The sequence below is a fragment of the Streptomyces sp. NPDC002076 genome (genome assembly GCF_053593835.1).
Map to the genome: position 1 here is coordinate 1 of NZ_JBSFDI010000014.1, position 56,057 is coordinate 56,057.

Annotated in this window: 54 protein-coding genes (1 of these 54 running past the window's edge); 11 read left to right on the forward strand and 43 right to left on the reverse strand. The window is 71.7% G+C overall.

Translation table 11 applies throughout. From position 1 onward, the window contains the following. Window positions 1–96: 96 nt before the first annotated feature. From ACWCQS_RS27415 to ACWCQS_RS27435, 5 genes are all read right to left on the reverse strand, one after another. The gene (locus ACWCQS_RS27415) at window positions 97–633 is read right to left on the reverse strand and encodes an NUDIX hydrolase (protein WP_228618736.1); all 537 of its coding nucleotides are present in this window, start codon (window positions 631–633) and stop codon (window positions 97–99) included. 65 nt (window positions 634–698) lie between these two features. After that, window positions 699–2,039, reverse strand: a complete 1,341-nt coding sequence (locus tag ACWCQS_RS27420; protein ID WP_450982458.1) for a transcriptional regulator — start codon at window positions 2,037–2,039, stop codon at window positions 699–701. 124 nt (window positions 2,040–2,163) lie between these two features. Then, window positions 2,164–3,255 carry a PP2C family protein-serine/threonine phosphatase gene (locus ACWCQS_RS27425; RefSeq protein ID WP_451006924.1) on the reverse strand — a complete coding sequence of 364 codons (1,092 nt, stop codon included), beginning with the start codon at window positions 3,253–3,255 and terminating at the stop codon, window positions 2,164–2,166. A gap of 186 nt (window positions 3,256–3,441) precedes the next feature. Then, complete coding sequence (locus ACWCQS_RS27430; protein WP_451007116.1) at window positions 3,442–3,837, reverse strand: iron chaperone; 396 nt, start codon at window positions 3,835–3,837, stop codon at window positions 3,442–3,444. 135 nt (window positions 3,838–3,972) lie between these two features. Next, window positions 3,973–4,428, reverse strand: coding sequence for a carboxymuconolactone decarboxylase family protein (locus ACWCQS_RS27435; protein WP_451006925.1), 456 nt, complete (start codon window positions 4,426–4,428; stop codon window positions 3,973–3,975). Window positions 4,429–4,618: 190 nt separating this feature from the next. On the opposite strand from ACWCQS_RS27435, the gene ACWCQS_RS27440 reads away from it, so the two are divergent. Next, window positions 4,619–7,012, forward strand: coding sequence for an ATP-binding protein (locus ACWCQS_RS27440; protein ID WP_451006926.1), 2,394 nt, complete (start codon window positions 4,619–4,621; stop codon window positions 7,010–7,012). 69 nt (window positions 7,013–7,081) lie between these two features. Here ACWCQS_RS27440 and pheT read toward each other — a convergent pair whose 3' ends face one another. From pheT to infC, 7 genes are all read right to left on the reverse strand, one after another. Further along, window positions 7,082–9,604 carry a phenylalanine--tRNA ligase subunit beta gene (pheT, locus tag ACWCQS_RS27445; RefSeq protein WP_451006927.1) on the reverse strand — a complete coding sequence of 841 codons (2,523 nt, stop codon included), beginning with the start codon at window positions 9,602–9,604 and terminating at the stop codon, window positions 7,082–7,084. After that, entirely contained in the window at window positions 9,604–10,725 is a 1,122-nt protein-coding gene (gene pheS / locus ACWCQS_RS27450) for a phenylalanine--tRNA ligase subunit alpha (RefSeq protein WP_451006928.1), read from the reverse strand. The genes pheT and pheS overlap by 1 nt, the downstream gene beginning before the upstream one ends. Before the next feature lie 128 nt (window positions 10,726–10,853). Continuing rightward, a complete protein-coding gene (locus tag ACWCQS_RS27455; protein ID WP_451006929.1) occupies window positions 10,854–11,993 on the reverse strand; it encodes an ATP-binding protein in 1,140 nt (379 codons plus the stop codon). A gap of 50 nt (window positions 11,994–12,043) precedes the next feature. Continuing rightward, window positions 12,044–12,901, reverse strand: a complete 858-nt coding sequence (locus tag ACWCQS_RS27460) for a TrmH family RNA methyltransferase (protein WP_451006930.1) — start codon at window positions 12,899–12,901, stop codon at window positions 12,044–12,046. A gap of 198 nt (window positions 12,902–13,099) precedes the next feature. Then, window positions 13,100–13,483: a 50S ribosomal protein L20 gene (rplT, locus tag ACWCQS_RS27465; protein WP_004002577.1), complete on the reverse strand. Its 384-nt coding sequence runs from the start codon at window positions 13,481–13,483 to the stop codon at window positions 13,100–13,102. Window positions 13,484–13,581: 98 nt separating this feature from the next. Further along, window positions 13,582–13,776: a 50S ribosomal protein L35 gene (rpmI, locus tag ACWCQS_RS27470; RefSeq protein ID WP_003977225.1), complete on the reverse strand. Its 195-nt coding sequence runs from the start codon at window positions 13,774–13,776 to the stop codon at window positions 13,582–13,584. Window positions 13,777–13,891: 115 nt separating this feature from the next. Beyond that, the gene (gene infC / locus ACWCQS_RS27475) at window positions 13,892–14,554 is read right to left on the reverse strand and encodes a translation initiation factor IF-3 (protein ID WP_078630469.1); all 663 of its coding nucleotides are present in this window, start codon (window positions 14,552–14,554) and stop codon (window positions 13,892–13,894) included. Between the two features lie 375 nt (window positions 14,555–14,929). On the opposite strand from infC, the gene ACWCQS_RS27480 reads away from it, so the two are divergent. Further along, window positions 14,930–15,286 carry a DUF1844 domain-containing protein gene (locus tag ACWCQS_RS27480; RefSeq protein WP_361250467.1) on the forward strand — a complete coding sequence of 119 codons (357 nt, stop codon included), beginning with the start codon at window positions 14,930–14,932 and terminating at the stop codon, window positions 15,284–15,286. Window positions 15,287–15,304: 18 nt separating this feature from the next. Here the strand turns inward: ACWCQS_RS27480 and ACWCQS_RS27485 are convergent, their stop codons facing one another. Then, window positions 15,305–16,036 carry an SseB family protein gene (locus ACWCQS_RS27485; RefSeq protein ID WP_451006931.1) on the reverse strand — a complete coding sequence of 244 codons (732 nt, stop codon included), beginning with the start codon at window positions 16,034–16,036 and terminating at the stop codon, window positions 15,305–15,307. Between the two features lie 129 nt (window positions 16,037–16,165). On the opposite strand from ACWCQS_RS27485, the gene ACWCQS_RS27490 reads away from it, so the two are divergent. Beyond that, window positions 16,166–17,119 carry a serine hydrolase gene (locus tag ACWCQS_RS27490; protein ID WP_451006932.1) on the forward strand — a complete coding sequence of 318 codons (954 nt, stop codon included), beginning with the start codon at window positions 16,166–16,168 and terminating at the stop codon, window positions 17,117–17,119. A gap of 34 nt (window positions 17,120–17,153) precedes the next feature. Here the strand turns inward: ACWCQS_RS27490 and mycP are convergent, their stop codons facing one another. Beyond that, window positions 17,154–18,350: a type VII secretion-associated serine protease mycosin gene (gene mycP, locus ACWCQS_RS27495; protein ID WP_451006933.1), complete on the reverse strand. Its 1,197-nt coding sequence runs from the start codon at window positions 18,348–18,350 to the stop codon at window positions 17,154–17,156. Beyond that, window positions 18,347–19,630: a hypothetical protein gene (locus ACWCQS_RS27500; RefSeq protein ID WP_451006934.1), complete on the reverse strand. Its 1,284-nt coding sequence runs from the start codon at window positions 19,628–19,630 to the stop codon at window positions 18,347–18,349. The genes mycP and ACWCQS_RS27500 overlap by 4 nt, the downstream gene beginning before the upstream one ends. Before the next feature lie 908 nt (window positions 19,631–20,538). Between ACWCQS_RS27500 and ACWCQS_RS27505 the strand changes: the two genes are divergently transcribed. After that, window positions 20,539–21,741 (forward strand): amino acid deaminase/aldolase, encoded by a 1,203-nt coding sequence (locus ACWCQS_RS27505; protein ID WP_451006935.1) that lies wholly within the window; start codon window positions 20,539–20,541, stop codon window positions 21,739–21,741. A gap of 9 nt (window positions 21,742–21,750) precedes the next feature. Here the strand turns inward: ACWCQS_RS27505 and ACWCQS_RS27510 are convergent, their stop codons facing one another. From ACWCQS_RS27510 to ACWCQS_RS27520, 3 genes are read right to left on the reverse strand one after another with little or no spacing between them, the layout of a single operon-like run. Beyond that, a complete protein-coding gene (locus ACWCQS_RS27510) occupies window positions 21,751–22,533 on the reverse strand; it encodes a 3-oxoacyl-ACP reductase (protein WP_451006936.1) in 783 nt (260 codons plus the stop codon). Further along, window positions 22,530–23,903, reverse strand: a complete 1,374-nt coding sequence (locus tag ACWCQS_RS27515) for an aldehyde dehydrogenase family protein (RefSeq protein ID WP_451006937.1) — start codon at window positions 23,901–23,903, stop codon at window positions 22,530–22,532. The genes ACWCQS_RS27510 and ACWCQS_RS27515 overlap by 4 nt, the downstream gene beginning before the upstream one ends. A gap of 23 nt (window positions 23,904–23,926) precedes the next feature. Continuing rightward, a complete protein-coding gene (locus ACWCQS_RS27520; protein WP_451006938.1) occupies window positions 23,927–25,285 on the reverse strand; it encodes a glutamine synthetase family protein in 1,359 nt (452 codons plus the stop codon). A gap of 95 nt (window positions 25,286–25,380) precedes the next feature. Between ACWCQS_RS27520 and ACWCQS_RS27525 the strand changes: the two genes are divergently transcribed. Next, window positions 25,381–26,133: a FadR/GntR family transcriptional regulator gene (locus ACWCQS_RS27525; RefSeq protein ID WP_451006939.1), complete on the forward strand. Its 753-nt coding sequence runs from the start codon at window positions 25,381–25,383 to the stop codon at window positions 26,131–26,133. 52 nt (window positions 26,134–26,185) lie between these two features. Continuing rightward, window positions 26,186–26,872, forward strand: coding sequence for a gamma-glutamyl-gamma-aminobutyrate hydrolase family protein (locus ACWCQS_RS27530; protein WP_451006940.1), 687 nt, complete (start codon window positions 26,186–26,188; stop codon window positions 26,870–26,872). Window positions 26,873–26,938: 66 nt separating this feature from the next. Here the strand turns inward: ACWCQS_RS27530 and ACWCQS_RS27535 are convergent, their stop codons facing one another. Next, window positions 26,939–27,862: a LysR family transcriptional regulator gene (locus ACWCQS_RS27535; protein WP_451006941.1), complete on the reverse strand. Its 924-nt coding sequence runs from the start codon at window positions 27,860–27,862 to the stop codon at window positions 26,939–26,941. A gap of 159 nt (window positions 27,863–28,021) precedes the next feature. Between ACWCQS_RS27535 and ACWCQS_RS27540 the strand changes: the two genes are divergently transcribed. Next, window positions 28,022–29,095: a TDT family transporter gene (locus ACWCQS_RS27540; RefSeq protein WP_451006942.1), complete on the forward strand. Its 1,074-nt coding sequence runs from the start codon at window positions 28,022–28,024 to the stop codon at window positions 29,093–29,095. Here ACWCQS_RS27540 and ACWCQS_RS27545 read toward each other — a convergent pair. Both ACWCQS_RS27545 and ACWCQS_RS27550 read right to left on the reverse strand, forming a co-directional pair. Then, window positions 29,007–29,726 (reverse strand): helical backbone metal receptor, encoded by a 720-nt coding sequence (locus ACWCQS_RS27545; RefSeq protein ID WP_451006943.1) that lies wholly within the window; start codon window positions 29,724–29,726, stop codon window positions 29,007–29,009. The two genes, ACWCQS_RS27540 and ACWCQS_RS27545, sit on opposite strands and share 89 nt — an antisense overlap. Then, window positions 29,726–30,295 (reverse strand): helix-turn-helix domain-containing protein, encoded by a 570-nt coding sequence (locus tag ACWCQS_RS27550; RefSeq protein ID WP_451006944.1) that lies wholly within the window; start codon window positions 30,293–30,295, stop codon window positions 29,726–29,728. Before ACWCQS_RS27550 ends, ACWCQS_RS27545 begins: the two co-directional genes overlap by 1 nt. Window positions 30,296–30,691: 396 nt before the next feature. Between ACWCQS_RS27550 and ACWCQS_RS27555 the strand changes: the two genes are divergently transcribed. Continuing rightward, window positions 30,692–31,627 carry a 5'-3' exonuclease gene (locus ACWCQS_RS27555; protein ID WP_451006945.1) on the forward strand — a complete coding sequence of 312 codons (936 nt, stop codon included), beginning with the start codon at window positions 30,692–30,694 and terminating at the stop codon, window positions 31,625–31,627. Window positions 31,628–31,733: 106 nt separating this feature from the next. Next, complete coding sequence (locus ACWCQS_RS27560; RefSeq protein ID WP_451006946.1) at window positions 31,734–32,579, forward strand: siderophore-interacting protein; 846 nt, start codon at window positions 31,734–31,736, stop codon at window positions 32,577–32,579. A 15-nt stretch (window positions 32,580–32,594) separates the two neighbouring features. Here ACWCQS_RS27560 and ACWCQS_RS27565 read toward each other — a convergent pair whose 3' ends face one another. The 5 genes from ACWCQS_RS27565 to ACWCQS_RS27585 form a co-directional block, all read right to left on the reverse strand. Continuing rightward, complete coding sequence (locus ACWCQS_RS27565) at window positions 32,595–33,527, reverse strand: 5'-nucleotidase (protein WP_451006947.1); 933 nt, start codon at window positions 33,525–33,527, stop codon at window positions 32,595–32,597. Window positions 33,528–33,562: 35 nt separating this feature from the next. After that, on the reverse strand, window positions 33,563–34,339 hold the full coding sequence (locus ACWCQS_RS27570) for an ABC transporter permease (RefSeq protein WP_451006948.1): 777 nt from the start codon (window positions 34,337–34,339) through the stop codon (window positions 33,563–33,565). Further along, window positions 34,336–35,343: an ATP-binding cassette domain-containing protein gene (locus tag ACWCQS_RS27575; protein WP_451006949.1), complete on the reverse strand. Its 1,008-nt coding sequence runs from the start codon at window positions 35,341–35,343 to the stop codon at window positions 34,336–34,338. The genes ACWCQS_RS27570 and ACWCQS_RS27575 overlap by 4 nt, the downstream gene beginning before the upstream one ends. Window positions 35,344–35,512: 169 nt before the next feature. Further along, on the reverse strand, window positions 35,513–36,136 hold the full coding sequence (locus ACWCQS_RS27580; protein ID WP_451006950.1) for a helix-turn-helix transcriptional regulator: 624 nt from the start codon (window positions 36,134–36,136) through the stop codon (window positions 35,513–35,515). A gap of 112 nt (window positions 36,137–36,248) precedes the next feature. Next, window positions 36,249–36,830 carry a GNAT family N-acetyltransferase gene (locus ACWCQS_RS27585; protein ID WP_451006951.1) on the reverse strand — a complete coding sequence of 194 codons (582 nt, stop codon included), beginning with the start codon at window positions 36,828–36,830 and terminating at the stop codon, window positions 36,249–36,251. Between the two features lie 66 nt (window positions 36,831–36,896). Here ACWCQS_RS27585 and ACWCQS_RS27590 point away from each other — a divergent pair, with 66 nt between their 5' ends. Continuing rightward, window positions 36,897–37,847: an RluA family pseudouridine synthase gene (locus tag ACWCQS_RS27590; protein ID WP_451006952.1), complete on the forward strand. Its 951-nt coding sequence runs from the start codon at window positions 36,897–36,899 to the stop codon at window positions 37,845–37,847. Between the two features lie 43 nt (window positions 37,848–37,890). Here the strand turns inward: ACWCQS_RS27590 and ACWCQS_RS27595 are convergent, their stop codons facing one another. The 16 genes from ACWCQS_RS27595 to ACWCQS_RS27670 form a co-directional block, all read right to left on the reverse strand. After that, complete coding sequence (locus ACWCQS_RS27595; RefSeq protein WP_451006953.1) at window positions 37,891–39,378, reverse strand: cytochrome P450; 1,488 nt, start codon at window positions 39,376–39,378, stop codon at window positions 37,891–37,893. Between the two features lie 46 nt (window positions 39,379–39,424). Next, entirely contained in the window at window positions 39,425–40,045 is a 621-nt protein-coding gene (locus ACWCQS_RS27600) for a GTP-binding protein (protein WP_451006954.1), read from the reverse strand. Next, window positions 40,026–40,448, reverse strand: coding sequence for a DUF742 domain-containing protein (locus tag ACWCQS_RS27605; RefSeq protein ID WP_451006955.1), 423 nt, complete (start codon window positions 40,446–40,448; stop codon window positions 40,026–40,028). The genes ACWCQS_RS27600 and ACWCQS_RS27605 overlap by 20 nt, the downstream gene beginning before the upstream one ends. Beyond that, window positions 40,445–40,849, reverse strand: coding sequence for a roadblock/LC7 domain-containing protein (locus ACWCQS_RS27610; protein WP_451006956.1), 405 nt, complete (start codon window positions 40,847–40,849; stop codon window positions 40,445–40,447). The genes ACWCQS_RS27605 and ACWCQS_RS27610 overlap by 4 nt, the downstream gene beginning before the upstream one ends. Continuing rightward, on the reverse strand, window positions 40,846–42,513 hold the full coding sequence (locus ACWCQS_RS27615) for a sensor histidine kinase (protein ID WP_451006957.1): 1,668 nt from the start codon (window positions 42,511–42,513) through the stop codon (window positions 40,846–40,848). The genes ACWCQS_RS27610 and ACWCQS_RS27615 overlap by 4 nt, the downstream gene beginning before the upstream one ends. Before the next feature lie 345 nt (window positions 42,514–42,858). After that, window positions 42,859–45,711 (reverse strand): DEAD/DEAH box helicase, encoded by a 2,853-nt coding sequence (locus ACWCQS_RS27620; RefSeq protein WP_451006958.1) that lies wholly within the window; start codon window positions 45,709–45,711, stop codon window positions 42,859–42,861. Between the two features lie 84 nt (window positions 45,712–45,795). Continuing rightward, window positions 45,796–46,740 carry a twin-arginine translocase subunit TatC gene (tatC, locus tag ACWCQS_RS27625; RefSeq protein WP_451006959.1) on the reverse strand — a complete coding sequence of 315 codons (945 nt, stop codon included), beginning with the start codon at window positions 46,738–46,740 and terminating at the stop codon, window positions 45,796–45,798. 47 nt (window positions 46,741–46,787) lie between these two features. Then, window positions 46,788–47,072, reverse strand: coding sequence for a Sec-independent protein translocase subunit TatA (gene tatA / locus ACWCQS_RS27630; RefSeq protein ID WP_451006960.1), 285 nt, complete (start codon window positions 47,070–47,072; stop codon window positions 46,788–46,790). 240 nt (window positions 47,073–47,312) lie between these two features. Further along, a complete protein-coding gene (locus ACWCQS_RS27635) occupies window positions 47,313–47,507 on the reverse strand; it encodes a hypothetical protein (protein ID WP_451006961.1) in 195 nt (64 codons plus the stop codon). Window positions 47,508–47,517: 10 nt separating this feature from the next. Further along, window positions 47,518–47,778: a hypothetical protein gene (locus ACWCQS_RS27640; RefSeq protein WP_388626619.1), complete on the reverse strand. Its 261-nt coding sequence runs from the start codon at window positions 47,776–47,778 to the stop codon at window positions 47,518–47,520. 144 nt (window positions 47,779–47,922) lie between these two features. Next, window positions 47,923–48,912, reverse strand: coding sequence for a helix-turn-helix transcriptional regulator (locus tag ACWCQS_RS27645; RefSeq protein ID WP_388626368.1), 990 nt, complete (start codon window positions 48,910–48,912; stop codon window positions 47,923–47,925). A gap of 15 nt (window positions 48,913–48,927) precedes the next feature. Next, a complete protein-coding gene (locus ACWCQS_RS27650) occupies window positions 48,928–49,881 on the reverse strand; it encodes a helix-turn-helix transcriptional regulator (RefSeq protein ID WP_450982423.1) in 954 nt (317 codons plus the stop codon). A 181-nt stretch (window positions 49,882–50,062) separates the two neighbouring features. Beyond that, window positions 50,063–50,434 carry an FKBP-type peptidyl-prolyl cis-trans isomerase gene (locus ACWCQS_RS27655; RefSeq protein ID WP_450982422.1) on the reverse strand — a complete coding sequence of 124 codons (372 nt, stop codon included), beginning with the start codon at window positions 50,432–50,434 and terminating at the stop codon, window positions 50,063–50,065. An 83-nt stretch (window positions 50,435–50,517) separates the two neighbouring features. Then, window positions 50,518–51,522, reverse strand: a complete 1,005-nt coding sequence (locus tag ACWCQS_RS27660) for an FKBP-type peptidyl-prolyl cis-trans isomerase (protein ID WP_451006962.1) — start codon at window positions 51,520–51,522, stop codon at window positions 50,518–50,520. Window positions 51,523–51,666: 144 nt separating this feature from the next. Continuing rightward, window positions 51,667–53,028, reverse strand: coding sequence for a Pup--protein ligase (gene pafA / locus ACWCQS_RS27665; protein ID WP_055709514.1), 1,362 nt, complete (start codon window positions 53,026–53,028; stop codon window positions 51,667–51,669). A 9-nt stretch (window positions 53,029–53,037) separates the two neighbouring features. Next, window positions 53,038–54,297: an MFS transporter gene (locus tag ACWCQS_RS27670; protein WP_451006963.1), complete on the reverse strand. Its 1,260-nt coding sequence runs from the start codon at window positions 54,295–54,297 to the stop codon at window positions 53,038–53,040. Window positions 54,298–54,391: 94 nt separating this feature from the next. Here ACWCQS_RS27670 and ACWCQS_RS27675 point away from each other — a divergent pair, with 94 nt between their 5' ends. Continuing rightward, window positions 54,392–55,408 (forward strand): LacI family DNA-binding transcriptional regulator, encoded by a 1,017-nt coding sequence (locus tag ACWCQS_RS27675; protein ID WP_451006964.1) that lies wholly within the window; start codon window positions 54,392–54,394, stop codon window positions 55,406–55,408. Window positions 55,409–55,493: 85 nt separating this feature from the next. Here the strand turns inward: ACWCQS_RS27675 and prcA are convergent, their stop codons facing one another. Beyond that, window positions 55,494–56,057 carry the 3' portion of a proteasome subunit alpha gene (prcA, locus tag ACWCQS_RS27680; RefSeq protein WP_388626376.1) on the reverse strand. It continues 192 nt past the right edge of the window, so 564 of the gene's 756 nt are visible here — the last part of the coding sequence; its start codon lies beyond the right edge, outside the window; it ends in the stop codon at window positions 55,494–55,496.

Sequence of the window (56,057 nt, forward strand, 5' to 3'; positions counted from 1 at the left end):
GACCCCCAGAGCACGCACCTACTGCATACATCAGCCGCTCCGCGGCGGGCGCGAGGCCCGCCCTCCGGGCGGACGGCGGGAGTTCGACGACAGGATCTAGCCCTCGGCGAGCCTGAGGTGGTGCAGCAGGAGTAACGCGGCCGCCATGTTGGCGGCCGGGACCTCCCCACGGGCGATCAGGTCGGGGACGAGTTTGAGGGGGACCCATTCCCGGCGGTCCGACTCGAAGTCGTCCACGGGATGCCCGATGTACTCACCCCGGTCGGACCAGTAGATGTGGTGCCGGGCGTCGGTGAGGCCGTTGGACGGCTCCACGCTCATCAGGTGGTGCAGGGGCCCCGGCCGCCAACCGGTCTCCTCCTCCAGTTCCCTGGCGGCCGCGCTCGCTATGTCCTCGCCGTCCTCGACGACACCCGCGGCCAGCTCCCAGCCCCAGCTGTCGGTGATGAAGCGGTGCCGCCACAGCAGCAGCACCTCGTTGGCCTCGTTGACCACGGTGGCCACGGCCACCGGCCGCAGCCGGATCAGGAAGTGGTCCAGGTGCCGGCCGTCCGGCAGCTCGACATCTGCGAGATTGACGCTGAACCAGCGGTTTGCATACACGGTTTGTTCGTTCTGCTTCGTCCACTGCACGGTTCTGCCACCTTCCGCCGAGTAAGTGGCAATATCGCAGCAGGGACTGTGCACCTACAGGGGGCCTACAGCGGTACGCGCAGTGCCCCGTCGATGAGTTCGGCGGCTTCGGCGGTGCCGGCCGAGCCACAGCGCACCAGGTGTTCGCGCACCGCGCGCAGTCTGTCGCGCAGCCGCTGGGACTCCATTCCGCGGGCCTGCTCGGCCATCTGCACGGCGGCGGCCACCGCCTTGTCGGCGTTGCCCTGGCGCAGCTCGATGGTGCTGAGCATGGCAAGCCGGTGCACCCGTCCCCGGTCGTGTGCCGGGTTGTCGACGGCCGCCGCCGCGTGCTCCCGGGCGGCGGACAGCTCGCCCAGACTCAGCAGCGCCTCGGCCACCTGCACATTGACCAGGCCCGGCTGGACATAGCCGGTCTCGTCGGGCTCGTGGCCACGCCGGATCCGCTCGGCCGCCGCCTCGGCGCGCCGGATGCAGGACAGGGCCCCCGCGGAGTCGCCGAGGTGGGCGTACGCCTTGGCCTGCATCGCGTACAGGTCGGAGGCGAGCGCCGGCGTGATGTGCTTGCCGGCGGCCCGCAGCGCGGCCTCGGCGAAGGCGACGGCCTGCCGGTACTCCCGCATGAACAGCGACTGGTTGACCAGCAGCGCTATGACGTATGCGCCAAGTCCCCGGTCGCCGCTGGCCTTTGCCAGCCGCAGCGCCTGGTGGAAGTAGCGCTGGGCGAGACCGTGGGCGTCGGAGTCGTACGCGCAGATGCCCGCGATCGCCACCAACCCGCCGGTGGCGCGGTGCAGTTGGCGTCCGGTGGCGTCGGTGTAGCTGCCCCGCAGCAGCGGCGCCGCCTCGGCGTTGAGGAAGCCGACGATCCGGGTGCGGGTGGCGATGCCGCCGGCCTTGCGGTACATCTGCTCGTAGTGCGTCCGCGCGGCGCGCAGCATCTCGATGTCGGCCGCCGTGACCCGGTGCCGTCCGCCGCGGGAGACATCGACGTCCTCGGGCGGGTTCTCCCACTCCCACACCGGCATCACGGCCGGGGTCCCGGTGACGGCGGGGGCGCCCAGCACATGCGGCCGCTGCTGTTCGTCGGAGCGCCACAGGGCCGTCGCCCGCTCCACGAAGCCGTTCAGCGAGCCGGCGTGCGGAGTGCTGGGCTCGCCGGGCACGCCCAGGCCGATGTCGTCGAGGGTGACGGGGCGGCGCAGGCGGGTGGCGAGCACCTCGCAGATCAGGTCGGGGACCTGGCCGCGCGGCCGCTGGCCCTTCAACCACCGCGCCACGGCGGTGTGTTCGTACCGGAGCGCGAGGCCGCGTCTCCGGCCCGCCTGGTTGACGTGGGCGGCGAGACCGGCGTGCGAGATCCCCGCCTCGTCCAGGATCGCGTCGAGCAGAGTGTTGGGCTGCATGGGATGCCCCCCGAGTGGCCTGGTGCCGTTCAGCGTAGTGCGCTCGCCTTCACACGGGGTGTGAACGGAACACGTGCATCCGCGCTGTACACGCACTGTCGCTCAGCGTGCCGTACCGATTGACTTAGGTGCCGGCCAAGCCGCCGGCTCCCCCTCGAAAAGCGGTGGCTTGGCCGGGCCGACTACTTGGGTGCCGCAACCCTGGGCAGGAAGGCTCGCCCCGCGTTCGATCGTTCCGTAGGACCAGTAGTGCCATGTCGTCCGTGGGTCTGCCGCTCGTGTGGTGCAGGAGCGCCGTGAAAACGGTGCGCAGGACCGTCTGAGGAGAGACGGAATGACCCCGTACGAGGCCGCTCAGCGTGTCCGGCAGCGAGAAGAACCGGCCCCGGCTGTCCCGCGCGTCCTCCACTCCGTCCGTGAAGAGAACCAGGGACTCACCTGGAACCAGATGACCGCAGGACTCGGCCTCCAACTCGACCGGAAGCGGGAACGGACCCAGCGGCGGAAGCGGGTCGACGCGCGTCAGCGTCTCGACTCTCGTGCCGCTGAGCAGATAGGGCCACGGGTGACCGCAGTTGAGGGCGCGCAGCCGGCCGTCGCGCTCGATCTCCAGGAGCAGGACGGTGACGAACTCCTCGGCGACCGGGTGGTCGGGGTCCTGGCCGCCGTTCGCGGGGTGTTCGGCGCGGGCGCGTTCGCGCAGGTGCCGGGCGAGGGCCCGGTCCAGCCGGCCGAGGACGCCGCCGAGTTCGGGCTCGTCGTGGGCGGCCTCACGGAAGCTGCCGAGGACCGCGGCGACCGTGCCGAGCGCGGCCAGTCCGTGCCCGCGTACGTCGCCCATCACCACCCGCACCCCGTGCTCGGTGGCGATCGCCTCGTACAGGTCGCCGCCGACGCTCGCGCCCCGGTCCGCGGACAGCTGCGCAGCGGCGATGTGCAGCCCGTCGAGGCGTGGCGGCAGGGGCCGCAGTACGACGCTCTGCGCGGCCCGCGCCACCCGGCGGACCTGCCGCAGCTCGCGCAGCAGCGCGCGGCGGACATGGGCGATGAGCCCTGTGCCGACGGCGAAGAAGACGGCGCTGGTGACGATGCGCGCGCCGAGCCCGTTCTGCTGGGCCAGCGGGCAGCCGAACTTGTAGGCGACCGCCACAGTTCCCCAGACCGTGGGCAGTACCGCTCCCCGCGCGGTGGGCGCCCGTGCCTTGATGCGGATCATGCCTCTGGTCCCCCATGTGGGCCCTGAAAGAGCGGACGGACCGACCCCGAAAGGCCGGTCCGATTCTGTCGAGGGCATGGCCCGAGAAGCCAGATCGTCGACAGTTCCCACCCGAACGAGTGAGCCCGCGTCGGTCAACCCGCATTTATGCAGCTCGCCGCAGGGGTGAACCCCTCCCCCGGCCCCTCAGCCGACGGCCTTCCGCACGAGTTCGCCGATCCTCGCCTCGTCGGCGGCGGACAGCTCCGTCAGGGCGTAGGAGGCCGGCCACATCGTGCCCTCGTCGAGGTTCGCCCGGTCGCTGAAGCCGAAAGTGGCATAGCGCGACCTGAACTTCTCCGCGCTCTGGAAGAAGCAGACGACCTTGCCGTCCAGGGCGTACGCGGGCATCCCGTACCAGAGCTTCGGGGCGAGCTCCGGCGCTGCGGCCCGGACGACGGCGTGGAGCCGTTCGGCCATGTGCCGGTCCGAGTCCCGCATCTCCGCGATCCTGGCGAGCACGGCGGCCTCGTCCTGCGCCGTCTTGGCGGCGCGCGATCCGCCGCGCGCGGCCGCCTTGACCTCCTTGGCCCGCTCCTTCATCGCCGCTCGCTCCTCGTCCGTGAATCCCTCGGACGTGGCGGCGGTGCTCCGGGCGGTCTTCTGCGTGGCGTTCACAGCGGGTCTCCTTCGGTTGCGGGGAGGGCGGGTGCGGATGGTGGGGCGGGGCGGTGGGGGTCAGCCCCAGGCGCCGGCGATCTGGCGGGTGGTGGCGTTGAGCCGGTTGAACAGGTTGGTGACACCGATCATCAGGACGAGCGCGGCCAGCTGCTTCTCGTCGTAGTAGGTGGCGGCCGTGTCCCAGACCTCGTCGCTCACCGCATCGGGACGGTCGGCGAGCCGCGTCGCGGCCTCGGCCAGCGCGAGGGCCGCCCGCTCCTCGTCGGTGAAGTACGGGGCCTCCCGCCAGGCGGCGACCGTGGCCAGCCGCTCGTCGCTCACTCCGGCCTTGCGGGCCGTCCTGGCGCCGGCGTCGACACAGGCGCTGCACCCGTTGATCTGGCTGACCCGCAGATGCACCAGCTCCAGCGTCTGCGCGTCCACTCCGCCGGAGTGCACGGCCTTGAAGAGCTGCTGGACGGGCTGCATCGCGTCGGACAGGACGACGGCGGGGTTCTGCATACGGGACTGCATCTCGGTCCGCTCCTCCACTGGTTGTCTTGTGTTCGGTGGCCCTTGTCGTCGGGGCGTGCCTCCATCACAGCCGCAGCGGCCTGCCGCGGCCATGCCGATGGGACACCGTGGGACAGCTGAAACGGCCTTGACCAGCGGCGAGTTGGCTGGGAAGACTTCAGCCCGAACGGGACGGAGAGCCGGGGGGACAGTGGACGCGCACGCACGGACGACGACCGACCCGCAGGAGGAACTTGCGGCCCGGCTGCGCCTGCTCCAGGAGCTGTCCGGGCTGGGGGTACGGGCCCTCGCCCGGGACACGGGCCTCAGCTCCTCGTCGCTCTCCCGCTACCTCAACGGGCAGACCGTGCCGCCCTGGCCCGCTGTGGTGGCCCTCTGCCGGCTCGTCAAGCGCGACCCCCGCCCCTTGCGTCCGGTGTGGGAACGGGCCTCGAACCCCTTGCCCGCGCCTCCGAAGAGCACCCGCCAGGGCCGCCCGCCGGTCCGCAACGATCTGCCGCGCGACGTGCCCGACTTCACCGGGCGTGCGGAGCAACTCGCCGCCGTGCTGGCCGCCGTCGCGAGCCATCGGGCGGTCTCCGTCGACGGCATGGCGGGCGTCGGCAAGACCTGTCTTGCGGTGCACGCCGCGCACCGGCTCGCCGCCGACTTCCCGGACGCGCAGCTCTACGTGGACCTGCACGGATTCACCGAGGGCCGGCCGCCGCTGGGCCCCGACGCCGCGCTGCGGATGCTGCTCGGCGCACTCGACGTCCCGTCGGAGAAGGTTCCGCGGGAGGGCCTCGAGCAACTGGCCGCCTGCTGGCGTTCGGAACTGGCCGGCCGGCGGGTCGTCGTGGTCCTCGACAACGCCGCCGACGCCGAACAGGTGCGCCCGCTGCTGCCCGGTGCCGGGCCCTCCGTCGCCCTGATCACGAGCCGCAACCGGCTCCTCGGACTGGACGAGGTGCCCCCGGTCTCGCTCGACGTGCTCAGCCCCGAGGAGAGCGCCCGGTTGCTGGCCCGGGCCAGCGGCGACCCCGCCGGGCCCGACGGCAGACTGGCCCGCGATCCCGGCTCTGCGGCCGAGGTGCTGCGCCTGTGCGGCCATCTGCCGCTCGCGCTGCGGCTGGCCGGGGCGCGGCTGCGGCACCGGCCGGGCTGGACCGTGGGCGTCCTCGCCGAACGGATGGCACAGGGCGCGGGCGAGTTCGACGCCGCGTTCAACGCGGCGTTCGCGATGTCGGTACGCCAGCTGAACCGGTCCCAGGCCCGTCTCTTCCGGCTGCTGGGCGTGCTGCCCGGGGACTCGTTCGACGAGTACGTGGTGGCGGCCCTCGCGGACGTGCCGCTGCACAGCGCCCGGGCGATGCTGGAGGACCTGCTCGACGCGCACCTGGTCCAGCAGCCGACGGTCGGCCGCTACCGGCTGCACGACCTGGTCCACCAGCACGCGCGACGGGCCGCGGCGGAGCAGGACTCGGCGGCCGACCGGGAGCGGGCCCTGGGCCGGGTGCTCGACTACTACGTGCACGCGGCGGCCGCCGCCGACGCCGCGATGCCGTTCCTGTCACCCGGCCGGGCACCCTCCGCCGGACACCGCCCGGCCGAGCTGCCGCAGTTCAGGGACAAGAACGCGGCCTTCGGCTGGTACGTCACGGAGTACGCGAACCTGATCGCGGCCTTCGAGACGGCGGCCGCCGTCGGGGCCGACGCGCATGTGTGCGAGCTGCCGCGCTTCCTGCGCGCCTACTTCGCCCGGCGCTGCGGCACGACACATCTCAACGTGCTCTTCGAGCGGTCGCTGGCCGCCGCCGAGCGCCTGGACGATCCGGTGCAACTGGCCGAGGCCCACAGCGATCTGGGCTACGCGCGCTACAACGCGGGCCGGATGGCCGAGGCCGCCGCCGCGTACGAGGCGGCCGGACGCCGGCTGTCCCGGTCGGGCGACGCCCGGGCGCAGGCCGAACTGGCCGTCCGCCGCGGCTACTTGAGCTGGGACGCGGGGCGGGTCGAGGAGCCGCTGGAACTGTTCCGGCTGGCGCGGAAGCTCTACGAGCAGGCCGGCTGCCCGACGGGAGCGGCCCACGCGGCCGCGTCGGAGGCCTGGACGATGCTCCAGCTGGGACACCGTGAGGAGGCGGCCCAGCGGGCCCGCGAGCTGCTGAGCCTGCGGCCCACCGACCCCGCATGGTCGCCCGGCCTGACGGCCCGGATCACGCTCGGCCTGGCCGTCGCCCGGGAGGACCCGGACGAGGCGGTGGAGCAACTGGACCGGGCCCTGACACTGGCCCGCGAGGACGGACACCTGAACAACCAGGCGTGGTGCCTCAACTGCAGGGGCGTGGCGCTGCGCCAGACGGGCCGGTACGAGGAGGCACTGGCCAGCCACCGGGAAGCCTTCGCGCTCCTGGACGAGCTGTTCGAGGAACACTGGAAGATCCATTTCCTCAACGGCTACGCCGAGACCTGCCGCCTCGCGGGCCTTCCGGAAGAGGCGCTGCGACTCCACCGCGAGGCCCTCGAACTGGCCCGGAGGCTCGGCAACCAGCACGCGGAGGCGCTCGCGCAGGAGGGCATCCAGCAGCTCGTCCCGGCCGGGTAGCGCCCCGAACGGACGCGACCGGCCACGGAAGACCCGCAGCCGGCCGACAACAACAGCGCCCTACGGCGACTAGCCCCTGAGGACAGCCCCCGTGCGCTCGCCCGCGAGGGCAACCGCCGCATCCCGAGCCGCCGACGCCTCGTCCACCGTCAGCGTCCGGTCACCGGCCCGGAACCGCAGCGCGTACGCGAGAGACTTCTTCCCCTCGCCCAGCTGCTCCGCGTTCTCGTACACGTCGAACAGCCGGATGGACTCAAGGAGTTCACCCGCACCCTCGCGCAGCGCCGCCTCGACCTCGCCGGAGGGGATGGGCCTGTCGACCACGAGGGCGACATCCTGCGTGGCGACCGGGAACGTGGAGATGCTCGGCGCCTGCGGGGCGCCGTCGCCCACCGCCTCCAGGGCGTCCAGGTTCAGCTCCATCGCACAGGTGCGCTCGGGCAGCCCCAGGGCCTTCAGGACCCGCGGGTGCAGCTCGCCCGCGTGGCCGACGACCCGCTCCGCGCCGTCGGCGACGACCACCAGCTCGGCACAGCGGCCGGGGTGCCAGGGGCCGTACTGACCCTTGCGGACGACCAGCTCGGCACCGGCTTCCCGCGCCACGGCGCGTCCGGCCTCCAGCGCGTCCGCCCAGTTCGCCGGGCGGCCCTTGCCCCACCAGCCGGCCTGCTCGCGAGCGCCGGTGAGGACGACGGCCACATGCCGCGGCTGCTCGGGCAGCGCGGCGTTCAGCGCGGCGATCTCCTCGTCGGTGGGACGCCGGTCGACGGGCAGGTGCGTGGCGACCCGCTGGTCCTCACGGGGGTGGAACACCAGCCCGGTCTCGAACAGCGCCAGGTCGTGCGAGCCCCGGCCGTCGTTGCGCCGCAGGGCACCGAGCAGGCCCGGCAGCAGCGTCGTACGCAGCGCGGGCTCCTCGTCGCTGAGCGGGTTGACCAGCTTGACGACACGGCGGGCCGGGTCGCCGGCCTCCAGGCCGAGCTGGTCGAAGACCTGCTCGGCGACGAAGGGGTAGTTCGGCGCCTCGACATAGCCCGCGCCGGCCAGCGCGCGGCCGACCCGGCGGTGCAGCCGCTGGCGGTGGGTCAGGCCACGGCCGGAGGGGAGCTTGGGCAGCGTGGAGGGCAGGTTCTCGTAGCCCTCCAGGCGGATGACCTCCTCGGCGAGGTCGTTAGCGTCGACCAGGTCGGGCCGCCAGGACGGGACGGTGACGATCAGCTCGTCCTGCCCGTAGACGTCGCAGCCGACCTCCTGGAGGCGGCGGACGACCGTCTCACGGCCGTAGACGACACCCGCGACCTTGTCCGGGTGGTCGGCCGGGATGGTGATGGTGTGCGGCGCGGGGGGCGCGACGATCTCGGTGACGCCGGCCTCGGCCGTACCGCCCGCGAGCAGCACCAGCAGGTCCACGGTGCGCTGCGCGGCGGCCGCGGCGGCCTGCGGGTCGACGCCGCGCTCGAAGCGGCGGGAGGCCTCGGACAGCAGCTTCTGGCGGCGGGACGTCCGGGCGATCGCGACGGCGTCGAAGTGGGCCGCCTCGATGACCACGTCGGTGGTGCCGTTCACGCCGTCCTCGGTGACCTCGTGGTCGGCGATCTCGGTGTTGGCGCCGCCCATCACACCCGCGAGGCCGATGGGGCCGCGGTCGTCGGTGATGACCAGGTCCTCGGCGTGCAGCTTGCGCTCGACGCCGTCGAGGGTGACGAGCTTCTCGCCCTCCTGCGCGCGGCGCACGCCGATGGTGCCCTGGACCAGGGACCGGTCGTAGGCGTGCAGCGGCTGGCCCAGCTCCATCATCACGTAGTTCGTGACGTCGACGGCGAGCGAGATCGGGCGCATGCCGACCTTCTGCAGCCGGCGCTGCAGCCAGATCGGGGAGCGGGCCTCGGGGCGCAGGCCGGTCACGGTGCGGGCGGTGAAGCGGTCGCAGCCGTGGGGGTCGGAGACCTGGACCGGGTAGCCGTAGGCGTTCGGGGCCGGTACGTCGATCAGGGCCGGGTCGCGCAGCGGCAGGCCGTAGGCGATGGCGGCCTCGCGGGCGACACCGCGGATGGACAGGCAGTCGCCGCGGTTGGCGGTGACGGCGATGTCCAGCACCTCGTCGACCAGCTCCAGCAGCTCGACGGCGTCCTTGCCGACCTCGGTCTCCGGCGGCAGCACGATGATGCCGTGGGTGCCGTCGTCGCCCATGTTCAGCTCGTCGCTGGAGCAGATCATGCCGCGGGACACCCGGCCGTAGGTCTTGCGCTCGGCGATCCGGAAGTCGCCGGGCAGCACGGCGCCGGGCAGGGCCACGACGACCTTGTCGCCGACGGCGAAGTTGCGGGCACCGCAGATGATCTCCTGCGGCTCGCCGGTGCCGTTGGCCTGGGCGACGTCGACGGTGCAGAAGCGGATCGGCTTCTTGAACTCCGTCAGCTCCTCGATCGTCAGCACCTGGCCGACGACGAGCGGGCCGGTGAGGTCGGCGCCGAGCTGTTCGACGGTCTCGACCTCCAGGCCGGCCGAAATGAGCTTGGCCTGGACGTCGCGGCCGGTCTCGGTGGCCGGCAGGTCGACGTACTCCCGCAGCCAAGAAAGCGGGACCCGCATCAGATCTCCATCCCGAACGGCCGGGTGAACCGGACGTCACCCTCGACCATGTCTCGCATGTCTTCGACGTTGTGGCGGAACATCAGCATCCGCTCGATGCCGAACCCGAAGGCGAAGCCGCTGTACTTCTCCGGGTCGACGCCGCAGGCGGTGAGCACCCGCGGGTTGACCATGCCGCAGCCGCCCAGCTCGATCCAGCCCTCGCTGGAGCAGGTGCGGCAGGGCCGGTCGGGGTTGCCGACGGACTCGCCCTTGCAGACGTAGCAGAGCATGTCCATCTCGGCGCTCGGCTCGGTGAAGGGGAAGAAGTTCGGCCGCAGCCGGGTCTTCATGCCCTCGCCGAACAGCGTCTGGACCATGTGGTCCAGGGTGCCCTTGAGGTCGGCCATGGTCAGGCCCTCGTCCACGGCGAGCAGCTCGACCTGGCGGAACACCGGGGTGTGGGTGGCGTCCAGCTCGTCGGTGCGGTAGACGACGCCGGGGCAGATCACGTACACCGGCAGCTCACGGTCGAGCAGGGAGCGGATCTGCACGGGCGAGGTGTGGGTGCGCAGCACCACACCGGACTCGGTGCCGCCGTCCGGGCCCTGCACGAAGAAGGTGTCCGCCTCGCCGCGGGCCGGGTGGTCCGGGCCGATGTTCAGGGCGTCGAAGTTGAACCACTCCGCCTCGACCTGCGGGCCCTCGGCGACCTCGTAGCCCATGGCCACGAAGATGTCCTCGATGCGCTCCGAGAGCGTGGTGAGCGGGTGGCGGGCGCCGGCCGGGACGCGGTCGTACGGCAGCGTGACGTCGACGTCCTCCTCGACCAGCACGCGAGCGTCCCGCTCGGCCTCCAGCTCGGTCTGGCGGGCGGCGAGGGCCTTGTTCACGGCGCCGCGGGCCATGCCGACGCGCTTGCCGGCCTCGGCCTTGGCGTGCGGGGGCAGGGCGCCGATCTCGCGGTTGGCGAGGGCCAGCGGGGAGGCGGGGCCGGTGTGGGCGACCTTGGCCTCGTGGAGCGCGTCGAGGGAGTCCGCGGCGGCGAAGGCGGCGAGCGCCTCGTCCCGCATGCGCTCGATCTCTTCCGGTTTCAACGCCTCGACCTCGACAGGGTCGTACGACTTATTGGGTGCCGACATCTCTTCCCGTGCTTCCGATTAGCTGGCGGATGGTCCCCGTCACCGACTCGCGAGGGCCGCGTGAAGGACACAAAGGTGCCAAAGGCCGAGTCTAACGGGGTGGAGATAGACGAATGGCCCGTGGGCCGCTAGGCGAGATACGCCGGCGCGGCCACGGGCAACGTAAATCGGAACTCGGCGCCGCCGCCGGGGGCGCGGCCGACCGTGATGGTGCCGCCGTGGGCCTCGACGATGCCCTTGACGATGTACAGCCCGAGGCCGGTGCCACCGCGCTTGCTGCCCCGCCAGAAGCGGGTGAAGACGCGGTTCATGGACTCCTCCGGGATGCCGGGACCCTCGTCGCTCACCGTGACCGACGTGCCGGTTTCCTCGCCCTCGCGCGGGGATGCGCAGGGCGTCACATCCATGGTGACGGTTCCCTCGCCGTGCCGCACGGCATTTTCGATGAGGTTGCTGAGCACCTGGTCGATCTTGTCGGGGTCGGCCCACAGACCGGGCAGCGGCTGTTCGATGCGGAGCAGGAAGCGGTCGGCGGGCTGGCCGGCGGCGACGTAGGCCTGGATGTGCCGGGAGACGGCGGCCCCGATGTCGACGGGCTGCCGGCGCACCTCCAGCCGCCCGGAGTCGATCCGTGAGATGTCGAGCAGCTCGGCGATGAGCCGGGTGACCCGGTCGGCGTCGGCGTCGACGGTCTCCAGCATCAGCCGCTTCTGGTCGTCGGTGAAGCGTTCCCACTTGGCGAGGAGGGTCGCGGTGAAGCCCTTCACGGAGGTGAGGGGCGAGCGCAGTTCATGGGCGACCGTCGCTATCAGCTCGGCGTGGCTGCGCTCGGTACGGCGGCGGGCCTCGGTGTCCCGCAGCGAGACGACGACCCGCTGGACGGGCCCCAGGGGCCGCTCCCGCACATACCGGGCGGAGACCAGCACCTCCCGGCCGCCGGGCAGCAGCAGATTGCGCTCCGGCTGCCGCATCCGGATCGCGAGGCCTCCGTAGGGATCGGTGAGCTGCCACCAGCGGCGGCCCTCCAGATCCTCCAGCGGCAGCGCCTGCTCCAGCGGCCGGCCGAGGGCGTCGGCGGCGCGTACGGCGGTGATCCGTGCGGCGGCGGCGTTGAAGCAGACGACCCGGCCGTGCTCGTCGGCGACGACGAGGCCGTCGGGCAGCTGGTCGGGGTCGAGGGCGTAGCCGTCGTGGTCACCGTGCCGGGGCGCGGGTGTACGTCGCGCGTCCCGTCCCTCCGGCGTGGTGCTCGTGCCGGCCACACTCATCCCCGTACCCCACCTCTCAGACGGCGCAGGGCCCCGAGCTGGTCACCCTACTAGCTCTGGGTGACGGAGCGGCACCCTCCGGAGGCGCGCTGTGCACGAGCCGACGCGTAGAGACATACGGCGGCGGCCGTGGCGAGGTTCAGGCTCTCGGCCCTTCCGTGGATCGGTACGCGCACCACGGCGTCCGCGAGCGCGCGGGTCTCCTCCGGCAGGCCCCAGGCCTCGTTGCCAAACACCCAGGCGGTGGCCCCGCCCATGGTGCCCCTGTCCAGCTCCTCGTCGAGGTCACGGTCCCCGGCCCCGTCGGCGGCGAGAATGCGCACCCCGGCGTCCTTCAGCCCGGCGACGGCCCGCTCCACCGGCACCCCGACGGCGACGGGCAGGTGGAAATGGGATCCCACCGAGGCGCGTACGGCCTTGGGGTTGTACAGGTCGACGGAGGCGTCGGTGAGCACCACCGCCTCGGCGCCGGCGGCGTCGGCGCACCGCAGCACGGTCCCGGCGTTCCCGGGATCCCGCACATGCGCGAGCACGGCGACCAGCTTCGGCCGGGCGGCGAGGATCTCCTCGAAGGGCGTGTCGAGGAACCGGCACACGCCGACGAGCCCCTGCGGGGTCACGGTCGTGGAGATGTCGGCGATGACCTCTTCGGAGGCAAGGTGCACCCGGGCACCGGTGTCCCGCGCGGCCCCGATGATGTCGGCGTACCGCTCCGCGGCCTCCACGGTGGCGAACAGCTCGACGAGGGTGGGCGCGCCGCCGACCCGATGCCCGGCCGCCTCCCGAACGGCCTGCGGCCCCTCCGCGAGGAACAGCCGGTCCTTGCCCCGGAAGTTCCGCTTGGCGAGCCGCCGGGCGGCGGAGACACGGGCGGACCGGGGGGAGATCAGCTCGGGAGCGGGCGTCATCCTCTTCTTCACCTTCGGGAAATTCATCTGTTCGTGGCGCCGGCGGGTCTCGGCGCCACGAACAGGGGCGCGGGGAACTGCGCGAGCGACCACGGACGCGCCCGCAGCCGAACGAGCACCTTACGGACGCCAACAACAGGACCCGCAAGCCGTAAAGCCTGCGGGTCCAGTGAGCGTCGGCTCAAAGCCGGCGCAGCGTCACGCGGCCTTGGGCGCGTTGACGTCCGACGGCAGCGCCTTCTGCGCGACCTCGACGAGAGCGGCGAAGGCGCCCGCGTCGTTCACGGCCAGCTCGGCCAGGATCTTGCGGTCGACCTCGACGTTCGCGGCCTTCAGACCCTGGATGAAGCGGTTGTAGGTGATGCCGTTGGCGCGGGCAGCGGCGTTGATGCGCTGGATCCACAGCTGACGGAAGTCGCCCTTGCGCTTCTTGCGGTCGTTGTAGTTGTAGACCAGCGAGTGGGTGACCTGCTCCTTGGCCTTGCGGTACAGACGCGAACGCTGACCGCGGTAGCCGGAGGCCTGCTCGAGGATCGCCCGGCGCTTCTTGTGGGCGTTGACTGCCCGCTTGACGCGTGCCACTTGTTAACTCCTTGTAGCGGGGTCGTGGTGGTCCTCACACGACCCGGAAACGATTCGGTCCCGGTCCAGACGCACGGCGCTCAGTCGGCGCCGTCGTGTCACTTGCCGAGAAGCTTCTTGATCTTCGCGGCGTCGCCCGGGGCCATCTCGGCGTTGCCGGTGAGGCGACGCGTGACGCGGGACGACTTGTGCTCGAGCAGGTGGCGCTTGCCGGCGCGCTCGCGGAGCACCTTGCCGGAGCCGGTGATCTTGAAGCGCTTGCTGGCACCGCTGTGCGACTTGTTCTTCGGCATAGCGCCGTTATCTCCTCGTCGGTGGCGCTCCGGTGCCCGGTCGCGAAACCGGGCACGGTGGAGCGTCGCTCTCTTCTGTCGGTTACATCCTCGGGGACCTGGGGTCCCCCGGGGATCACGCCTCGGCGGGCTCCTCGGCGGACGCCTCAGCCTCGGCAGGGTTCTGCGAACGACCGGGGTTGGCCTTCGCCTCCGCCTTGCGGGCTTCCTGCGCCTGTCGGGCCTCGGCCATGGCCTCGGTCTTCTTCTTGTGCGGACCGAGGACCATGATCATGTTGCGGCCGTCCTGCTTCGGGTTCGACTCGACGAAACCGAGGTCCTGGACGTCCTCCGCGAGGCGCTGCAGCAGTCGGTAGCCCAGCTCGGGACGGGACTGCTCGCGACCACGGAACATGATCGTGATCTTGACCTTGTCGCCCTGCTTGAGGAACCGTACGACGTGACCCTTCTTGGTGTCATAGTCGTGCGGGTCGATCTTCGGCCGGAGCTTCATCTCCTTGATGACCGTGTGCGCCTGGTTCTTGCGCGCCTCACGGGCCTTCATGGCCGACTCGTACTTGAACTTCCCGTAGTCCATGAGCTTGCACACGGGCGGACGGGCGTTCGCCGCGACCTCGACCAGGTCCAGGTCGTACTCCTGCGCAAGCTCCAGTGCCTTCGCGAGCGGGACAATGCCCACCTGCTCGCCACTGGGACCGACAAGTCGCACCTCGGGAACGCGAATCCGGTCGTTGATGCGGGGCTCGGCGCTGATGGATCCTCCTCGGTAGCACCACACGGCGGTCTGGCGGACAGCCGCGTATGTCTGTTCGTTAGACCTAACCGCGCCGAAGCACAAAAAATGCCCCGGACGATCACAGGCGGGGCTCCAATGACTACCGGAGCACCGCCGCGGTGACCGCGGGGCGCACTTTCGGGCGACTCCATCGTCCGTACGGAACGATGGTGGCCGCCTGACCGGGTGACCCGCCGTCCCGAGGGACGGTCAGGTGGGAGATCGGAGCCTCCACTTGTGGGCTGGGCACGCACTGCTGTCCAGCCGGTCGTTACAAAAGGTTAGCAGCACCGACGGGGAAGGGCTAATCGAAGCACACCCACGGTCTCCGCCAGGGCTCTCCCGGGGCGCTCCGGCGCACCGCTTATCGTGTGGGGCATGAGTGAGACCCCTCCTGAGAACCCCGACTTCGACGCGATGACCCGCGATATCGCCGAGGTCCCCGCCGTCGAGGTGATCGTGACGGTCGCCGTCAACCTGATGAGCGCCGCCGCCGTGAAGCTCGGGCTGAGCGAGGAGGGCGAGAAGCACAAGGACCTGGACGAGGCCCGCAAGCTGATCACCGCGCTCGCCGGCCTGCTGGACGCGAGCACGACCGAGATCAGCTCCTTCCACGCGGCGCCGCTGCGCGACGGTCTGAAGTCGCTGCAGCTGGCGTTCCGCGAGGCGTCGATCGTCCCGGACGAGCCGGGCCAGGGGCCGGGCGAGAAGTACACCGGCCCGGTCTACGGCTGACCGAGGGCCGTAGCTCTACTACCCGCGTACGTACAGGGGCTCGCCCGGAGGCGTGGTCCCGGCCGGCAGCAGTGCCAGGTCGAGGCCGCGCACCAGGCGGGCCCTCAGCGTTTCGTCGGCGGCGAGCCGCTCGGCGACCGCGCGAGCGGCCTCGGCGGGCGGGGCGGCCGGGTCGAGGACCAGGGCAAGGGTGCCGTCGGCCTGCCCCGGCCCGAGGTGGGCGCGCAGCACGGCGGGCTCCGCCGCCACGGCCGTACGGACGGCCTCGACGACGGCCGGGTCGGCGAGCGGGTCGGTGCTGGTGCGGCCCTCGGCGAGGGCGAGCAGCGCCGGGCCGGTCAGCTCGAAGGGCACGGGCCCCGCGAGGTCCAGCACGACCGTGTCGGCCTTCTCGTGGGCGGCGGCCTGGAGCGCTTGGTGCAGGGGTACGGCGACCGGGCGGGCCGCGGGATCCCAGCGGGCGAGGGAGTCGGTGGAGGTGAAGGCGGGCAGGGCGGTGCGGTCGCCGGCCTTCAGGGTGGGTACGGCCATGTCGCTGGTCTTCTCGCGACGCAGCCCGTTCTCATCCACCTCGGCCTCGCCCAGCACGGCGACCACCGGGACCAGCAGGCGGGCGCCCTTGAGCGCCTCCAGGACGGGCCCGAGGGCGCCGCGGTCCTCGGCCCAGGCGGCGAGCGCGGCACTCAGCCGGGGGTCGGCGGAGCCGTCGTCGTCGGAGAAGCCGGGGTCGGGAATGTTCTTGTTCGCCACGGTCACCGACCCTATAGGCACCTCGCCGGACCGCTGCACGGGAGCCTTCACAGGGCTCTCAGCCTTCCCTGAGCCCCGTCTCATGTCCGTCCAACGCGGTGCACAGTCGCCGGCCCGAGCATCGCGGCCATGGAGTCCCCCAGAGCCCGCCGCCGTCGTGCGCGCCCGTCCCGGTGCCGTCCCCTTCTGTACACCGCTCTCGCCGCAGTCGCCGTGGGCGGGGTGACGGCCGGCGGCACGGCCTATGTGAAGGCGCGGGCGCATCCGGGCACGGCGGCCGTATCGTCGGCGGCGACGCCCTCGGCCTCCTCCTCGGCCGGGGCGGGCGAGGAGGCCTCGGTGGAGCCCGTGACGGAGCCGGCGGTGGACCGGAAAGCGCTGCTGGGCAAGGCGCTGACGGCGGTGAGTGTGCCGTCGGGCGCGCAGGTGTCGGCGGCGGTGCTGGCGGTGGACTCCGGGGAGAGCGCCGCGTACGGCGACGCGGCCTTCGACACGGCGAGCATCGTGAAGGTCGACATCCTGGCCGCGCTGCTGCTCCAGGCGCAGGACGCGGGCCGGCGGCTGACGGCGGCCGAGCAGGCGTACGCCACGAAGATGATCGAGAACAGCGACAACGCCTCCGCCACGGTGCTGTGGCACACCATCGGGCGAGCGGACGGCCTGGACGCGGCGAACAAGCGCTTCGGGCTGACCGCGACCTTTGGCGGCGAGGGTGAGCTGTGGGGGCTGACGCAGACCACGGCTGCGGACCAACTCGTCCTGCTCCAGCAGGTGTTCGGCGAGGACTCCAGGCTGAGCGCGGCCTCCCGGACCTATGTGCAGGAGCTGATGAAGTCGGTCGAGGCGGACCAGCGGTGGGGGGTGTCGGCCGCCGCGGAGGGCAACTCCTCGGCGTTGAAGAACGGTTGGCTGGCGCGCAGCACGACGGGGCTGTGGGACGTCAACAGCATCGGACGGATCACGGTGGACGGCACCGACTATCTGGTGGCGGTGCTGTCGAAGGGCACGCGGACACAGGCGAAGGGCATCACGCTGGTGGAGGCGGCGGCGAAGGCGGCGGTGTCGGCGTTCGCCGGTGAGTGATCCGGCTCCCGGTGCCAAGTGATCGGGGTGCGCCTCAGAGCCGCTGCCTGCGCCCCCGCCACAGCACCACGCCCGCCACCAGCAGGACCCCGCCGGTACCGCCCGCCAGGGGGCCCGCCCAGTCGGCGGTCGAGGACGTGGCCCTGGGGGCGTCCGGACCTGTGCCGAAGTACTTCTTCCCGTACGACACCGCGCGCAGGCTCTGCGGCCGGAGCCGCTCGGCAGCCCGCAGTGCCGCCGCCGGGTCGATCATGCCGAAGCCCCGGGAGTCGTCCCGGCCGCCGACCGGCGCGTCCCGGGCCGTGTCCTCCAGGAGCTTCTTGATCTGGGCCGGGGTCAGTTCGGGGTGGGCGGCCTTGACCAGGGCCGCGGCGCCGGAGACGAAGGCGGAGGCGGCCGAGGTTCCCCAGCCCTCGTAGTACTTGTGGTCGGGGTCGGCGATCACCACGTCCACGCCGGGCGCGCTGACCGCGGCGTACCAGCGGCGGGTCGAGAAGGAGGCGCGGGTGCCGTAGCGGTCCACCGCGGTCGCGGCTATGACGCCCGGGTAGGCGGCCGGGTAGGAGACATGGTCGCCCTTGTCCCCGCCGTTGCCCGCGGAGGCGACGACCACCACGCCTTTCTTCAGGGCGTACTGCACGGCCTCGTCCTCGCTGGGCTCGGGGTGCGCGGAGTTCGAGTCGTCACCGAGGGAGAGGTTGATGACGTCGGCGCCGTGGTCGGCGGCCCAGCGGATGCCCTCGGCAAGGGCGTTGCCGCGGCTGGTACGGGCCTTGGCGCGGGCGGGGTCGCCGTCCTCCAGGATCACCCGCACGGGCAGGATCTTCGCCTCCGGAGCGACGCCCATGACACCGGCGCCGTCGCCGGGGCCGTGGCCGTGCCCGGCGATGATGCCGGCCATGGCGGTGCCGTGCCGGGCCCAGTCGCGGTCGCCCTGCCTGGCCCCGAAGCCGATCATGTCCTTGGCGGGCAGGACGTTGCCGGCGAGGTCCGGATGGTCGGCCTCGACGCCGGTGTCCAGGACGGCGACGGTGACGCCCCGGCCCTTGGTGGTCCGCCAGGCCTCGTCCAGGTGCAGCGCGGACAGGCCCCACTGCTGGGCGCGGATGCCGTCGGCGTGGGCCGTGGTGGCCGGCGCCAGGGCGAGGGCGCCGGCGAGCAGCAGGCTCAGCGCCGCGCCGGCGGGTTCCACACGGTGGCGGCCGCGTATCGACTGCCTCGATCGCCTCATGAAGGTTTCTCCGTGGCCGTGCCGATGCTCTGGCGCAGGCGCCGTTCGATGCGGTCGGCCAGGCCCTGGGCCTCGTTGCCGAGTCCGGCCTGGGCCGGTGCGGTGGTGGCGCCGGCGCTGACGGCGTCGGCGGCGGGCTGGGGCACGTCGGCGCTGCGGCCGTCGGCCCAGCCGGAGACGGCGTAGGCGACGACGGGGGCGTCCGTGAGGACGGAGATGGTCCAGGAGGCCCGCTGCTTGTCGCCGAAGCCGGCCGCGGCGGTGCCCTTGGCCGCGTACGGCCGGGGCATCAGGTCGGCACGCCGGTCCAGGCGCTCGGCGCGGAACTGGTGGGCGAGCGCGGACATGCCGGCCGGGTCGGCCTTGGTGAACAGCAGGCCGACGGTGGTGACATAGCTCTGGGTGGCGTCGGTGTAGGTGGCGCGCAGCAGGCGCCGGCAGCCGACCGGGGCGAGCACCTTGGCCAGCAGCGGGTCGAAGGCGTGCGCGCAGCCGGTGTCCGGGGCCACGGCGATCCTGGTCCAGGCGCGGTCGGCGCCGCCGGGTCCGGCGCCGGTGCCCTGGACGGTGGGCGGGAACAGCTGGTCCACGGGCATGTCGTGCCAGAGCGCCCCGGCGGTGGCGAAGTGGTCGCCGGAGGCGTCGTCCCCGCCGTCGTCGGTGAGCCAACTCCCGGTCACGGCACCGCCGATGAGCCCGAGACCGAGCACGAGACAGGCGGCAGCGGCGGCGGTACGAGGGCCGATGCGGTGCCATGTCCGCCCGCCGAACGGCTCGCTGTCCCCGGCCGCCATGACGGGCCGCGCGGCCGGAGAGCTCCAGGACAGCGCCGGGTCCGGCGACGACACGGGCGGTGGCGGGCCGACGGGATACGCCGGCGCCATGGGGCTCCAGGCGCCCGTCTCCGGGCGCCCGGCGGACACCGTGGAGGGGGACGCGGAGGCGGTACGGCGTTCTCCGCCCGACCCGCCGGAGGACCGGCCGGGCGCGGCGGCGGGGCGCGGCGCGTTCGGGGCGTCGGTGACCGGGCGGAGCCGGGCCGTCGTCTCCGAGGGGGTGACCGGGCGGCGCGGGGCCGTCCCCGACGCGGTGACCGGGCGGAGCCTGGCCGTCGTCTCCGTGGGGGTCTCGACCGGGGCGCCCGGCCGCCGGGACTCCCGTCCGGGGCGGTGCGCATCGCGCCCTGTGCTCGGCGGCGCGTCGGGGAACCTGGCCGAGGCCGGCGGCGGAGGCGGGCTCACCGGTGCCCCGGCCGCGGGCACGACGGGACGCGGCCCCACGGGCCGACGCCCTTGCCCGGCACTTGGACCAGGGTCTTCGGGGAACGGCCGGCCCTCTGCTGCCGCGGCCTCACCGGACGGCGAGCCGTCGGCGGCGCGCCGCGAGTCACTGGCGGCAGGCCGCCCGACGGAACGCGAGTCACTGGCGGCAGGCCGCCCGACAACAGGCGCGCCGTTGCCCGCGGACGGCCCGGCGGAGCGGGAGCCGCTCCCCGCAGAGCCCGCGGCAGAAGGCGAGCCCGTGCCCGCAGCCCCTCGGGCCGACTCCCCTGTGCCCGAAGCAGAGGCCCTGCCCGTGAGCCCAGCCGCCGACGCCCGGGCATCGCCTCTGGTGGTCCCCGCCAAGGACCGGCCATCGCCCATGAAGCCCCCGCCCGAAACCCGGCCTTCGCCTCCGGCTGACCCCACCGAAGACCGGCCCTCACGCACATGGCCCCCGGCCGACGGCCTGCCCTCGACCGGGGCGGCCCCCGAAGAAGCGCCCTCCTCGCCTGCCGCGCCCCCGGTAGCCGGGCGAGTGGCGCGCGGGGTGAAGACCGACGGCTCGTCGTCGGGGTCGTCCGGCGGGGTGGACGGGCGGGGCGGGACCGCGGGGCGCGGCGGGATGGGGGCGTGGCGCGCTTCCGTGCTCATGCACCCCCCGTTTCCTCGTGCCCGGGCCCGTCCTCGCGTACGCGGGCCGCTGCGCTGCTCGGCCGCGCCCGGCGCCAAAGCTCCGTCCCGGGCACGCATACCCGTACGTCCGGACCCGCATCCCGGTTCAGGTGAAGCGGCCGGGCGCGTTCCGCCGTACGTGCGCGTCACTCTACGGGTTGTCCGGGCCGGAACCAGAACCAGTCCGGAGCACCGGGGCATCTGCCCGGAACGTCCCCCTACCCTGCGGTAATCCTGTCTGGCAGGCTTCCGTCATGACTGCGCGCGCCGCCGACCGGGCCCGTTACGACCGGGCCACCGCCCATCTCGACGCCCCTCTCGCGATCGTGGACCTGGACGCCTTCGATGCCAACGCGGCCGATCTCGTCCGCCGGGCCGCCGGCAAGCCGGTCCGGGTCGCCAGCAAGTCGGTTCGCTGCCGGGCCCTGCTGGAGCGCGTCCTGGCGATGGACGGCTTCCAGGGCATCATGTCGTTCACCCTGGCCGAGTCGCTGTGGCTCGCCCGCTCCGGGTTCGGCGACGTGCTGCTGGCCTATCCGTCCGCCGACCGCGGCGGTTTCGCGGAACTGGCCGCCGATCCCAAGCTCGCCGGTGCGGTGACCGTGATGGTGGACGATCCCGCGCACCTCGACCTCATCGACGCCGCCCGCGACGGCGGACGAGAAGTGGTGCGAGTCTGCCTGGAGCTGGACACCTCGCTGAAGCTGCTCGGCGGCCGGGTCCGGGTCGGGGCGCGGCGCTCTCCGCTGCGCTCCCCCGCCCAACTCGCCGACCTGGCCCGGTCGGTGGCCCAGCGCCCGGGCTTCCGGCTGGTCGGGATCATGGCGTACGAGGGGCACATCGCGGGCGTCGGGGACGCGGTGGCCGGGCGGCCGCTGAGGTCCCGGGCGATCCGGCTGATGCAGGCGGCGGCGCGCCGGGAGCTGGCCGAGCGGCGGGCCGCGGTCGTGCGCGCGGTACGGGCCGTCGTACCGGACCTGGAGTTCGTCAACGGCGGCGGCACGGGCAGTGTGCAGCACACCGCCGCCGAGGACGCGGTGACCGAGATAGCGGCCGGTTCGGGGCTGTACGTGCCCCGGCTCTTCGACAACTACACCTCGTTCACCGGCCGTCCGGCCGCCCTGTTCGCCCAGCCCGTCGTACGGCGCCCGGGAGTCGGCGTGGTCACCGTGCTCGGCGGCGGCTACCCGGCCTCCGGCGCCGCCGGCCCGGACCGGCTGCCGGTGCCGTACCTCCCCGAGGGCCTGAAGTACGACCCCCAGGAGGGCCCCGGCGAGGTGCAGACCCCGCTGCTCGGCTCGCCCGCCGACGATCTGCTCATCGGCGACAGGGTGTGGTTCCGGCACGCCAAGGCGGGCGAGTTGTGCGAACGGTTCGAGGCGCTGCACCTCGTCGAGGGCGACGAGGTGACAGCGACCGTGCCCACCTACCGGGGCGAGGGGCAGACCTTCCTCTGACCGGACGGCCTACAGGGGCGTGACGTACGCGCCCGCGATTCCGCCGTCCACCAGGAAGTCGGTGGCGTTGACGAACGAGGAGTCGTCGCTGGCCAGGAAGGCGACGGCGGCGGCGATCTCCTCGGCCTCGGCGAACCGGCCGACGGGGATGTGCACCAGGCGGCGGGCCGCCCGCTCCGGGTCCTTCGCGAACAGCTCCTGCAGCAGCGGGGTGTTGACCGGGCCCGGGCACAGGGCGTTCACCCGGATGCCCTCCCGGGCGAACTGCACACCCAGTTCGCGGGACATGGCCAGCACGCCGCCCTTGGAGGCCGTGTACGAGATCTGGGAGGTGGCCGCGCCCATCCGTGCCACGAAGGACGCGGTGTTGATGATGGAACCCTTGCCCTGGCGCCGCATGTAGGGGATGGCGGCCTTGCAGCACAGGTACACGGAGGTGAGGTTGACCTCCTGGACCCGCTTCCACGCCTCCAGGCCGGTCTCCAGGATGGAGTCGTCGTCGGGCGGGGAGATGCCGGCGTTGTTGAAGGCGACGTCGACGCTGCCGTAGGTGTCGTACGCCGCCTTGAACAGCGCCTCGACCTGCTCGGGGTCGGTGACGTCGGTCTTCACGAAGAGCCCGCCGACCTCGTCGGCGACGGCCTTGCCGCGGGCCTCGTCCACGTCCGCGCAGACCACGTGGGCGCCCTCGGAGGCGAGCCGGCGGGCGGTGGCGAGGCCGATGCCGCTGCCGGCTCCGGTCACGACGGCGGTACGGCCGACCAGGCGGCGGCAAACACTGTTGTCGGTCACTGTGCGGGGCCCTCCGTGCTGATGAAGACGTTCTTGGTTTCGGTGAAGGCGGTCAGGGCGTCGGGGCCCAGCTCCCGGCCGAGGCCGGACTGCTTGAAGCCGCCGAACGGGGTCCAGTAGCGGACGCTGGAGTGGGAGTTGACGGACAGGTTGCCCGCGCGGACGGCCTGGGAGACGCGCAGGGCGCGGCCGAGGTCCCGGGTCCACAGGGAGCCGGAGAGGCCGTAGGGGGTGTCGTTGGCGAGGCGGATCGCGTCCTCCTCGTCGGTGAAGGGGAGGAGGACGGCGACCGGCCCGAAGATCTCCTCGCGGGCCGCCGCGCCGTCGTGCCGCTCGCCGGTGAGGACGGTCGGCGGGAACCAGAAGCCGGGGCCGTCGGGGGTGCTGCCGCGCAGGGCGGGGGCGTCCTCGGGGACGTACGACCGCACGCGGTCGAGTTGCTGACGGGAGATCAGCGGGCCCATCTGGGTCTTCTCGTCGGCGGGGTCGCCCACCACGACGGAGGCGAGGGCGTCGGCGAGGAACTCGCGGGCCTCGTCGAGGACCGTCTCCTGGACCAGGATGCGGGTGCGGGCGCAGCAGTCCTGGCCGGAGTTGTCCAGGAAGGAGAAGGGGTCGAGGGCGCAGGTGAGGTCGGCGTCGGCGAAGACGATGTTGGGGCTCTTGCCGCCGAGTTCGAGGGTGACCGGCTTGACCAGCTTCGCGCAGCGCTCCATGACCTCGCGGCCGGTGCGGGTGGACCCGGTGAACACGATCTTGGCGACGTCCCGGTGGTCGACGAGGGCACGTCCGGCGGTGTGGCCGTAACCCGGCAGCACCTGGAAGACGTGCTCGGGCAGGCCCGCCTCCAGGGCGAGTTCGGCGAGGCGGAGCGCGGTGAGCGGGGTGGTCTCGGCGGGCTTGAGGACGACCGCGTTGCCGGCCGCGAGCGCCGGGAAGGAGCCCCAGGCGGCGATCGGCATCGGGAAGTTCCAGGGGGCGATCACGCCCACGACACCCAGGGGCTCCTGGAAGGTGACGTTCCAGCCGCCGGGCACCGGGATCTGCCTGCCGAGGAGGCGTTCGGCGCCGCCGGCCGAGTACAGCAGCAGGTCGCGGGCGTTGCCGGCCTCCCAGCGGGCGTTGCCGAGGGTGTGGCCGGCCTCGCGGACCTCCAGCCGGGCGAGTTCCTCGGTGTGGGCGTCGACCACGTCCGCGAAACGGCGCAGCAGCCGGGCCCGGTCGGCGGGGGCGAGGGCGGCCCACCCCGTCTGGGCGCGTGCGGCCCGTACGACGGCGGCGGCGACGTCCTCCTCGCTCGCGGCGGGGACGGCGGCGACGACCTCTTCCGTGGCGGGGTTGAGGACCTTCAGCTCGTGCGGGTCGGACACGTGATGACCTTTCACCGGCGTTGTCACAGGCGTTCGAAGGAGCGGCGCAGCTCCCAGTCGGTGACGGCGGCGTCGAAGGCCTCCAGCTCGACGCGCGCCATGTTGCGGTAGTGCGCCACGACCTCGTCGCCGAAGGCCGCCTTGGCGATGGGGCTGTTCTCCCACAGCTCGGCGGCCTCGCGGAGCGTCGTCGGCACGTGCTCGAAGTCGGCGGTGTAGGCGTTGCCCGGGCACGGCTCGGGCAGCTCCAGCTGCTGCTCGATGCCGTACAGGCCGGCCGCGACCAGACCGGCGACGGCGAGGTACGGGTTCACGTCCCCGCCGGGGAGGCGGTTCTCGAAGCGCAGGGAGCGGCCGTGGCCGACCACGCGGAGGGCGCAGGTGCGGTTGTCGTGGCCCCAGGCGACGGCGGTGGGGGCGAAGGAGCCCGGCTGGAACCGCTTGTAGGAGTTGATGTTCGGGGCGTACAGGAGCGAGAAGTCGCGCAGCGCGGCGAGCTGTCCGGCGAGGAAGTGCCGCATGACCTCGGACATTCCGTCGCCGTCGGCCATGGCGTTGGTGCCGTCGGCGTCGGCGAGGGAGAGGTGGATGTGGCAGGAGTTGCCCTCGCGCTCGTTGTACTTGGCCATGAAGGTGATCGAGACGCCCTCCTGGGCGGCGATCTCCTTGGCGCCGGTCTTGTACAGCGCGTGCTGGTCGCAGGTGACGAGGGCCTCGTCGTAGCGGAAGGCGATCTCGTGCTGGCCGGGGTTGCACTCGCCCTTGGCGGACTCGACGGTGAGACCGGCGCCGGCCATGTCGTTGCGCAGCCGGCGCAGCAGGGGCTCGATGCGGCCGGTGCCGAGGATGGAGTAGTCGATGTTGTACTGGTTGGCCGGGGTGAGGCCCCGGTAGCCCGCGTCCCAGGCCTGTTCGTAGGAGTCCTTGAAGACGATGAACTCCAGCTCGGTGCCGACCTGGGCGGTGTAGCCGAGTTCGGCGAGCCGCTCCAGCTGGCGGCGCAGGATCTGGCGGGGCGCGGCGACGACCGGGGAGCCGTCGTTCCAGGCGAGGTCGGCGACGAGCAGCGCGGTGCCGGGATGCCAGGGGATGCGGCGCAGGGTGGCGAGGTCGGGGCGCATGGCGAAGTCGCCGTAGCCGCGGTCCCAGGAGGACATGGCGTAGCCGTCGACGGTGTTCATCTCGGTGTCGACGGCCAGGAGGTAGTTGCAGCCCTCGGTGCCGTGCCGCAGCACTTCGTCGAGGAAGAACCGGGCGGCGAACCGCTTGCCCTGCAGCCGCCCTTGCATGTCGGGGAAGGCCAGGACGACAGTGTCGATCTCACCGCTCGCGACGAGGGCGTGCAGTTCCTCGACGCCGAGCGGGGGTGTGCGGTCTGCCACGGGAGAGCCTCCTTCGGCGCCTTCGCGCTTTTTCGGCCGGGCCGGGAGCCATAAGGTATTGCTCAGGACCATTGCTTGGGAAGGGGGTACGGCGGATGTCGCGGGAGACGGAATGGCCGGGGGCGCATACGCCGGGAGTCGTCGACCGGCTCGCTCCGGTGCTGCGGCCGGTGCGGGCGGGCAACGGCTTCGAGGAGGCGCTGGAGCAGATCCTCCAGGTCGTGCGGCTCGGGCTGGTGCCGGGCGGGGAACGGCTGCCGGCCGAACGGGAGCTGGCGGAACGGCTCGGGATCAGCCGGGTCACGCTGCGCGAGGTGCTGAAGGTGCTCACGGACCAGGGGCTGGTGGAGGCGCGGCGCGGGCGCTACGGAGGAACGTTCGTCCTGCCGCGCGCGGACGCCGGCGGCGAGGACGAGCTGCGGCGGCGGATCGCCGAGGTCGACATCGAGGACGTGCTGCGGTTCCGTGAGGTGCTGGAGGTGGGTGCGGCCGGGCTGTGCGCGGCGCACGGGCTGACGGACGAGCAGGCGGACCGGCTGCGCGAGGCGCTGGCCCGCACGCACGACGCCCCGCTGGCGGACTATCGCCGGCTGGACACCCTGCTCCACCTGACCCTCGCCGAGCTGTGCGGGTCCCCCTCCCTGACCGCGCAGTACGCGGCGGTCCGGGCCACGGTGAACGACCTGCTCGACTGCATCCCGCTGCTGGTGCGCAACCTGGAGCACTCGCAGCGCCAGCACACCGCACTGGTCGAGGCGGTGCTGGACGGGGACGCGGACGGCGCGCGGGAGATGATGCGGGAGCACTGCGCGGGCACGGCGGCGCTGCTGCGGGGCTTCCTGGCGTAAGGCGGTTCTGGAAAGGTATGGACGTAAACCTTTGGCTTCCGGGGAGGGCGGCATGACGGCACGACCGCTGATCGGCATCAGCACCTATCTGGAGTCCGGCGCGCGCTGGGGCGTGTGGGAGCTGGACGCGGCTCTGCTGCCGGCGGGCTATCCACGGCTGGTGCAGCGGGCCGGCGGGCTGGCTGCGATGCTGCCGCCGGACACACCCGAGGGCGCGGCGGAGACGGTGGCCCGGCTGGACGGACTGGTGATCGCGGGCGGCCCGGACGTGGACCCGGCCCGGTACGGCGCCGAGCGCGAGCCCCGTACCGGGCCGCCCGCTCCGGCCCGCGACGCCTGGGAACTCGCCCTGATCGAGGCCGCGCTGAACGCCGGAACGCCGGTGCTGGGCATCTGCCGGGGCATGCAGCTGCTGAACGTGGCGCTCGGCGGCACGCTGGTCCAGCACCTGGAGGGACACGCGGAGGTGGTCGGCGTGTTCGGCGGCCACCCGGTGAAGCCGGTACCGGGGACCCTGTACGCCGGGATCGCCCCGGAGGAGACGACCGTGCCCACCTACCACCACCAGGCCGTGGACCGGCTCGGCGCGGGACTGGTGCCGTCGGCCTACGCGGCGGACGGCACGGTGGAGGCGGTCGAACTGCCGGCGGACCGGGGCTGGGCCCTGGGCGTGCAGTGGCACCCCGAGATGGGCGAGGACCTGCGGGTGATGTCGGCGCTGGTGACAGCCGCTTCCTGAGTCACAGTCCGGCGGTTCCGGGTTCGTTCAGGGCGAGCGACCCCGGCCCCGGCCGAGCCGCGCCCGTCACCCCCGCGTCAGCGACAGCAACTCCCGGGCCGGGCCGGTGGGCCGGTGTCCGGTCGGCCAGACCGCTCGCAGCTCGCGGTGCAGGGACACGCCCTCCACCGGGATGCTGACCAGGCGGCGCATCGCCAGCTCCTCCCCCACGGCCAGCTCGCTGAGCACCGAGGGCCCCGCGCCGCTGACCGCCGATGCCTTGACCGCCGTGGTGGAGGACAGCTCGATCAGCGGGCGGGCGAGGCCGCCGAGCGCCGCGTCCAGGACCTGCCGGGTGCCGGAGCCGCGCTCGCGGAGGATCAGCGGGGTGCCCGCCAGCTCCTGCGCCGTCACCGGGCGCCGGCGGCGGGCCCAGGGATGGCCGGGCGCGGCGACGACGATCAGCCGGTCACGGGCGATGACGGCGGAGTCCAGACCCGTGGGGACGGACAGGCCCTCCACGAACCCGAGGTCCGCCTCCCCGGCCAGCAGGAGTTCCGCCACCTTCGCCGAGTTGCCCGCGAGCAGCGACACGGCCGTGTCGGGCCGCCCGGCGTGCAGCGCGAGGAGCCAGCCCGGGAGCAGGTACTCGGCGATGGTCATGCTCGCCGCGACCCGGAGGCGCGAGTCCCGCCGGTCCCGCAGCGCCCGCGCACCCGCGTCGAAGGCCGCGGCCGCCTCCACGACCCGGCGGGCCCAGTCCGTCACCAGGGCGCCCGCGTCCGTGAGCCGGGAGCCGCGGGGCGAACGGTCGACGAGGGCCACGCCCAGTTGCCGCTCCATGGAGCGGATCCGGCTGCTGGCGGCGGGCTGGGTGATGCCGATCTCACGCGCCGCCGCCCCGAGACTGCCCAGCCGCGCCACCGCCAGCAGCAGCTCCAGCGCCGCCAGGTCAGGCACCCGGTGTGCCAGTGATGCCGTGTGCTCCTGCCGCCCCTCCACGTCACTCATAAGACCAGCTTATGCCCTGATAGAAGGGAACTCCCTGGTCAGGCCGAGGCGGGAGCGGCACGGTGAAGCCATGGTCACCGCAGCCCAGCCCTTGTCCACCGCCGCTGTCCCACGTGCCGCCGGGTCCGGCACCTGGGCCCCAACTGGTACTCCGCCGTCATGGGCACCGCCATCCTCGGCTCGGCCGGTGTCGCGCTGCCCGCACCCGCGGCAGCTCTGCGCGACGTCTTCGCCGGGGCCTGGGCGCTGTCCCTGATCATGCTGGTGGCCCTGCTGACGGCCCGGGCCGTGCACTGGACCCGCCATCGCGACCAGGCCCGCGCCCATCTCCTGGATCCGGCCATGGCCCCCTTCTACGGCTGTCTGTCGATGGCCCTGCTGGCGGTCGGCGGCGGTGCCGTGACGGCGGGGCAGGAGGTGGTCGGCACCGGCACGGCCGTCGCCCTGGACTCCGTACTGTTCAGCGCGGGTACGGCCGTCGGGCTCGCGGCCGCCGTCGCCCTGCCGTACCTGATGGCCGTACGACACCGCGTCCAGCCCGCCCAGGCCACCCCGGCCTGGCTGCTGCCCCTGGTCGCACCCATGGTGTCGGCCGCGCTCGGCCCGCTGCTGGTACCGCATCTGCCGGCGGGCCAGCCCCGGGAGACCCTGCTGCTGGCCAGCCTCGCCCTGTTCGGGCTGAGCCTGCTCGCGACGCTGCTGATGCTGTCCCTCGTCTTCGCCCGGCTGGTCACCGGCCCGCTGCCGCTCGCGCTCACCCCGACCCTGTTCCTGGTCCTCGGCCCGCTCGGGCAGTCCACCACCGCGGTCGGCAAGATCGCGGACGCGGCACCCGGGGTCGTACCGCCCCTGTACGACCGCGGCCTCGCCGTCTTCGCCGTCCTCTACGGCGTGCCGGTCATGGGGTTCGCGCTGCTGTGGCTGGCGCTGGCGACCGCGCACGTGGTGCGGGCCCGCCGGCGGGGCATGGGGTTCGCGATGAGCTGGTGGGCCTTCACCTTCCCGGTGGGCACGTGTGTCACCGGCGCGATGGCGCTCGCCCGGCACACCGGTCTCGTGGCCTACGACGCGCTGGCCGTCGCCCTGTACGCCCTGCTCGCCGCAGCCTGGCTGGCGGCCGCCGCCGGCACCGTACGCGGCCTGCTCAGCGGCGAGCTGCTCGCAGCGCCTCGGACAGCACCCGTGGCGCCTCGGACAGAGACGGTCCGTACCAGGTCAGGTGCCGCCCGCTGACCAGGGCGCAGGGCAGGCCGGGAAAGGCCTCCGGGCCGTCCTCGGCGGTGAAGCGGTAGGGCTCGTCGGGCAGCACCACCAGCTCCGGGGCCGCGGCGCACAGCTCGTCCAGCGGGACGCGGGGGTAACGGTCGGGGTGACCGGCGTACAGGTGGTCCACACCGAGCCGGGCCAGGACATCGCCGGCGAACGTGTCCCGGCCGAGGACCATCCAGGGCCGGCGCCAGATCGGTACGACCGCGGTCCTGCGCTCGACCGGCTCCGGCAACGCCTCCCAGGCCGCCTCCGCCTCCTCCAGCCAGCGGGGCCGCCCCTCGGCACCGCACGCGGTGAGCACCCGGTCCAGCTCGGCGAAGGCCTGCGGCACGTTGCGCACCTCGGTGACCAGCACAGCGAGGCCTGCGGCGCGCAGAGCGTCGAGGTCCGGGGCGCGGTTCTCCTCCTCGTTGGCGATCACCAGGTCGGGGTCGAGGGCGAGGATGCGGTCGAGCTTGGGGTTCTTCGTCCCGCCGATCCGGGTGACCTCCAGGTCGGCCGGGTGGGTACACCAGTCCGTGGCCCCGGCCAGCACCCCGGGCAGCGTCCCGGCCACCGCCTCGGTGAGGGACGGGACCAGCGAGACGACCCGCACTACCGGGACCGGTCCTGAACGGCCTCGATGTGCTCGGCGACCGCCACCACGATCACCCGGGTGTCCGGCACCGTCGCCCGCCAGCGATGACGTACCCCACCGGTCAGATAGAGCGTGTCGCCTCGCCCGAGGCGATACGCGCGCCCCTCGGCCTCTATCTCCACCGCGCCGTCGGCGACGTACATCAGCTCGTCGTTGCGGTGCTGGAACTCGCGGCCGGCGTCATGGTCGCCGGTGAACTCGGAGGCGTGCAGCTGATGGTGGCCGCGCACCAGGGAGCGGGTCCGGGGGTGGAAGTCGCCCTCGGCGACCTGGTCGGCGCGGACGACGTCCACGCTGGCGGCCGGGTCGGCGGCGGCGAGGAGTTCGACGGCCGTGGTGCGCAGGGCGTCGGCGAGCTTCTCCAGCGAGCTGCGGCTGGGGCGGGCCCGGTCGTTCTCGACCTGGCTGAGGAAGGGCACCGACAGACCGCTGCGCTCGGCCACGACGGCGAGGGTCAGTTCCAGGGCACGACGACGCCGCCGCACGGCCGCGCCCACCCGCACGGGCTGCTCTTTGTGGTCGCCCATCGCTCCGGCTCCCTCCCTCGCTCGTCGTGCCGCTGTCCGGGTGCCCGGGTCGGGACACACCTCTTCTGATGACTTCTCTGCACCCTACGCATGTTCGGCAAACCGTTTCACGCGGCTGTCACATACCCGACATGCCGCCGAGCCGCCACCCTCACGGTTCGCGCCAGCGTGACGGGGCCTCGGGCCGGCTCCGGGCGGCCTCCGGAGCGGGGGCGAATACGCCGACCAGCAGCGGCGGGGGCTCGAGTCGGGGCCAAGGGTCGTCACGGACCGTGGTTGGCCGGATCCTTGCCGTACCCGGTGCAGCGCGCCTGAAGTACCGAAGACACCGCGAGGGACCCTCCCGGAGAGCTCGCCGACCGGGTGGCTGTCGGTGCCGTACGGCATGATGCGAGCGTGACCGGACGACTCATGCTGCTCGACACCGCATCGCTGTACTTCCGCGCCTATTTCGGCGTCCCGGACTCCGTGAAGGCGCCGGACGGCACGCCCGTGAACGCCGTGCGCGGACTGCTGGACTTCATCGACCGGCTGGTCAGGGACCACCGTCCGCAGCACCTGGTGGCGTGCATGGACGCCGACTGGCGGCCGCAGTGGCGGGTGGACCTCATCCCCACCTACAAGGCGCACCGCGTCGCCGAGGAGCACGAGGACGCGCCGGATGTCGAGGTGGTGCCGGACACCCTCTCTCCGCAGGTGCCGGTCATCGAGGAGGTGCTGGACGCGCTCGGCATCGCCCGGGTCGGCGTCGCGGGGTACGAGGCGGACGACGTGATCGGCACGTTCACCGCGCGCGCCGACGGCCCGGTGGACATCGTCACCGGCGACCGCGATCTGTACCAGCTGGTGGACGACGCGCGCGGGATCCGGGTGCTGTATCCGCTCAAGGGCGTCGGCACCCTGCAGCTGACCGACGAGGCGGTGCTGCGCGAGAAGTATGGCGTCGACGGGCGGGGGTACGCGGATCTGGCGCTGCTGCGCGGCGACCCGAGCGACGGCCTGCCCGGCGTGGCCGGCATCGGCGAGAAGACGGCCGCCAAGCTGCTGGCAGAGTTCGGTGACCTGGCCGGGATCATGGCGGCGGTCGACGAACCGGGGGCGAAGCTGACGCCGTCGCAGCGTAAGCGGCTCACCGAGGCGGGCCCGTATGTCGCGGTCGCGCCGAAGGTGGTGCGGGTGGCGGACGACGTACCGCTGCCGGACGTCGACACGGCCGTGCCGCGGGCGCCGCGGGACCCGGCGGCCCTGGAGCAGTTGGCCGAGCGGTGGGGGCTCGGCGGCTCCCTGCAGCGGCTGCTGGCCACACTCGCCGCGCGGTCGGCCGGAGTCTGACCGGAATATTCCGGCAAAGGGCTCCCCGCGGGTGTCCGGGAAAGAGGTGTGACCGCAGGGCGAGATGCTAACTTAGGTAAACCTAACCATCTTGCAGGAGGTCGTGATGGCAGAGAGTCCGGTACGAAAGCCGCGCAAGCCCCGCACCGCCCACGTGGTCCGCACCGAGCGGCTGACCCCGCACATGCAGCGTGTGGTGCTCGGCGGCGAGGGTCTTGCCGACTTCGAGGCGGACACCTGCACCGACCACTATGTGAAGCTGCTCTTCGGCCCCGAGGGCGTGACCTACCCGGAACCCTTCGACCTGGAGCGGATCCGCGCGGAGTTCCCGCGGGAGCAGTGGCCGGTGACCCGGACCTACACCGTGCGCGCCTTCAATCCCGAACTCCGCGAGCTGGCCCTGGACTTCGTCGTCCACGGCGACGAGGGCCTGGCCGGCCCGTGGGCATGCCGGGTGCGGCCGGGTGAGGCCGTGCGCTTCATCGGCCCCGGCGGTGCCTACGCCCCCGACCCCGCGGCCGACTGGCATCTGTTCGCCGGTGACGAGAGCGCGCTGCCCGCGATCGCACGGTCCCTGGAGGCGCTGCCCGCCGACGCCCGCGCCCATGCCTTCGTGGAGGTGTCCGGCCCCGAGGAGGAGCAGAAGATCGACTCCGATGTGGCGGTCGTCTGGCTGCACCGTGGGGACCGGCCGGTCGGCGAGGCACTGGTGGAGGCCGTACGCGCCCTTGAGTTCCCCGAGGGCCGGGTGCACGCGTTCGTGCACGGCGAGGCGGGCTTCGTGAAGGAACTGCGCCGGCTGCTGCGGGTCGAGCTGAACATCCCGCGCGAGGACCTGTCGATCTCCGGCTACTGGCGCCTGGGCCACAACGAGGACGGCTGGCAGGCCTCCAAGCGGGAGTGGAACGCCCGTATCGAGGCCGAGCAGGAGAGCGGCGCGGCGGCGGCCTGAGCGCGGCCCCCGCGCTCAGGTCTCGTTGATCCTGCCGAACGGGATGTGCACGCTCGGCGTGGTCCGGGACGTGCTCTCCAGGTGTGTCACCTGGTCGTCGAAGAAGATGTGCGGTCTGAGTACGGTCATGACCGCGCTCTTGTCGATGCCGCCGAGGAAGAAGGCGCCGTTGACGGTCACGCCCCACTGCTTCAGGCTTCGCACGGCCCGCTCGTGGGCCGGTGCGGCCCGCGCGGTCACGATGGAGACGTGGATCCGGCTCGGGTGGTCCGGGTCGGTCCTGCGCCGTTCCTCCTCCCGGCGCTGTATCCGGTTCACACCGGCGAGGAAGTCCCGCAGCGGCCCCGGGTCGTGCGGGGTCGCCGCGTTGCGGGTCTCGTGCGCGCGGAACTCCTCCAGGCCGCCGGACTGGTACACCTGCTCGGCGGCATCACTGGCGAGCACCCCGTCGAAGTCGAACGCGATCCGCAGTTCCGGGTCGTCCGGGTCGTCCGCGTACGAGGATCCGAGCACATGCCCGGCCGGCAGGCCGGCCGCGACCGCCTCGCGTACGTCGTCGCCGTTGGCGGACAGGAACAGGGACATGTTCAGCGCGGTCATGAACGCGTACGGCGACCGGCCCTGCATGAACACGGCCCGGCTGACCGGCAGTTCATGGGCCTCGATCGAGCGCATGACCCTCAGGCCGGTGTCGGGGTCGTTGCGGGAGAGGATGATGACCTCGACGAGCGGGTCTCCCGGCTCGCCGAGGTCGTTCAGCGACAGCAGCCTGCGGATGAACGCGAACGCGACCCCGGGGCGGAGCGTGTTGTCCACGTTCTCCTCCTGGTGGGCCCGGTAGGCCTCCTCGCCCTGCTCGCGGAAGACGGCGTCCGACTCCCGCAGGTCGAACAGGGCGCTGGAGGCGACACCGACGACGAGCCGGTTCGCGAGGTCGTAGGACGGCATGTCCTACATCTTCACACCGGGCACGGCGTACGCGTTCACACCGACCGCTGGTAGGAGCGGAAGGTGCGGATGGACAGCCACACCGCCGCGATCGCCAGCGCGAGCAGCGCGCCCCCGCGACCGAGGACGTCGCCCCACTCGGGATGCTCGGCCAGCGCGGAACGGCCCGCCACCATGGCCCAGTTGAGCGGGTTGAAGTCGGCGATGTGCCGCATCCAGCCGGGCATCTGCGAGGGTGCCATGAAGGCGCTGGACAGGAAGGTCAGCGGCAGCAGCAGGAAGGTGTTGATGCCGATGATCGACTCGCGTTCGCGTACGAGCATCCCGAGCGCGTTGGACAAGGCCCCGAAGACCGTGCCGAGCAGGACGGCGGCCAGCACGAGGATCGCGATGCCGGCGACGCCGCCGGGGTAGTCCGCGCCGCCGAGCAGGCCGAGCAGCACGATGACCACCGACTGGAACGCCGTGACCAGGCCGTTGTTGACGACGTTGCCGTTCATCAGCGCGGCCCGGCTGACCGGGGTGGTCAGGAAGCGGTCGAGAGTGCCGCGCTGGATCTCCTCCAGGGTGGCCATCCCGGCCCACATGTTGGAGCTGAGCGCGCTCATCACCACCACGCCCGGCACCAGGTAGTCCAGGTACGAGGTGGTGCCGAAGCCGCCCAGTTCGACGACCTTCTTGAACAGGTTGCCGAACAGGAACAGCCAGATCACCGGCTGGATCAGGGTGATGACCGCGTAGGCGGGCTGCCGGGCGAACACCCGTAGCTGACGCTGTGTCATGTACCAGGTCTGGGTGAGGGCGACGCTCATCGCACACCTCCGGCGAGCACGGCACCGGTCTCGGCCTCCGCCTCCGCGTACCTGCGGCCCGCGTGGCGCAGATAGACGTCGTCCAGCGAGGGCCGCGCGACGGTGGCCGAGGAGACGGTGACCCCGGCCCGGTCCAGCGCGGCCAGCAGGGCGGGCACCGTGGCCGCTGCGTCGTCGGCGCGGACGCTGATCCGGCGCCCCTCGCACAGCGCCTCGTGCACCCCGGGCAGCGCGGTCAGGGCGCCGGTGAGCAGGGTCCGGCCGGCCTCGCCGACCGGCTCGCCCAGCTCCAGGTGGACGGCGTCGCCGCGCAGTTCGCCCTTGAGGGCGTCCGGGGTGCCCTCGACCACGATCCGGCCGCGGTCGACGATCGCGATGCGCTCGGCGAGCCGGTCGGCCTCCTCCAGATAGTGCGTGGTGAGCAGGATGGTCAGTCCCTCCTCGCCGGCCAGCCGGCCGATCTCCTGCCACATCGCGGTGCGCGCCTCCGGGTCGAGACCGGTGGTCGGCTCGTCCAGGAAGAGCACCTCGGGCCGGTGCACCAGCCCGAGAGCGACGTCGAGGCGGCGCCGCATGCCGCCCGAGTAGCCCTTGACCGGCCGGCGGGCGGCGTCGGCGAGGCTGAACCGCTCCAGCAGCTCGTCCACCCGGCGGCTCAGCGCCGTACCGCTCAATCCGTAGAGGCGTCCTTGGAGTTGGAGGTTCTCCCGGCCCGTCGCGACCGGGTCGGCGCCGGACTGCTGGGCGACCACGCCGATCGCGCGGCGCACCCGGTCGGGGTGGCGCAGCACGTCGTGCCCGGCGACGGTCGCGGTGCCGGAGTCGGGGCGGGCCAGGGTGGTGAGGATCTTGACGGTGGTGGACTTGCCGGCGCCGTTCGGGCCGAGGAGTCCGAAGACGGTGCCCGGTGCCACGGTGATGTCCATGCCGTTCAGTGCGGTGACGTCACCGGGATAGCTCTTGACGAGCCGGCGCGCCTCCACTGCGGGCGCACGGGTGTTCATGACGGCAGCTCTCCTGCGTGTGTGAGTGACGGAAGATCCACGTGAAGAGCGCCGGGCTATCCTGGGTGTGCCGCACCTCGATCGCCCGGAGCCGCCGCACGGCGGATCCGTTTCGGGGTTCGAGACCCCGGCGGAGCTGCTGCAACAGCCTCGCCGGGGTCGTGTTCTCTCAGGTGGTCGCGGTGAGATCCGGTGGCAGCTCCCCGGTTTCGTGGTAGTGCCGCCACTCGTCGATCCTCGGCAGCGTGCCCTCCTTGATCTCGGCCAGGAAGCCGCGGACCCACTCGGCCTGCGCCTCGGTCATGTGCAGTTGGTACTCGGTCTCGACGAGGAAGAGCCGCGGCAGCGTCTCGTACAGCTTCTCCAGCGCTCCCCGCCCGCTCGCCACCTGGATCTCCAGAGCACTGAGCCGCTCCTCGAGAAGCCGCACCACCTCGTCGGGGTGCAGCGCACCCATGAGCGAGAGGGCGGTTTCGAAGATCGGGTACTCCTTCACCGGGACGGCGATGAGGTCCGACAGCCACTCGGTCAGCTCCTCGCGCCCGGCGTCGGTCAGCCCGTACACCGTGCGCTCGGGGCGGTTGCCCTGCCGCTCCACGTCGGTCACCTCGACGAAGCCGTGCTTCTCCAGGTTCTGCACGACCGTGTAGAGCGAGCCGTAGTTGATCTTCGTGCTGGTGTCCTTGCCCTGCCGGCGCAGGGTCTGGGCGATCTCGTACGGGTGCATGGGCTTCTGCCAGAGGGTCGCCAGCACCGCGAGCGCCAGCGGGTTGCCGAGCTTGCGACGCTTCATGGCCACGACGATCACCTCGCTCCCGAATATCCGCACACGAACATATCGCGTTCTACTCGCGATGGTCAATGCACACGATGTATCGCGTCTCGCCCTTGATCGCGCGCCGCGCTCAGTCGCCCCGCACGCGCGCGTGCAGATGCATGTCGTGCCAGCCGTCGGCATGGAGCAGGGCGCTGCGCTTGGTGCCCTCGGCGGCGAAACCGGCCTTGACGGCCACGCGGCAGGAAGCCTCGTTGGCGGTGGCGTGCGAGAGTTCGAGGCGGTGCAGACCGATCTCCTCGAACGCCCAGCGGGACAGCGTGGCGGTGGACCGGACCGCGACACCCCGGCCACGCGCGCGTGCCACCGTCCAGTACGCGACCTCGGCGCAGCCGTCGGCGAGCAGGATCTCGCGCAGCGCGACCCGGCCGAGCAGTTCGCCGGTGTCCGCGTCCACGACGGCCCACTGGGCCTGGCGCTCTTCCTTCCAGCAGCTCTGCCACTGCGCGATCCAGCCGGCGACCTCCTCCTCGGAGTCGGCGGACCTGATGTGCCACTGGTGCATCAGCGGGTCCTGGAAGGCGGCGTACACGGCGGGCGCGTCCCTCGCCTGCCAGGGGCGCAGCAGCAGCCCGTCGCCGGTGGGAAGGCTGGGCTGGGGGACACGGGCGAGGGTGCCGGCCGGCACGACCGGGCTGTTGAGATACGGCATGATCGACATCCTGCCCCCCCGCACGGCCGCCGGCCCACCGGTTTCCGCCTCGTACCCTTGACCCCGATGAGACGCCGTACGCCACCTCCGCCCGCCCCGCTCCCCCAGCGCGACGGGGTCGACCCCGTGCGGGTCCGGCTGCCGCACGGCGGGACGTGGGCCACCGTGCGGGAGCATCTGGTGGAACGGCTGACGGGGGCCGGACCCGGGATGATCGAGTCGATGTTCGACTCCGGGCTGATCGTCGGTGCCAGCGGGCGTGCGGTGGCGCCGGACGCGCCGTACGAGCCCGGGATGTTCGTGTGGTTCCACCGCGAACTGTCCGCCGAGGTGCCGGTGCCGTTCCCCGTGCACGTCCTCCATCGCGACGAGCACATCGTCGTCGCCGACAAGCCGCACTTCCTCGCCACGACCCCGCGCGGCAGCCATGTGGCCGAGACCGCGCTGGCCCGGCTGCGGCGCGAGCTGGACATCCCGACGCTGACCGCCGCGCACCGTCTGGACCGGCTGACGGCGGGGCTGGTGCTGTTCACCGTGCGGCCCGAGGAGCGCGGGGCGTATCAGACGCTGTTCCGGGACCGGCGGGTGCGCAAGGAGTACGAGGCGATCGCGCCGTACGACCCCGCGCTGGCCCTGCCCCGGACCGTGCGCAGCCGGATCGTGAAGGAGCGCGGGGTGCTGGCGGCCCGGGAGGTCGAGGGGGAGCCGAACGCCGAGACCCGTCTCGAGGCGGCCGGGCACCGCGGCGGGCTGGCCCGGTACCGGCTCGTCCCGGCGACCGGGCAGACCCATCAGCTGCGGGTGCACCTCAACGCGCTCGGTGTGCCCATCCTCGGCGACCCGCTCTATCCGGAGGTGACCGCCCCGGTGCCGGCCGGCGACTTCCGGCGCCCGCTGCAACTGCTCGCGCGGAGGCTGGAGTTCACCGATCCGGTCACCGGCGCGGAGCACACGTTCGTCAGCGGACGCGTGCTCCAGGCCTGGGAGTCGTACGACGGCTGGGCGGCCCGAGGCTGAGCACTCCGCTGGAGAGCCGCGATGGGCCGCCCTTCGGGCGCGGTTACTCCCCGCGCCACCAGTCCAGCAGCCGCCGCCAGACGCCCCGTCGGCGCGCCGTCGGCTGCGGAGCCGTGGGATTGGGCTCGAGCACGACGGGACGGGGGGTGGTGGGGCGGGGCTCCATGGCCGCGGGCTGGTCGAGGCGCGCGGTGCCGGGCTGCCCGGTGCGCTGCGGCGGGACCGGCATGGGCCTCGGCAGCGTGTTGACGTCCTGCTGCGGCTTCGGCTCGAAGCGCACGGGCAGCGACACCAGATGCCGGGAGGCGATGGACGAACGCCAGGTCAACTCCTCCTCGGCACAGTCGAGCTGGATGTCGGACAGGCGGATCAGCAGGGCGTCGACGCCGACGTCGGCGATGGCGCGGCCGATGTCCTGGCCGGGGCACTCGTGCGGGCCGCCGCCGAAGGCGAGATGGGAGCGGTTGCCCTGCATGCTCGCGGACAGGTCGGGGCGGATGCGCGGGTCGAGGTTGCCCGGCGCGGGTGCGAAGAGCAGGCCGTCGCCCTTGCGGATGCGCTGCCCGCCCAGCTCGGTGTCCTGCTTGGCGTAGTAGCCGAGGACGGTGCTGAACGGCGGCTCGTCCCACAGGGACTGCTCGATCGCCTCCGGCACGGTCATCTGCCCGCCGTTGAGCTGGGCGCGGAAACCCGGCTCGGTGAGGACCATGCGCAGCGCGTTGGAGAGGAGGTTCACGGTGGCCTCGTAGGCCGCGAAGAGGACGAGCCGCAGATGTTCGCGGACCTCGTCGTCGGTGAGTCCGGCCGGGTGGGTGACGAGGTGACTGGTGAAGTCCTCCTGGGGCCGGGCGCGGCGCCGGGTGGTGAGCCGGCTCAGCGCGTCCATGACGTAGGCATGGCTCTGGATGGCGGTCTCGGTGCCCTTCAGGGCGTCCCGGGCGGCCTGCACCATGCGGTCGTTGTACTCCTCGGGCATGCCGAGGATCTCGCACATCACGGCCATCGGCAGATGCTCGGTGAACTGCGAGACCAGGTCGGCCCGGCCGCGTTCGCAGAAGCTGTTGACCAGGCCCTGGGTGTGGCGGCCGATGTGGCGGCGCAGCGTGCGGTGGTCGATGGTCTCCATGGCCGCGGTGACCGCGGCGCGCAGCCGCTGGTGCTCGTCGCCCTCGGCGTGCGAGCAGATCGGCTGCCAGGCGATGTGCGGCATCAGCGGGTGGTCGGGCTTGACCATGCCCTCGGTCAGCGGGCCCCAGATACGGCTGTCACGCGTGTACACGGAGGGGCTGCGCACCAACTGCTGGTTCTCGGCGTGCCCGAGCACCACCCACATCGGTACGTCGTCGTGCAGCAGTACGGGTGCCACGGGGCCGTGCTGTTCCCGCAGCCGCTCGTAGAGGTCGCCCAGATCTTCCGCGTCGGGGCCGTAGAGCCGGTGCAGCCCGCCGGGGCCCAGGCGGTGCGCGGGGCAGCCCGGCGGCGGTCCGGGGGCGGGGTCTTTGTCGGTCAGGGACGGGGATTCAGACGTCACGGTGTCGCTCCGGAACGAAAGGGGGTGTGGGGTCGGTCGGCCGGGATCAGGTCAGGGCGCGGGACAGGGCGATCGAGTGCAGGAAGCGCATCAGGGTCATCAGCACGTCCTTGCTGGAGGCCCGCCGGCGTACGTCGCACTCCATGATCGGGATCTGCGGGGTCAGGTCGAGCGCGGTGCGCAGTTCCTCCACGGGGTAACGGGGGGCGTCCGGGAAGGAGTTGACGGCGACGACGAAGGGCACGCCGCGCTCCTCCAGCCGGCCCATGACGTCGAAGCTGACCTCGAGACGCCGGGTGTCGACGAGGACGACCGCGCCGAGCGCGCCCTCGAACAGCCCGTTCCACAGGAACCAGAAGCGTTCCTGGCCGGGGGTGCCGAAGAGGTAGAGCACCAGCTTGTCGGTGATGCTGATGCGGCCGAAGTCCATGGCCACGGTGGTGGCCGTCTTGGACTCGGAACCGTAGTTGTCGTCCACGCCGATGCCGGCCTGGGTCATGGTCTCCTCGGTGGTCAGCGGTCTGATGTCGCTGACGGAACCGACCATGGTGGTCTTGCCGACGCCGAAGCCGCCCACGATCACGATCTTCACCGCGGTCTCGGCCGTGTGCGGCAGATGATCCTCGGTGCGTGGTCCGGGGATGGTGTCAGAGCCGTTGAAGTCCATGCATCACCGCTTCGAGGAGTGAACGGTCGGGGAGCGCCCGGCGGACGACGGGGGCGCGCACCTGCACCAGTTCGGCCGTGATCAGCTCGGTGATCAGGACGGTCATCGCGCTGAACGGCAGATTCAGGTAGGCCGAGAGCTCGGCCACGGACAGGGGGTTGGCACAGAGCCGCAGGACGGCGGCCTGCTCCGGTGAGGCGGCCATGTGCGGCGCGTCGCGCGCCACGATCAACGTCACGAGGTCGAGCTCGGCGCGTGCGCCGTCCTCGGATCCGGCGACGGTGTACAGCCGTTCGGGGTTCTTGGGCTCGGCCTCGTCGTCGGCCGGCCCCGGTGCCGGTGGCTGCGGCTGGGGAGGCGGTGGGGGCTTCGGCTCGCGCCGTTTGCGTTGTGGAGGAGTCATACGGTCTGCCCGTTCCGCCGGGGCGGACTGGTGAGGTGGGCTCCGATCCGGACGACCAGGTCGCGCATCATGCCGCTCATCCGGCCCGGCTCGCAGGTGACGTCGGCGAGTACGGCGAGGTAGGCGTTGGCGCCGGCGTTCATGAGGTAGAAGTAGCCGCCGTCGATCTCGAAGACGACGACCTGCATGTCGCCGGCGCCGGGGAGTTCCTTGATGATGGCGCCGGCCAGGCTCTGCACGCCCGCGCAGGCGGCGGCCACCCGGTCGGCGGCGTCGGGGTCGCCGCCGTAGCGGGCGATGCGCAGTCCGTCCGCGGAGAGGACCACGATCATCTCGATGCCCGGCACGCCGTCGTTGAGCTGCTTGAGCATCCAGTCGATGTTTCCTCGCTGCTGGATCACTTGAGGTCCCCCTCGTCGTCGGCCTCGGTGGTGCCCTCGACGGGCTCGTCCGCATAGTCGTTGAGCAGGTGCACGTATTTTTCCGGGTGCCGCGTGAAGTCGGTCAGTTCGGGCCCGGTGGCGCCCTCGGGCATGCCCTTGCGCAGGCCGTTCCAGAAGTCCTCGATCCCCTGGCCGAGCGGCCGCTCCATGAGCTTCTTGCGCACGGGGTCGATCTCGGGCTCGGGTTCGGGCTTGGGCTGCGACCAGATGGTGGGCCTGCCCTCGCGCTCGGCCTGCTCGATCTCGGCCGCCTCGGCGAAGCGCTGGCTGATCGGGGTCTTCATCCGGCTGCGGCGCTGCGGCAGGCCGCCCGCCGTCCACTCGGTGACCACCGGGACGTCGTCCTCCATGGAGATCCCGGCCGGGATCTTGGGGCTGGTGGGGCGGCGCCGCTTCGGCGGGCGCTTGGGTCCCTCGACCGCGCCGAGCGCGGGAATGGGCGTGCCGGTGGCACCGATGCCGTGGGCGGCACCGACGCCGGGCTCGGTGGTCGTCATCACGCGCGGCACGACGAGGATCGCGCGGCAACCGCCGTAGGCGGAGGCCCGCAGCGAGACCTCCATGTCGAACATCTTGCACAGGCGGCCGACGACCGCGAGGCCGAGGCGCGGGTTGTCGCCGAGGTTGTGGGCGTCGTCGAGGTTCTTGGCGTCCTCGATCATCTTCTCGATGCGGGCGCGGGACTCCTCGGTGAGGCTGACCCCGGCGTCCTCGATCTCGATGACGATGCCGGTCTGCACCTCGGTGGCGGTGACATGCACCTTGGCCGTGGGCGGCGAGTAGCGGGTGGCGTTGTCGAAGAGCTCGGCCGCGGCGTGGATGACCGGCTCGACGGAGGTGCCCTTGATGTTGATGTTGACGATGGAGTTCAGCTGGATGCGGCGGTACTCCAGGATGCGCGACATGGCACCGCGCAGCGTGCTGTAGAGGGAGACGGGCAGCGGCCACTGGCGGCCGGGACGACCGCCGCCGAGGACGGAGATGGTGTCGGCGAGACGGCCGATCAGCGAGGTGCCGTGGTCGATGCGCAGCAGGTCGTCGAAGACCTCGGGGTTGCGGCCGTGGTCCTCCTCCATCTCCCGCAGTTCGTTGGACTGCTGGTGGACGATCGCCTGGACGCGGCGGGCGACGCTCACGAACGACTGCTCGGTGGCGTCACGCATGATGATCTCGCGCTCGGCTCCGCGCATCGCGGCGCGGAACATCTCCCGGTAGGAGTCGGGCAGGCTGCGCAGTTCGGGGTCGACGTCGTAGCCGTTGACCATCACGTCCCGCAGCGGTTCTCCGGCCCGCAGCCGCAGATGGCCGTGCGGGATGACGTCGCTCGCGAAGCGCCCGATCAGTTCGTCGTGGGCGGCGAGCCGGTGCTCCAGATACGCGGTGTGACGGGCGTGCTCGGCCTGTTCCTCGCGGAGTCTGCGGCCGCGGCGGGCGGCCTCCGCGCCTGTGACCAGGACCAGCAGCAGGGCCACGGCCCCGACCACGCCGACGACGATCCGGGCCGACGCCGGCCCCAGGGCGATGGCCGCACCGGTCGCGGCGACCATCAATATGGCCGGCGGCAACAGCACGCGAGCGTAAGGCCGTTCACGGCCACCGGGAGGCTTCTGAACACTCACCATGGATGCCTTCTGGGATGAATCGGCTGGGTGTCGGGGGAGCTTTTGCGGGGAAGGTTCATGGAACTGTCGGGATCTATCGCATGATTGGGAACAGGCGCACGAATTCACCTCAACTCGGTGCGCCGCGGGCGAGCTTAGTCCGACCGGATCATCGCCGTGTCATATTCAGCAAGCACCTGAAATCCCCCGCGCGGCAGGAGTACGCTCGGCTCCATTTGCACGCTCAGCGCCTATTCGAACACGTTCGGTCACGGTGCACGGGCGTGCGAAAGTGACTCACCGTGATAAGCGAATGGGGGCCCGAAAGGGCCCCCAACACAGTCATCTGCTCCGGCGAACCGGAGATCACCCGACCGACGAGTAGGCGACAACTCCCCGCAGCAACTGATCAACGGCCTTGCGCGCGGCCTTCGCCACGGTCGAGTCCTCGGAGGGCGCCGCCGCGGAGACCTGGCCCAGCACGTCGATGACCTGCTTGCACCAGCGCACGAAGTCTCCCGCGGGCATGTCCGCCTCGCGCAGCACCTCGTCGAGCCCCTTGCCCGAGGCCCACATGTACGCCGCCCAGGCGAAGCCGAGGTCCGGCTCACGCTGTCCGACGCCCTCGGTCTGGTTGATCCGGAACTCCTCCTCCAGAGCATCCAGCCGACCCCAGATCCGGACCATCTCACCGAGCGCCGCCTTGGCCTTGCCCGAGGGCAGCTTGGGCGCCATCGCGTCGTCGCCGACCCGCGCCTCGTACACCAACGCCGAGACACAGGCAGCGAGTTCGGCGGGACTGAGCCCCTCCCAGACCCGCTCGCGCAGGCATTCGCTGGCCAGCAGGTCCAGTTCGCCGTACAGCCGGGCCAGGCGCTTGCCGTGTTCGGTGACCTCGTCGGCGCGCAGATAGTCCAGCTCGGTCAGCAGGGCCACGATCCGGTCGAAGGTCCGCGCGATGGTGTTCGTACGGCCCTCGATGCGGCGCTCCAGCTGCGAGGTGTCGCGCAGCAGCCGGTGGTAGCGCTCGGCCCAACGGGCGTGGTCCTCACGGTCGTTGCAGCCGTGGCAGGGATGCGCGCGGATCGCGGTCCGCAGGCGGGCGATCTCGCGGTCGTCCGCGGCCTGCGAACGCTTCTTGCGGGCCCGGTCCGGCGGGATGTGCCCGGCCTTGGTGCGCAGCGCGGAGGCGAGGTCCCTGCGGGACTGAGGCGAGCGCGGGTTGAAGGACTTCGGGATCCGCATCCGGTCCAGCGGCTCGACCGGCACCGGGAAGTCCATCGACGCCAGCCGCTTGACCTGACGTTCGGCGGTCAGCACCAGCGGGCGCGGACCGTCGAGGTGGTCGAGGCCGCGGTGGCCGTTGGACCGGGCGGCGGGCAGGCCGGGGTCCAGCACCAGGGCCAGGCCCGCGTACTTGCCCGTGGGAACGTGGATGACGTCGCCCGGCCTGAGCCGCTCCAGGGCGCTGGCGGCCTCGGCGCGCCGCTGGTTGGCGCCCTGCCGGGCCAGCTCGGTCTCCCGGTCCTTCAGCTCGCGGCGCAGGCGCGCGTACTCCTCGAAGTCGCCGAGGTGGCAGGTCATGGAGGCCTTGTAGCCGGCCAGGCCCTCCTCGTTGCGCTGCACCTGGCGGGAGATCCCGACGACCGACTTGTCGGCCTGGAACTGCGCGAAGGAGGTCTCCAGCAGCTCGCGCGAGCGGTGCCGGCCGAACTGCTCGACCAGGTTGACCGCCATGTTGTACGACGGCTTGAAGCTGGAGCGCAGCGGATACGTGCGCGTGCCCGCGAGACCGGCGAGGTGCTCGGGGCTCATGCCGCGCTGCCACAGCACGACCGCATGGCCCTCGATGTCGATGCCCCGGCGGCCGGCGCGGCCGGTCAGCTGGGTGTACTCGCCCGGCGTGATGTCGGCGTGCTGCTCGCCGTTCCACTTGACGAGCTTCTCCAGCACCACCGAGCGGGCGGGCATGTTGATGCCGAGGGCGAGGGTCTCGGTCGCGAACACCGCCTTGACCAGGCCGCGGACGAACAACTCCTCGACGACCTCCTTGAAGGTCGGCAGCATGCCCGCGTGGTGGGCGGCGATACCGCGCTCCAGGCCCTCCAGCCACTCGTAGTACCCGAGGACGTGCAGATCCTCCGGCGCGATGTGGGTGGTGCGCTCCTCGACCAGGGCGCGGACCTGTTCCCGCGCCTCCTCGTCGTTCAGCCTGAGGCCCGCGTACAGGCACTGCTGGACGGCGGCCTCGCAGGCGGCGCGGCTGAAGATGAACGTGATGGCCGGGAGCAGGCCCTCGGAGTCCAGGCGCTCGATGACCTCGGGCCGGCCCGGTGTCCATACCCGCGAGCGCTGTCTGCGCTCCCGCTCCCGGTCGGCCTCGCGCATCGCACGGCCGCGTCTGCGGTCCTGGTACGACGGCCGGGTCGCCTCCATGCGGGCGAGGCGGGCGAGGTCGGGGTTGACGGCCTTCTTGTGGCCCTCTCCCTCCTCGAACAGGTCGTACATCCGCCGCCCGGCGAGGACGTGCTGGAACAGCGGCACGGGCCGGTGCTCGGAGACGATCACCTCGGTGTCGCCGCGGACGGTGTCCAGCCAGTCACCGAACTCCTCGGCGTTGGAGACGGTCGCCGACAGTGACACCAGGGTCACCGACTCGGGCAGGTGGATGATCACCTCTTCCCAGACGGCGCCGCGGAAGCGGTCGGAGAGGTAGTGCACCTCGTCCATGACCACGTAGCCGAGGCCGAGGAGGGTCTGGGAGCCGGCGTAGAGCATGTTCCGCAGGACCTCGGTGGTCATCACGACCACCGGGGCGTCGGAGTTCACGCTGTTGTCGCCGGTGAGCAGGCCGACCTTGCCGGTGCCGTAGCGGCGGCACAGGTCGGCGTACTTCTGGTTCGACAGTGCCTTGATGGGTGTCGTGTAGAAGCACTTCTTGCCCTGCTGCAGGGCGAGGTGGACGGCGAACTCGCCCACGATCGTCTTGCCCGAGCCGGTGGGGGCGGCCACCAGTACGCCCTTCCCCGTCTCGAGTGCCTCGCAGGCCTCGATCTGGAAGGGGTCGAGGCCGAAGTCGTACATCTCGCGGAAGGACGCGAGCGCGGTGGCCTGCTCGGCTGCCCGCCTGCGGGCTGCCGCGTACCGCTCGGCCGGAGAGAGGTCCTCTGTCATCGTGCTTTCGAGCGTACCGGGCTCCACTGACAACAGGACGATCATTATCCGGAACGTGCGCTGATCGACAAAGCCGGATGCCCCCGACCCTGGGGGCGGGGGCATCCGGCGCGGTTGTGGTGCGGCGGCTCAGGTCACGTCGTCGTAGCCGTTGACCCGGTCCGTGCCCGTCTGCTCGGGCAGCGCCCCGCTGGCCGCGACGGGCTCGATCTCGCCGATGTCCTCGGGAGTGAGGTCCAGCTCGGAGGCCTCGTCGTCGGCGGGACCCTCCGCCTCACGTCGGGCCCGGCGGCGGTCGTTGAGCAGCGAGAAGCCCACAGCGATGAAGAACAGTCCCCAGATCGGCGCCGCCAGCGCCAGCATCGTGCCCGGGTCGGGGCTGGGCGTGGCCACGGCCGCGAAAGCGGCGATGCCGACGATCATGCCGCGCCACCAGCCGAGCATCCGCCGGCCGGAGAGGATGCCGGTGAGGTTGAGCATCACCAGCAGCAACGGCATCTCGAAGGCAAGGCCGAACACGACCACCATGCGCGTGACCAGGTCGAGGAGCTCGTCCAGCGGGAGCAGGTTCTCCGTACCACTCGGCGTGAGGTCGACCAGGAACTTCGCCGTCACGGGCAGCACGTGGTAGGCGAGGTAGCCGCCGACCAGGAAGAGCGGGAAACCGAGACCGACGAACGCGTAGGCGTACTTCTTCTCGTGCCGGTGCAGGCCCGGCGCGACGAACGCCCACAGCTGGTAGAGCCAGACCGGCGCCGCCAGCACGACACCGGCCGTCAGCGCGGTCTTCAGGGCCAGAGTGAACGGCCCCAGCAGACCGCTGACCGTGATGTGCGCGCAGTGGGCGTTCTTGGTCTTGACCAGCTGCCCGAAGGTCTGCCCGCAACCGACCGAGTCGAGCACCGGCCGGGTGATGAAGTTGATGATGTCCTTGTAGAAGAAGGCCGAGATCACCGCGACAACGACGATCGCCAGGACGCCCTTCGCGAGCCGGTTGCGCAGCTCACGCAAGTGATCCGCGAGCGGCATCCGCCCCTCGGGATCCTTCTCCTTGTTGCGGGCAGACTTGGGCAACCCACATCCTCATCTCGTGCAGCGGACCGGATGCCCCGGTCCTCGCGTCAGCGCTGGGTCGTGTCCGTCGGCTCGTTGACCGGCCGGGAGCTGGTCACGTCGCCGGGCGCGGCCTGGATCGTGCGCTGAGCCGGGGGCTGCTCCTCGGCGGGCTGGGCAGAAGCGGCGGGCTGCTTGCCCTCGTCCTTCATCGCCTTGGCCTCGCTCTTGAGGATGCGCGCGGACTTGCCGAGCGAGCGCGCCATGTCCGGAAGCTTCTTCGAGCCGAACACGAGAACGATCACCAGAACCAGGAGCACCAGGTGCCACGGCTCAAGTGCGTTGCGGAACATAGTCTTCACCTTCTCACTGAGGCGGGGCGGCGGGGCTGTGTCCGGCCGGTCGGACATGTGTCCGAGCATCGTGCTGGCAGCGATCGTAACGCCCGGGGGTGAACGTAGGACAATCCCCGTGCGTACTACCGCTCCCTGTGCGGACCGCGCCTTGTCATCCGGGCCGCGATCACCAGCGTACCTGGACGGGCCGGTCGGGTGACAGGGCGAAGTGACCCAAAGCGCACCGTCTCGCGGGTATCACAGCGCGTCCACCGCAGAGGCCGCGCTGACCGCGGCCCGCTCCAGATCCTCGGCCGCCCTGCTGATCCGGCGCGCGGAGTCCGCGACCTGCTGCCCGAGACGCCGCGCCTCCAGGAAGACCCGGACGGCGAGCACCCCCAGCATCGCGAGACCCAGGAAACCCACCGCTACCGCGAACATCGGCCAGAACATGACGTCGAGACTAGACCGTGCTGTGCAGCCGCAGCGTGCGCACCCCGCCACCGGTGAGCAGCTCGACGATGCGCTCCCCGGCGGGCTTGCGGACGGCGGCCCCGCACTCGGGGCAGGTGAAGGAGTAGAACGTCGTCCGGCTGGTGGCGCCGATGGCCAGGCGCAGCGCGCTCGCGGCGAGCTCGAAGCGGCCCCGGCAGTCGGGGCAGCCCGCCTTGAACACCACGGGGACCACTCTCCGCATCCCGGCGAAGGCGGCCGCCACCGTCATCTCACCCGCACGCTCACTCACAGCCCTCGCTCCTTCTTCTGGTCGTCCAGCGATCGCCGTCCTCGCCCGCGACGCCGTCGTGGCTGCGCCCACGCGGCAAAGCCGCAGGTCCGACACAGCTCCGCGCCCCTTCGGGGCGCTGTCTCACTGCGACGCCGTGTCGTACGCCGCCAGTGCCTCCGCCGCCGCTCTGCGGGCGCTGTCGGCCAGTTCCGGTGGGGAGACGATCCGGCCGTCGCGGCCGAGGCGCAGTGCCAGGCGGCGCAGGGAGGCCGGATCGGGGGTGCGCAGAGTGATACGCAGCCCGCCGTCGGGAAGCTCATCGGCGCTGTCGTGCGGGTAGTACTCGGCCACCCAGCGGCCGCCCGGGCCGACCTCGACCACCACCTCCGGGTCCTCGGCGGCCGGCTGCACCAGCGCCTCGGAGAGGTCGCGCAGCTCCACCTCGGGCGGCGCGGACGGCTCGTCCAGGATCCTGATCTCCGCGACCCGGTCGAGCCGGAAGGTGCGCCGGGCCTCGGAGCGGCGGCACCAGGCCTCCACATAGGTGTGGCCGACGCTGACCAGGCGGATCGGGTCGATCTCACGCTCGGTGACCTCGTCGCGGGCCGGGGAGTAGTAGCGGATCCACAGCCGGCGGCGCTCGGAGATCGCCCGGTCGACGTCGGCGAAGACCCCGCCCTCGGACTCGAAGGTCACCGACAGACGGGCGCTGGCGCCGGCCGCCTCACCGGCGGCGGCCTCCACCTTGGCGGTGGCTCGCAGCAGCGCCTGACGGTCGCCCTCGCGCAGGCCCGGCAGGGTCGACACCGCGCGGGCGGCCACCAGCAGCGCGGTGGCCTCGTCGGCGGCCAGCCTGAGCGGCTCGGCCGCCTCCTCGCCGAGCGCCGCCGGGTTGTGCCACCAGATGCGCTCGCCGTCGGTGTCGATGTCCAGCAGATCACCGCCGCGGAAGCTGGTGCCGCACATGGGCAGCAGATCGAGGTCGGCGACCAGCTCGTCCTCGGTGATGCCGAAGGCACGCGCGACGTCCGCGATCCGGGCGCCGGGGCGCTCCCGGAGATAGGTCACCAGGGAGAGCATCCGCCGGGTCTGGTCGATGGCGTTCACGGGCCTGACCGGTTTGCCTGCCACAGTCCTGCTCCCCCCTCAGCCCTTGGCCACGGCACGCAGCCGGTCCACCACGTCCGCACGCAGCTCGGCCGGCTCCAGAACCACCACGTCCGGCCCGAACTCCACCAGCCAGGCGTCCAGGCCGTGCCCGTACGGAATCTCCAACTCGTCCCAGCCGTCGCCGAGTTCCCGCACCATGGTGGCCTTCGCCCGAAGGGGGTACCCGGCCCCGGAACGCAGCCGGATCAGCGCCGTACCGTCGGCGATCTCCCCCGCCCAGCTCGCCACGGTCTCGCGCACGGTGACGACATCGGGCACGGGCGCGGTGAAGCCCGTACCGCGCGAACGGACCCGGCCGGTGATCCGGGACAGCCGGAAGACACGCTCGGCACCCCGGTCCCGGTCGAAACCGGCCAGGTACCAGTGCCCGCGCCAGCACTCCAGCGCCCATGGCTCCACATGCCGGGGCTCGGGGCGGGCCGCGGAGGCCTTGCGGTAGTCGAAGACGACCGGGCGGCGGTCCCGGCAGGCCAGCATCAGCGGCTCGAAGGCGGCCTCGTGCACCGGGATGCGCGGCTCCAGCGCGCCGTGCGCCTCGTACGGGTCGACGTCCTCGGGGAGCCCTGCGGCGCGCAGCTTCTGCAGGGCACCGCTGGCCGCGCCGGCGAGACGGGCCTGCTGCCACACCTTCGCGGCGAGACCGAGCGCCGCGGCCTCCTCGGCGTCCAGGGTGATGGGCGGCAGCCGGTTGCTGTCCCGGCGGGCCAGGTAGCCGACCTCGCCGTCGATGTTCTCCACCGTCGCGATGACCAGGCCCAGCTCGCGCAGATCGTCCTTGTCCCGCTCGAACATCCTGTTGAAGGAGTCGTCGGAGCCCGCCTCCAGGTAGGCCTCGATGGACTCCCGCAGCTCGCGCTTGCTGAGAGGCCGCCGTGTGCCGAGCAGACACAGCGCGAGGTTCATCAGCCGCTCGGCCTTGGCAATGGCCATCGACGCCCTTCGCCTTCCCTATCGTGCTTCCGACCGATGACCGTACCGCTCCCGGGTGCGGTGACAAAAGCCGAGGGCCCATGCCAGAGCAGGCATGGGCCCCAGTTGATCGGAACCGATCGGATACGGCCGGTCGATCAGATGTCGATCACGTGCGGATCAGAAGGGGATCCCGCGGCGATCAGACGCCCAGCAGGTCCACCACGAAGATCAGCGTCTCGCCCGGCTTGATCGCCGGGGTCGGGCTCTGGTTGCCGTAGGCGAGGTGGGCGGGGATGGTCAGCTGGCGACGGCCGCCGACCTTCATGCCCTGCACGCCCCGGTCCCAGCCCGCGATGACCCGGCCCGCACCCAGCGGGAAGCGGAACGGAGTGCCACGGTTCCAGCTGGCGTCGAACTCCTCACCGGTGCTGAAGGCGACACCCACGTAGTGCACGGTGACGTTCTGGCCAGCCTGCGCGACCGGGCCGTCGCCCTCCCAGATGTCCTTGATCTCGAGGTCAGCCGGGGGCGCGCCCTCAGGGAAGTCGATCTCGGGCTTCTCGATGTTCACGTCAAAAGCTCCTGCTTGTGTACGACACGAAAACGCGGACAGTCTTTCATCTCCGCAGGCCCGCCGCCCGCCATGGACACCCGCTACATCGCCGCGAGAATGTCCACCGTGAACACCAGCGTCGAACCCTTCTTGATGACACCACCGCTCGGCGGAGTGTTGCCGTAACCCAGCTCCGGCGGCACCACGATCAGCACCCGGCTGCCCACCTTCTTGCCGGTCAGCCCCTGCGCCAGCCCCTTGACCGCCTGCTGCATCTGCTCCAGCCCGAACTGGCTGAGCCGGCCCGAGCCGTACGTCCGCTCGAAGGTCTTGCCGCTGTCCCACACCAGCCCCTGGAACTGGCACAGCACCGTCTGGTCGGCCTTCAGCTCGGGCCCGTCGCCCTCCAGGACATACGTCGACACGAGCTTCTTCGGCGGGTTCGTCTTCGGGATGGTGACCTTGGGGACAGTGCCGTCGGTGTTCGTGGCCACCTTGGGCAGCGCGGCGTCGCTCTGCGCGACCACCCGGCCCTTGGCCGAGCTCTTCGAGTTGTACGAATCGATCAGGTCGATGACGAACACCAGCGTGTCCGTGCCCTTGATACCCGCCTGCGCATTGCCCGACGTGCCATAACCCCAGGTCGGCGGCACCGCCATCAGCACCCGGCTGCCCGTCTTCCTGCCCGCGAGCCCATACCGCCAGCCGTCGATGATGCTGCCCTGGGCCAGCTGCATCACCAGCGGACGCTTGCGGTCGTAGGAGTTGTCGAAGACCTTGCCCGTGTCCCAGATCTGCCCCAGGTAGTTCGCCTGGATGAAGTCGTTCTCCGCGACCGTACGACCACTGCCCGCGATCACCGTCTTCACCGCCAGGTTCTTCGACGGCTCACCCGGCCCCTTCGCCACGGTCGGCTTCTCACCGAACTTCGTGCCCGCCGTGATCGTCGGCAACGGCCCCTCCACGATCTTCGGCGGAGGCACCGTCGACACCGACGGCGACGGCGAGACACCGGCCTTGCTGGAGCCGGACTTGCCGCCACCGCACCCGGCGAGCGTGACCAGTCCTGCGGGAACGGCGGCGAGGAGAAGAGAACGTCGGCGCACGGAAGAGCCTCGTAATCGGTCGATCTTGTGGATGGCGTGCGCGCAACTCTACGGCGTGAGAAGGGCGCCGTACGGGAAACGTACGACGCCCGTGTGGCGTTCCGGCATTTCACGCCCGAAACGCTTGACTCACCCGCTTTTCCCCTACATTCCGGCGATCAGCTTCTCCACCCGGTCGTCCACCGAACGGAACGGGTCCTTGCACAACACCGTGCGCTGCGCCTGGTCGTTGAGCTTCAGATGCACCCAGTCGACCGTGAAGTCCCTGCGCTGTTCCTGTGCCCGCCGGATGAAGTCACCGCGCAGCCGCGCCCGAGTCGTCTGCGGCGGGACCGACTTGCCCTCGAAGATCTTCAAGTCGTTGCAGACCCGGGCCGCCTGACCCTTCTTCTCCAGCAGGTAGTACAGGCCACGACGACGATGGATGTCGTGGTAGGCGAGGTCTATCTGCGCGACCCGCGGATGCGACATCGTCATGTTGTTCTTGGCCCGGTACCGCTCGATGAGCTTGTACTTCATCACCCAGTCGATCTCGGTGGCGATCCGGTCCAGTTCCTCGGTCTCGATCGCGTCCAGGGTGCGGCCCCACAGCTCCAGGACCTGCGCGACCGTACCGGTACGGATGCCCCGCCGGTCACAGAAGTCCACGGCCTTGTCGAAGTACTCCCGCTGCACCTCCAGCGCCGAGGCCTCCCGGCCGCTGGCCAGCCGCACCTTGCGCCGGCCCGTGATGTCATGGCTGACCTCACGGATCGCCCGGATCGGGTTCTCCAGCGTGAGGTCGCGCATCACGGTGCCCGCCTCGATCATGCGCAGCACCAGGTCCGTCGCGCCGACCTTCAGCAGCATCGTCGTCTCGGACATGTTCGAGTCACCGACGATGACATGCAGCCGACGATAACGCTCCGCGTCCGCGTGCGGCTCGTCGCGGGTGTTGATGATGGGCCTCGAACGGGTCGTCGCCGAGGACACACCCTCCCAGATGTGCTCCGCGCGCTGACTCACGCAGTACACGGCACCACGCGGTGTCTGCAGCACCTTGCCCGCACCGCACAACAGCTGCCGGGTCACCAGGAACGGGATGAGGATGTCCGCGAGCCGCGAGAACTCCCCGTGCCGGGCCACCAGATAGTTCTCATGGCAGCCGTACGAGTTGCCCGCCGAGTCGGTGTTGTTCTTGAACAGGTAGACGTCGCCCGCGATTCCCTCCTCGTGCAGGCGTCGTTCCGCGTCCACCAGGAGTCCTTCGAGAATGCGCTCGCCGGCCTTGTCGTGGGTGACCAGTTCGATCACGTTGTCACATTCGGGGGTCGCGTATTCCGGATGTGAGCCCACGTCGAGATAGAGCCGGGCGCCGTTTCGCAGAAAGACATTGCTGCTGCGGCCCCATGACACGACACGGCGGAAGAGGTACCGCGCCACCTCGTCAGGAGACAGGCGCCGCTGTCCCCTGAACGTGCACGTGACGCCGTACTCGTTCTCCAGCCCGAAAATGCGGCGGTCCATGACTGAACATTACGCCCGATCCCCTGAGCTGAAACGGGGTTCGACGGCACGATTTGGATCATTTTCCGATGAAGACGCAACGACCCCGCCCCGCACGGGAGCTGCGAGGACCCGCCCCGTGGCGAGCAACACCAGCAACGACACGGCTCCCGCCGCCCCCGGAACCGCGAACCCCCACACCGTGCCACCGGCCTGGACCACGGGCCCCGCCACGCCCGTGCCCACCGAGGCACCCACGGTGAACGTCGTCACAAGCCAGGAGAACGCCTCGGTGACCGTCCCGCTCGGCGCATGCCGGTCCACGATGATGAACGCACAGGCGATACACGGCGCGAGAAACACCCCCGAGACCACCGTGAGCAGCACCATCGCCGGCGCACCCGGCGTCAGCATCAAAGGCAGATAACACACCGCCAGAAGGGCCACGAGCACGCTCAGTCGCCGCTCGGGCGAACCACCCCACCGCCGCGCCCCGTACACCGTGCCACCGGCCAGCGCGCCCAGGCCCAGCCCCGCCATCATCCAGCCGTACACCGCGTCACCGCCATGGCCGTCGGCGTACGACACCGACGCGACCGTGATCGAGCCCAGCGCGATCCCCACGAACAGGAAGGCACCCAGCAGGGCCAGCAGCCCCGGCGAACGCAGCGCACCCAGCCAGTGCGCCTCACGCGGCGCCGACCGCCACGCGCGCGAGGGCGGCGACACGACCACGGAGAGCGCACCCAGCACCCCCAGCAGGTTCAGCACCAGCAGAGCGGCCCGCTCGTCCCACAGCGACACGCACAGCGTCACCAGCAGCGGCCCCACCGTGAACATGATCTCCTGCGCGATCGCGTCCATCGCGTACGCCGTGTGCACCTGCTCCCCCCGGCGCAGCACCGACGGCCACAGCGCCCGCAGGCCCCCCTCCAGCGGCGGCGCGAACAGGCCGGCCGCCGCCACGGCCGCGTACGCCAGCGGCAGCGGATCCGTACCGGAGAACGCGAAGACCGCCATGGACAGGGCCGCGAGGACCGCCGCCGGCAACTGGACGCGCGGCTGGCCGTGGAGATCCACGAGCCGGCCCAGCACCGGCTGCCCCACGGCGTTGGCGACGCCATAGACGGCGGCGAGGGCACCGGCGAGGCTGTAGGTGCCGCCCTCGGCACGGACGAACAGCACCAGGGCGATCGCGGCGGTCGCGTTCGGCAGCCGGCCCACCAGGGTGCCGGTGAGCAGCCGCAGCGCATGCCTCGCCCGGAGTATCTCCAGATAACCCGCGGCCATCCGCCGCCTCCAGCCTCAAGTTTTACGTATAACGCCCCTCCTCATACGTACCATGTGCGCTGTTCGGACGTCCACACGAAAAGGCAGGCCCACGGTGGCACGCAGCAGCACGCGCCCGACCAGCCGGGACGTCGCCCAGGCAGCCGGAGTCTCCCAAGCCGCCGTCTCCCTCGTACTCGGCGACAAATGGCGCGGACGCGTCTCCGAACCCGTCGCCGAACGAGTCCGCGAAGCGGCCCGCGAACTCGGCTACCGCCCCAACCTCGCCGCCCGCAACCTCCGCCTCGGCCACACCCGCACCGTCCTGCTCGTGGTACCGGCCCTCACGACAGAGTTCTTCGCCGGCGTCTACACCGGCGCCGCACGCGTCGCCACCGACAACGGCTTCGGCGTCGTCCTCTACCCCTCCCCCGAAGGAATCGGCCCGGCCCGCGACCCCTTCGCCTCCGCACAAACCGCCCTCGACGGCGTCCTCGCCTCCTCCATGGCCGCCGACGCCCTCACCGCCATCCGCGGCGACCAACTCCCCCTGGTGATGCTCGACAGCGACCCCGAAGGCAGCCTCGGCGCCGCCACCGTCAACCTGGACATCACCGACGGCATCCGCCAGGTCACCGACCACCTGCTCACCCTCGGCCACCGCCGCATCCTCCACCTGGCCGCCGACGTCCCCTCCTGGACCTTCGAGGTACGCGCGCGTGAAATCGCCGCACGCATGGCAGCCGTACCCGGAACCGAAGTACGCACAGCCCGCGCGCCCATCTCCATCGAAGGCGCCCTGACCGCCACCGAGACCGCACTCACCGCACCCGGACCCCGACCCACAGCCGTCGTCTGCGACGACGACAAACTCGCCGCCGGCGCCTACAAGGCCCTGCGCCGCCTCGGCCTGCGCATCCCCGACGACGTATCGGTCACCGGCGTCGACGACCTCGGCCTCGCCACCGCCATCGACCCAGAACTGACCACCGTACGACTCGACGCCGAGCTCTTCGGCGAACGCGGCATGCAAGCCCTGCTCGCCGTCCTGGACGGCCGCGAGCCCGAGAGCGGGGACATCCCGGTCGAACTCGTCGTACGCGGCTCCACGGCCCCGCCACGCGCCGCCTAGCCTCCCCCCGCCGGTATCGGAACGCCGTGTGCCCCGGCCGCGAGAACGGCCGGGGCACACGGGAACAGGCAATCGGGGCTGCGCGTCACTCCTCCTCGGAGCCGTCCTCCTCCTCCGAGCTCTCCGCCTCGGTGGCCGCGCCGTCCGCCGCCAGCAGACGGGACAGCTGACGGCGGACGATGCGCTTGAACTTGCGCTTCTGCGGACGCGTACGGTCCAGCACCGCCACCTCAAGACGCTCCGCCGGGATCTCCCGCTCGCTGCCATTGGTGTCCCGGGACAGGGCCTGCACCGCCAGCTTCAGAGCCTCCGCCAGCGACATGCCGTCACGGTGACGCTGCTCCAGGAAACTGCTGATCTGCTCGGCATTGCCACCCACCGCGACCGAGCCGTGCTCGTCCACGATCGACCCGTCATGCGGCAGCCGATAGATCTGGTCACCCTCCGGGGTCTCCCCCACCTCCGCCACGACCAACTCCACCTCGTACGGCTTCTCGGCGGCCGAGGAGAAGATCGTGCCAAGCGTCTGGGCGTACACGTTCGCCAGACCACGAGCGGTCACATCATCACGGTCATAGGTGTAACCCCGCAGATCGGCGTAACGGACACCACCGATGCGCAGGTTCTCGTACTCGTTGTACTTACCGGC

Excerpts from the sequence above, each read along its gene's own strand:
- ACWCQS_RS27420 (WP_450982458.1), bottom strand. The coding sequence starts at position 2,039 with ATGCAGCCCAACACTCTGCTCGACGCGATCCTGGACGAGGCGGGGATC.
- ACWCQS_RS27425 (WP_451006924.1), bottom strand. The coding sequence starts at position 3,255 with ATGATCCGCATCAAGGCACGGGCGCCCACCGCGCGGGGAGCGGTACTG.
- ACWCQS_RS27430 (WP_451007116.1), bottom strand. The coding sequence starts at position 3,837 with ATGAAGGAGCGGGCCAAGGAGGTCAAGGCGGCCGCGCGCGGCGGATCG.
- ACWCQS_RS27435 (WP_451006925.1), bottom strand. The coding sequence starts at position 4,428 with ATGCAGTCCCGTATGCAGAACCCCGCCGTCGTCCTGTCCGACGCGATG.
- pheT (WP_451006927.1), bottom strand. The coding sequence starts at position 9,604 with ATGCGGGTCCCGCTTTCTTGGCTGCGGGAGTACGTCGACCTGCCGGCC.
- pheS (WP_451006928.1), bottom strand. The coding sequence starts at position 10,725 with ATGTCGGCACCCAATAAGTCGTACGACCCTGTCGAGGTCGAGGCGTTG.
- ACWCQS_RS27455 (WP_451006929.1), bottom strand. The coding sequence starts at position 11,993 with ATGAGTGTGGCCGGCACGAGCACCACGCCGGAGGGACGGGACGCGCGA.
- ACWCQS_RS27460 (WP_451006930.1), bottom strand. The coding sequence starts at position 12,901 with ATGACGCCCGCTCCCGAGCTGATCTCCCCCCGGTCCGCCCGTGTCTCC.
- rpmI (WP_003977225.1), bottom strand. The coding sequence starts at position 13,776 with ATGCCGAAGAACAAGTCGCACAGCGGTGCCAGCAAGCGCTTCAAGATC.
- ACWCQS_RS27480 (WP_361250467.1), top strand. The coding sequence starts at position 14,930 with ATGAGTGAGACCCCTCCTGAGAACCCCGACTTCGACGCGATGACCCGC.
- ACWCQS_RS27490 (WP_451006932.1), top strand. The coding sequence starts at position 16,166 with ATGGAGTCCCCCAGAGCCCGCCGCCGTCGTGCGCGCCCGTCCCGGTGC.
- mycP (WP_451006933.1), bottom strand. The coding sequence starts at position 18,350 with ATGAGGCGATCGAGGCAGTCGATACGCGGCCGCCACCGTGTGGAACCC.
- ACWCQS_RS27505 (WP_451006935.1), top strand. The coding sequence starts at position 20,539 with ATGACTGCGCGCGCCGCCGACCGGGCCCGTTACGACCGGGCCACCGCC.
- ACWCQS_RS27525 (WP_451006939.1), top strand. The coding sequence starts at position 25,381 with ATGTCGCGGGAGACGGAATGGCCGGGGGCGCATACGCCGGGAGTCGTC.
- ACWCQS_RS27530 (WP_451006940.1), top strand. The coding sequence starts at position 26,186 with ATGACGGCACGACCGCTGATCGGCATCAGCACCTATCTGGAGTCCGGC.
- ACWCQS_RS27535 (WP_451006941.1), bottom strand. The coding sequence starts at position 27,862 with ATGAGTGACGTGGAGGGGCGGCAGGAGCACACGGCATCACTGGCACAC.
- ACWCQS_RS27540 (WP_451006942.1), top strand. The coding sequence starts at position 28,022 with ATGGGCACCGCCATCCTCGGCTCGGCCGGTGTCGCGCTGCCCGCACCC.
- ACWCQS_RS27550 (WP_451006944.1), bottom strand. The coding sequence starts at position 30,295 with ATGGGCGACCACAAAGAGCAGCCCGTGCGGGTGGGCGCGGCCGTGCGG.
- ACWCQS_RS27560 (WP_451006946.1), top strand. The coding sequence starts at position 31,734 with ATGGCAGAGAGTCCGGTACGAAAGCCGCGCAAGCCCCGCACCGCCCAC.
- ACWCQS_RS27565 (WP_451006947.1), bottom strand. The coding sequence starts at position 33,527 with ATGCCGTCCTACGACCTCGCGAACCGGCTCGTCGTCGGTGTCGCCTCC.
- ACWCQS_RS27570 (WP_451006948.1), bottom strand. The coding sequence starts at position 34,339 with ATGAGCGTCGCCCTCACCCAGACCTGGTACATGACACAGCGTCAGCTA.
- ACWCQS_RS27575 (WP_451006949.1), bottom strand. The coding sequence starts at position 35,343 with ATGAACACCCGTGCGCCCGCAGTGGAGGCGCGCCGGCTCGTCAAGAGC.
- ACWCQS_RS27580 (WP_451006950.1), bottom strand. The coding sequence starts at position 36,136 with ATGAAGCGTCGCAAGCTCGGCAACCCGCTGGCGCTCGCGGTGCTGGCG.
- ACWCQS_RS27585 (WP_451006951.1), bottom strand. The coding sequence starts at position 36,830 with ATGCCGTATCTCAACAGCCCGGTCGTGCCGGCCGGCACCCTCGCCCGT.
- ACWCQS_RS27590 (WP_451006952.1), top strand. The coding sequence starts at position 36,897 with ATGAGACGCCGTACGCCACCTCCGCCCGCCCCGCTCCCCCAGCGCGAC.
- ACWCQS_RS27600 (WP_451006954.1), bottom strand. The coding sequence starts at position 40,045 with ATGGACTTCAACGGCTCTGACACCATCCCCGGACCACGCACCGAGGAT.
- ACWCQS_RS27605 (WP_451006955.1), bottom strand. The coding sequence starts at position 40,448 with ATGACTCCTCCACAACGCAAACGGCGCGAGCCGAAGCCCCCACCGCCT.
- ACWCQS_RS27615 (WP_451006957.1), bottom strand. The coding sequence starts at position 42,513 with ATGGTGAGTGTTCAGAAGCCTCCCGGTGGCCGTGAACGGCCTTACGCT.
- ACWCQS_RS27620 (WP_451006958.1), bottom strand. The coding sequence starts at position 45,711 with ATGATCGTCCTGTTGTCAGTGGAGCCCGGTACGCTCGAAAGCACGATG.
- tatA (WP_451006960.1), bottom strand. The coding sequence starts at position 47,072 with ATGTTCCGCAACGCACTTGAGCCGTGGCACCTGGTGCTCCTGGTTCTG.
- ACWCQS_RS27635 (WP_451006961.1), bottom strand. The coding sequence starts at position 47,507 with ATGTTCTGGCCGATGTTCGCGGTAGCGGTGGGTTTCCTGGGTCTCGCG.
- ACWCQS_RS27640 (WP_388626619.1), bottom strand. The coding sequence starts at position 47,778 with ATGACGGTGGCGGCCGCCTTCGCCGGGATGCGGAGAGTGGTCCCCGTG.
- ACWCQS_RS27650 (WP_450982423.1), bottom strand. The coding sequence starts at position 49,881 with ATGGCCATTGCCAAGGCCGAGCGGCTGATGAACCTCGCGCTGTGTCTG.
- pafA (WP_055709514.1), bottom strand. The coding sequence starts at position 53,028 with ATGGACCGCCGCATTTTCGGGCTGGAGAACGAGTACGGCGTCACGTGC.
- ACWCQS_RS27670 (WP_451006963.1), bottom strand. The coding sequence starts at position 54,297 with ATGGCCGCGGGTTATCTGGAGATACTCCGGGCGAGGCATGCGCTGCGG.